Genomic DNA, 57,671 nt, shown 5'->3' on the forward strand with positions numbered 1-57,671 from the left:
CGATTCACCCTGCGGACATCGCAGCGGTGGCGCAAGTGGCTTTGACCGAGCCCGGTCACCAGGGGCGGACGTATGAGCTGACCGGCCCGGAGCGGGTGACGGCCCGGCAGCAGGTGGAGGCCATCGCGGCGGCCCTGGGGCGGGAGGTGCCATGTGCGGAGATCGATCGGGCGGAGGCCCACCGGGAGGAACCGGCCCGCCGGAGGGCAGGGGCCCGAAGCTGCCCCCGTACATCCCCCACGGCTCCGGGTCGCGCGGGGCGAACGCCGCGGTCAGTGCGAGGTGCACCGCCATCGCCGCCAGCGGCCACGCCAGCAGCGTGCCCTTCGCCCGGAGCTGGAGCGGCGCGTCGAAGACCACGCCCTTGCCGACCGCCCGCGCGTGCGCGACCACGTCCTGGTCCGGCCCGAGCCACACCCCGAGCCGCCAGGCCAGCAGCGAGCCGAGCAGTCCGCCCAGCGCGAGCCCGATGACGAGGGCGATGCCGCCGCTCCTCCGGAAGAAGAAGACCAGTGCCCCGGAGACGACCCCGCAGGCCAGCGCCAGCACTGCGAACGTGCCGTCGGCGCCGATCGCCTCCTCGCCCTCGCTGTTGCTCAGGAAGACGGCGGTGTCGTCGGAGATCAGCGGGACCCGGGGCGCCAGCCACAGCCAGAGGAGTCCGAGCACGACGCCCGAGACGGTGACGAGCGCGGCGACGACCGCAGCCCTGCGCAGGTCCGCCCCGACGTCCTTCTCCCCGGGTTCCAGCAGGCTCCCGTGGTGACCGTCGGCCCCTCCGAAACCACCGGGACCACCGGGACCACCGAAGCCACCGGGGTGCCCCGGCCCGCCGCCCCGGTTGGGCGGGGTCTGCCAGGGATCGTTGGACGAGGGCTGGTGAGGCGGCGTCAGAGGTGCGGTCACCGCCCCATCGTGCCAGGCGTGCCCGGACCGCGCCTCACCGGACCGCTGCCCTGCGGTACGCCCAGGTCGCCGCGGCCAGCGCGAGGACGCCGACGGCGGCGCAGACGCCGAGGTCCAGCGCGACGGCCGTCCAGTCGGGACGGGCGTCGAAGGACCGGGAGAGCGCCTCGACCCCGTAGGTCGAGGGCAGCAGGTCCCGGGCCCAGCCGATCGGGGCGGGCAGCCGGTCCGCCGGGAGCACGCCGAGCAGCAGCGCCGCCGACATGCCCAGCTGACCGAGCAGGGTGGCCAACTCCTGCCGGGGCGCGAGCAGCCCCAGTGCCGCGCCCAGCCCGGAGAGCGCCGCCCCGGACAGCGGGATGACGGCGGCGAGCACCCACAGGTGGGTCAGCGGCAGCCCGAACATCACACTGCCCGTCACGGCCGTGACGACGGTGCCGGGCACGGTGAAGGAGGCGTACGCCCCGGCCGCGCCGAGCACCACGGCGGCGGGCGGCACCGGCAGCGTGGCGTAGTGGTCGAGCCCGCCGCCGGCCCGCAGCTGCCCGAAGTACTGGGCAAGAAGGTTGAGCGCGACGAAGGCCACGACGAGGACGCTGGACCCGGCGACGACGGCGCGGGCCTCCGAGCCGCCGTCGACGACCCCTCGCATCAGCACCATGATCCCGATGGACTGGAACGTCGCGACGAAGAGCAGCGGGATCCGGGCGACCCGGGCCCGGGACAGCTGGGCGCGGTAGACGGCCGCGAGCGAGGGGAACACCCGGGCCCTCGGGGCGAGCGGCGCGGGCACCGCCCCCTCGTCGCCGCGCCCGCCTCCGGCCGTGCCGGTCCGGCCGTCACCGGCGGTCCGCCCGTCCGTACCCGGCGGGACGGACCCCACCGCGTGGTCGGGAACGATGCTCGTCACCTGGCGCTGCTCCTGTTCGTTCCCCGCCCGGCCGTGCACGCGCACCCGGTCGCCCCGCCCGCCCCGGTCATGACTTCACCAGCTCCTCGGTCGCGGCCCCGCCGAGCGCGAGGTAGACGTCCTCCAGGCTGGGCGTCGCCAGCGTGAAGTCGTCGAGTGCGGCGAAGGCCGCCCCACCGGTCACCGCGGCGACCGCCGCCCGTGCCTCGTCGGGGCCGAGCCGCATCACCCAGCGCCGCCCGGACTCCTGGGCCGAGGCGCGCAGCGCGGCCACTTCGGGCACGTCCAGGGGGGCGCGTTCCCGCCACACCAGTTCGACCCGCACCTCGCCCGCGACGCGTTCCTTGAGCCCGGCCGGGGTGTCGCAGGCGATGACCCGGCCGCGTTCGATCACGGCGACCCGGTCGAGGACCGTCTCGGCCTCGATGACGTTGTGGGTGACGAGCAGCACCGTCGTGCCGCGCTCGGCCCGGCGCCGGTCCACCGCCGCCCAGACCGCGCGCCGGGCGACGGGGTCCATGCCGGTCGTCGGCTCGTCCAGCACGAGCACCGGCCGTTCGCCGACCAGCGCGGCGGCGAAGCAGGCGAGTCGCCGCTGTCCGCCGGAGAGCTTCTTCAGGGCGCGCCCCGCGATCTCGGCGAGGCCGAGTTCGTCGAGCACGGCATCGCGCTCGGCCCGGGCGTCCGCGGCCGTGAGGCCGCGCAGTCTTCCGGTGGTCTCGGCGGCGAGCGACACGGTCAGCTCGTCGAGCGCGGTGGACTCCTGCCCGAGGTAGCCGATCAGCCGGGCGGCCCGTTCGGGGTGGCGCACGAGGTCGTGGCCCAGCACGTCCACGCTGCCGGAGTCCGGGCGCATCAGCCCGGTGAGCTGTCTCACCAGGGTGGATTTGCCGGCGCCGTTGGGGCCGAGCAGTCCGAAGATCTCGCCGCGCCGCACGTCCAGGCTGATCCCGTCGGTGGCGCGCACCTCGGGTGTGGCGGGTGTCCCCCGGCGGCCGCGGGCTGCGGGATAGGTCTTGACCAGATCACGCACCGCGCACACGGTCCCGGTCGCCGTCTGCGCCTGTGCTGTGCCCGTACTCACGAGGTACGAGGGTACGGGGTCGGACGCCCCGGATCGTGCCCGGGGCCGTGCCGGTCGGGCCTCGGCGCGGTGTTCGGCGGCCGGACGTCCCGCCCGGGGCCGCCCGGCACCATCACCCCGTCGCACATCCGTACGGCTCCGCGCGTCACCGTCCGGACCGGCCACCGCCGGGGCCGGCCGCTCGGCGGCACGGCGTCGGCACCGCCGCCGGGGACGCGCGCCGTACGGCCCGTCAGCCGCCGGACGGGCCCGTCCGCTCCGCCGCCGCCGGGACGTGCTCCGCCGCGGCCCGTACGTCGACCTCCCGCCAGAACCCCGCCCGGATCGCGTAGCGGTCGTGCTCGTCGATCTGGTCGTCCTTGTGGGCGAGCAGGCCGAACCGGGCCGCGTAGCGCAGCAGTTCGCCGTCGATGCGGTGCGGGATCCGCGGGTACATGGTGGACAGCTTCTGGAGGTGGACGGTCTCGGGCAGCCGTTCCATCCAGCGCCGGGCGAAGACCTGGCCCACCTCGAAGGGGTCGCCGCCGACGGTGGTGATGTCCTCCTCGCGGTCCGCCCAGCGCTGTTCGGCGCTGGTGAGCTGGGCCAGGGTGGGCAGGGAGGCCGTCTCGGCGGGCTCGCCCAGCGGTCCGCCGCGCTCCACCCAGCCCCGGTCGGACGACCAGCGCAGGGTCGCCCCGGCGGGCGGGGTCGCGGCGGCGTGCCGGTCGGGCTGGGCGGCGGGGCCGCGCAGGCTGCCCGCCAGGTCCTTGGGAGTGGGGACGGACCGGCCCCCGGCCGCGGGCCGGTCGGCGGCGGGGCTCTCCCCGGGCGGCGGGACGGCGGGGCCGGGCTCCTGCGCGCGGGCCTCCGACGCCCGCTCGGCGGAGGCGGCCAGCGCCGCCTCGGGCAGCGGCGCGGAGAGGATCGCGGCGATCTCCGGGCGGGGCGCGGGCGGTGGGGCGCAGACGCCGGTGTCCCTGGCCCGTACGGCCTGGGTGATCCAGGCCCGGTCGAGCACCCTTCGTTCGTCGGCCTCGGCCACCAGGTCCTCGGACTGGTTGTAGTCGCCGTCGGCGGCCTGGACGGCCCACAGGTGGACGGCGACGCCGTGTTCCTTGGCGGACATCAGGCCGGGCAGCAGGTCGCCGTCCCCGGTCACCAGCACCACGTCGGAGCAGGCCCGGTTCCTGGCGAGCTCGGTGAGCTCGGCGTGCATCGCGGCGTCGACGCCCTTCTGCGCCCAGCGCCCGTCGCTGCGGGTGAGGGCGCCCAGCCGGACCGTCACCCGGGGCATCACGCGCAGTCTGCGGTGTTCGGGCTGCGGTACGCGGTCGGGGGCGCCGTCGAACCAGTAGATCCGCAGCAGCGGCTGCTGCGTGTCCTCCTCGGCCCGCTCCCGCAGGCCCCGGATGAGGGCGGCGTGGTCGACGGTGATGCGGGAACGGGCGGGCTCTCCGGCCAACAGGCTCGCGGCTGCGCCCAGCAGATAGCCGGCGTCCACCAGGACGACGCAACGGTCCACGCGTTCCACCCTCTTCCAGAAGTTCGGGTGCGGTCCTTGCCCGGGGTTTCCTTCGAGTCTGCCCGACCGCGCGGGGGTTGACGGCCGGAACTCGATCATCGGCGTGGCGGATCCGGAAAACCTTGCGGGACTTGCCGCCACTACGCACGGTAATGATCCAACATGCATGGTTTGTCCCGACATGTGAATCTGAACGCGGTCCTGGCCCCGAGATTCCCCACAGGAGGAACACCACCATGGCCAAGAACAAGAACCGCAAGCAGAGCAGCCAGCAGAACCGCGCCACCGGTCCGGACCGCAGCGCGGAGCAGGCCCGGGAGACCACGTACGAATCGCAGATACAGTCGCAGTCCCAGGCCCAGGGCAGCCCTGCCGATGTTGCTCGTAAGCACCAGCGGCGCTTCGGTCACAACTGACCCGGCCCCTTCCCGGCCCGGTTCCGGGCCGGACAGGCCGACAGGGGCGCTCCCGCTCTCGCGGGGGCGCCCCTCTGTCGCGCGTGGTGACGGCGGGTGGCCCCGGAGGCCACCCGACAGGCTCTCAGCCGGCCAGGCAGGACGGGCCGAGCAGCACCTTCAGGTCACCGAAGAGCGCCGGGTCGGGCTGCACCCGGTGCCGGTCGAGCCGGAGCACCGTGGTCTTGCGGGGGCCCTGGAGCCTGATCCGCACCTCGGTGTTGCCCCGGTGGTTGTTGAGCACCTCGCCGAGCCGGCTGACCATGGGCGGGGTGATCTTGACCGTGGTGATGGTCAGGACCACGGGCGCGTTGGTCCCCGCCGAGGAGAGGTCCGGGACCTGCATCTCCATGGCGACCAGCCGGGGCACGTCCTCCCGCTTGTCGAGCCGTCCCTTGACGAAGACGACGGTGTCCTCGACGAGCTGGGTGGAGACCAGCTGGTAGGTGGCCGGGAAGAACATGCACTCGATGGAGCCGGCGAGGTCCTCGACGGTGGCGATGGCCCAGGCGTTGCCCTGCTTGGTCATCTTGCGCTGGAGGCCGGAGATGATGCCGCCCACGGTGACGACGGCGCCGTCGGAGTGCTCACCGCCGGTCAGCTGGGAGATCGAGGCGTCGGCCTTGTCGGACAGCACGTGCTCCAGCCCGAACAGCGGGTGGTCGGAGACGTACAGGCCGAGCATCTCGCGCTCCTGGGCCAGCAGGTAGGACTTCTCCCACTCGATGTCGGAGAACTCCACGTCGAGCCCGAAGCCCGGCTCGTCGCTCTCCTCCTCGCCCATGCCGCCGAAGAGGTCGAACTGCCCCTCGGCCTCCTTGCGCTTGACCTGCACCACGTTGTCGATCATCGGTTCGTGGTGGGCGACCAGGCCCTTGCGGGTGTGGCCCATCTCGTCGAAGGCGCCGGCCTTGATCAGCGACTCGACGGTGCGCTTGTTGCAGACGACCGCCTCGACCTTGTCCAGGAAGTCGGGGAAGCTGCTGTACTTCCCCTTCGACTTGCGGCACCGGATGATCGAGTCGACGACGTTCTGGCCCACGTTGCGCACGGCGGTGAGCCCGAAGAGGATCACGTCGTCGCCCTGGGCGGCGAAGTTCGACAGGGACTCGTTCACATTGGGCGGCAGCACCTTGATGCCCATGCGGCGGCACTCGTTGAGGTAGACGGCCGACTTGTCCTTGTCGTCCTTGACCGAGGTCAGCAGCGCCGCCATGTACTCGGCGGGGTAGTTCGCCTTGAGGTACGCGGTCCAGTAGGTGACCAGGCCGTACGCGGAGGAGTGCGCCTTGTTGAACGCGTATCCGGCGAACGGGACCAGCACGTCCCACAGCGCCTGGATCGCCTCGTCGGAGAAGCCCTTCTTCTTGGCGCCGGCCTGGAAGAGGACGAAGTTCTTCTCCAGCTCCTCGGGCTTCTTCTTGCCCATCACGCGGCGCAGGATGTCGGCCTCGCCGAGCGAGTACCCGGCGACGATCTGGGCGGCCTTCTGCACCTGCTCCTGGTAGACGATCAGGCCGTAGGTGAGGCCGAGCGTCTCCTTGAGCGGCTCCTCCAGCTCCGGGTGGATCGGGGTGATCTCCTGGCGGCCGTTCTTGCGCTCGGCGTAGTTCGTGTGCGAGTTCATGCCCATCGGGCCCGGCCGGTAGAGGGCCGAGACGGCGGAGATGTCCTCGAAGTTGTCGGGCTGCATCTGGCGCAGCAGGGAGCGCATCGGGCCGCCGTCGAACTGGAACACGCCGAGCGTGTCACCGCGGCAGAGCATCTCGTACGTCTTCGGGTCGTCCAGCGGGAGGGCCAGCAGGTCCAGCTTGACGCCCTTGTTGGACTCCACCATCTTCACGGCGTCGTCCATGATCGTGAGGTTGCGCAGGCCGAGGAAGTCCATCTTCAGCAGGCCGAGCGACTCGCACTGCGGGTAGTCCCACTGCGTGATGGTGACGCCGTCGGTGTGCCGGACCCAGACCGGGGCGTGGTCGACGATCGGTTCGCTGGACATGATGACGCCGGCGGCGTGCACGCCCATCTGCCGGACCAGTCCCTCGACGCCCTTGGCGGTGTCGATGACCTTCTTGACGTCCGGCTCGTTCTCGTACATCCCCCGGATCTCGCCCGCCTCGCTGTAGCGCGGGTGCTTGGGGTTGGTGATGCCGTCGAGGTCGATGCCCTTGCCGAGGACGTCGGCGGGCATGGCCTTGGTGAGCCGGTCGCCCATCGCGTACGGGTAGCCGAGGACGCGGGCGGAGTCCTTGATGGCGTTCTTCGCCTTGATCTTGCCGTACGTGCCGATCATGGCGACCTTGTCGGCGCCGTACTTCTCCGTCACGTACCTGATCACCTCGACGCGCCGACGCTCGTCGAAGTCGATGTCGACGTCGGGCATGGAGACGCGCTCGGGGTTGAGGAACCGCTCGAAGATCAGCCCGTGCTCGATCGGGTCGAGGTCGGTGATGCCCATGGCGTACGCCACGATCGAGCCGGCCGCGGAGCCGCGGCCGGGGCCGACCGCGATGCCGTTGTTCTTGGCCCACATGATGAAGTCGGCGACCACGAGGAAGTAGCCCGGGAACCCCATCTGGATGATGACGTCCATCTCGTACTCGGCCTGCTTCTGCCGGTCCTCGGGGACGCCGCCCGGGAAGCGGCGGTTCATGCCGACCCGGACCTCCTCCTGGAACCAGGTGATCTCCGTGTAGCCCTCGGGGATCTCGAACTTCGGCATCAGGTCGCGCTTCTCGAACATGCCGGAGGTGTCGATCTGCTCGGCGACCAGCAGCGTGTTGCGGCACCCCTCCTGCCAGGCGTCGGAGGAGTCGACGGCGTACATCTCGTCGGTCGTCTTGAGGTAGTAGCCGGTGCCGTCGAAGCGGAAGCGGTCCGGGTCGGAGAGGTTCTTGCCGGTCTGGATGCAGAGCAGCGCGTCGTGCGCGGCGGCCTCGTTCGCGTAGGTGTAGTGCGAGTCGTTGGTCACCAGCGGCGGGATGCCGAGCTTCTTGCCGATCTCCAGGAGCCCGTCGCGGACCCGGTGCTCGATGTCGATGCCGTGGTCCATCAGCTCCAGGAAGTACCGGCCCTCGCCGAAGATGTCCTTGTAGTCGGAGGCGGCCTGGACCGCCTCGTCGAACTGGCCGAGCCGCAGCCGGGTCTGCACCTCGCCCGAGGGGCAGCCGGTGGAGGCGATCAGGCCCTCGGACCACTGGGAGATGGTCTCCTTGTCCATGCGCGGCCACTTCTGCAGCCAGCCCTCGGCGTAGGCGTCCGAGGACAGCTTGAAGAGGTTGTGCAGGCCCGTCGAGTTCGCCGCCCAGATCGTCTTGTGGGTGTAACCGCCCGAACCCGACACGTCGTCGCGCTTCTGGTGCGGCTGGCCCCACTGGATCTTCCGCTTGTGCTTGCGCGACTCCGGGGCGACGTACGCCTCGATGCCGATGATCGGCGTGACGCCCGCCTTCTTCGCCGAGTGGAAGAAGTCGTAGGCGCCGTGCAGGTTGCCGTGGTCCGTCATCGCGATGTGCGACATGCCCATTTCATTGCAGGCATTGAACATGTCCTTGAGCCGCGCGGCACCGTCCAGCAGCGAGTACTGGGTGTGGACGTGGAGGTGCGTAAAGGGCGGCTTGGTCACGGCGCTGTGCCTCCGGGAAACGGCTTTGGCGGGCTGGGGGGACAGCGTGGAAGTCTACGTCTTCGCGATGACGGACGGCGGGCACTCCCGGGTACGGTCGCGCGTTGTAGGGACCGGGAAGCCTGTCCCATTTGTCAGGCACGGCCGTCATGCACATCAGGTATCAGGAGGCACCCGGAGATGTCGGAAGCGAAGACCGGCGCGGAGCGGCGCGGCGAGCGGATCCTGGAGGTCTTCGACACCGCGTTCGGGGAGCTGCTGGCCGCCGACCCGGCCGCCTTCCGGGTCAAGTTCCGCAAGATGGCGGGCTCGGCCTTCGCCTTCTACCGGGGCACGGCGTGCCTGTTCTACAGCGATCTGGAGCAGGAGCGGCACGGCGGCCCGTACCTGGACGAGCGGACCGGCCGGGTGTGGATCCACGGCGATCTGCACGCGGAGAACTTCGGCACGTACATGGACGCCAACGGCCGGCTGATCTTCAACGTGAACGACTTCGACGAGGCGTACGTCGGCCCGTTCACCTGGGACCTCAAGCGGTTCGCCGCCTCCGTCGCGCTGATCGGGTACGCGAAGGCGCTGGGCGACGACCAGATCACCGAGCTGGTCCGGGTCTACGCCGCGGCCTACCGCGAGCGGATCCACGCGCTGGCGACGGGCGCGAAGACCGACGAGCTGCCGCCCTTCACGCTGGACACGGCCGGGGGCCCGCTGCTGGCCGCGCTGCGCCAGGCCCGGTCGCTGACCCGGTTCGGGCTGCTGGAGTCGATGACGGAGATCCGGGACTTCGAGCGCAGGTTCTCCCCGGGCGGCGGCTCGATCGACCTCGACGCGGCGACGCGCTACAAGGTGCTGGCCGCCTTCGACGGCTACCTGGAGACGCTGCCGGAGTCGAGCCTGGCCCGCCCCGACTCGTACCGGGTGAAGGACGTCGTCGGCCGTCGGGGCATCGGCATCGGTTCGGCCGGGCTCCCCTCGTACAACATCCTGCTGGAGGGCAACAGCGACGCCCTGGAGAACGACGTGGTGATCTACCTCAAGCAGGCGCAGACGCCCGCGGTCTCCCGGCACGTCACCGACGCGGCGGTGCGCGACTACTTCCGGCACGAGGGCCACCGCACCGTGATCTCCCAGCGCGCCCTGCAGGCACACGCCGATCCGTGGCTCGGCTGGACGGAGCTGGACGGGGCGGGGCAGCTGGTCGCCGAGGTGTCCCCGTACGCGGTCGACCTCGACTGGTCCGACATCGACGAGCCGGCGGAGATCGCGGCGGTCGTCGCCGACCTCGGCCGGGCGACGGCGACGATGCACGCCGCGGCGGACGACGAGAGCGGCCACTCGCTGGTGCCGTTCTCCACCGAGCGGGCGATCGACGCGGCGATCGCGGCGGACGAGGAGGGCTTCGCCGGCCTGCTGGTGGACTTCGCCCACGACTACGGCGCCCGTGCCCGCGCCGACCACCAGATCTTCGTGGACCTCTTCCGCAACGGCCGCATCCCGGGGCTGTAGCCGGGCATCCGCCCGGGCGGCGGGGGGTCTGCCGAAGCCCGGCCGCCCGTGCGGCAACCACCGGCGGCCGGCCGTTCCCCTCTCCCACCCGCTCCGCGAAAAAGTCCTTGGTCCCCCGCTTTCCCCCTTGTACTGTCGCCGGTGTTGATCTTGACCAGCTCATCAAGGAGGAACCCTGTGAACCGTCGAGTCACTCTGGCGGCTGCCGCCTGCATAGCTGCCGGCGCCTCTCTTCTCGCCGCGCCCGCCAACGCGGCCGAGCGCGACACGTCCGTGCGGGCCTCGTCGGACGTCTCGGTCGCGAGCAGCGACAGGGTCAAGTGCACCAGCCTGAGCAACGGGCAGCTCTGCATCTCCCTCAACACGAGCCCTTCTCGCATCGAGATCATCTACACCAAGAAGGGCGGCTCGACCATCAAGGCAAACCTCGGGTACCGCGTGTCCAGCACGTCCTGGAGCCCGTTGAAGACCATCAGCACCGGTGAGCGGGCCGTTGCCACCTGGAACATGAGCTACCCCTGCGGCAAGAAGTACGTGGGGCTGATCAAGGTGCAGGGTCAGGGAACATTCGAGACCCCGGCAGCCACCCCGCCCTGCGGCTGACGGTTCACGGAGGGACGATCCGTCGCCCCTCCGCGTACTGACGGGGCCGTGACCGGACGGGGCCGCTGAAGAGGGCCCCGGCGCACCGGGCCGTCGGTACACCGTGGAAATGGGCGTCGTCCGCGTACCGGGGGTGCGCGGACGACGTCGCCGTGCGGCGGAATGCGCGGTGTTCGGCACCACCGGTACGGGCCGGTGAACGGGGCGGCGCCGCTCCCGATGCGAACGGTCCGGGACCTGTTTCGCCCAGCGCACAGGTTGGCATGGCACACTCCTGAGCGATGGACATATCCGGGACGCAACTCAGGGTCGTGCGCGCGGCGCTCTTCACGGCGCTCGTCGTGACGCTCTCCGTCGCGTCCCACGTGCTGCTCTCCCAAGTCCCGCTGCCGCTGACCGTGGTCGGTCTGCTGGCCGCCGGGGTCTTCGCCGTGGCGTACGCGCTGGCCGGCCGGGAGCGCGGTTTCGGCGCGATCGCCGGGCTGCTGGTCCCGCTGGAGCTGGCCGCCGACACCGTCTTCACCACCGGTCAGCACCTCTGCTACGGGGCGGCGGGCGGCCCGATCGCCGGTCCGCTGCGCTCGGTCGGCGTCGACGTGCTGTGCGGGGGCGGCGAGGTCGGCACCGGTGTGGCGGGGGCCGGTGACGCCGGCGCCCCGTTCGCCTCGGTGACCGATGCCGGGCACACGGCGGCCTCGCTGCTGGCCTCCCCGGGCCCGGCGGTGCCGTGGCTGCTGCTGGCCGCCCATGTGACGGTCGGCCTGTTCGCCGCGGCCTGGCTCCGGCGCGGCGAGGCGGCGCTGGTCGCCCTGCTGGGCGCGGCCGCCGCCCTGGCGTTCCGGCCGCTGCTGATCGCGGTCGCCGTGGCCGGTACGGTCCGTCGCTGCACGAGCAGGCGGGTGCGGCCCGCCGGACACGACCCGCGCCCGCTCGTCCGCACCCGCCTGCTCGTGCACTCCGTGGGACGGAGGGGACCGCCCCGCTCGGCCGTCATCGTCTGAGCACGCGAATCCCCACCGACGTACCACCACACCCATGGAGAGAAGAATCATGAGCAAGCGCAACAGCCAGGCCAACAAGGCGGCGGCCCGCGAGCGTCTGCGCGCCGAGCGCGAGCGGCAGGCCAAGAAGGACAAGGTCCGCCGGCAGGTCGTCGTCGGCGTCTCGATCGTGGCCGTCCTCGCGATCGCGGGCGGCGTCGGCTGGGGCGTCATGCAGCTGAACAAGCCGTCCCACTGGGAGGCGGCCAAGGACGCGAAGAACGTGACCGCGCCCAAGAACACCTCGGGCGAGAACGGCACCACCGTCGTCATCGGCAAGTCGAGTGCCAAGAAGACCCTGGAACTGTACGAGGACTCGCGCTGCCCGGTCTGCGCCACCTTCGAGCAGGCCATCGGCGAGACGGTGCACAAGGACGTCGACGCCGGCAAGTACAAGATCAAGTACATCGGTGCCACGTTCATCGACGACGTCTCCGGCGGCGGCGAGGGTTCGAAGAACGCGCTGAGCGCGCTCGGCGCGGCGCTCGACGTCAGCACGGACGCCTTCCTCGACTACAAGGCCGCGCTCTACTCCGCGAAGTACCACCCGGAGGAGAGCGACGACAAGTTCAAGAAGGACTCCTACCTGATCGAGATCGCCGAGTCGGTGGACGCGCTGAAGGGCAACGCCGACTTCAAGAAGAACGTCGAGGACGGCACGTTCGACAGCTGGGCGATGAAGATGTCCGAGACGTTCGAGGACAGCGGCGTGAAGGGCACCCCGACGCTGAAGATGGACGGCAAGAAGCTCACCGACGGCCAGAGCGAGAACGCCCCGATGACGCTGGAGGCCTTCAACGCCGCGATCACGGCCGCGCTGAAGGGCTGACCGGACGGCGACGCTCCGACAACAGATCCTCGACGGGCGGGCGAACTTCCTTTGTTCGCCCGCCCGTTGGCTTTACCCGCCAGTAGGATTTTTGTCCGTGACCAGTCACCAGAGTTTCCCGCCGCTCTCCTCCCCCAGCCGCCGCACGGTCGTCAAGGCCGCTGCCGCCACCGCCGTCGCGGCCCCCGTGCTGGGCGCCGCCACGGCCGCGCACGCCGCGGCCGGCCCCGCCTTCCTGCACGGCGTGGCCTCCGGCGACCCGCTCCCCGACGGCATCCTCCTGTGGACCCGCATCACCCCGTCCCCGGACGCCGTACCGGGCTCGGGCCTCGGCGCCGACACCGCGGTGCGCTGGGAGATAGCCGAGGACAAGGGCTTCGCGCGGGTCGTCGCGCGGGGCACCACCGTCGCGCGGGCCGCGTCCGACCACACCGTCAAGGCCGATGTGCGGGGCCTGGCCCCCGCCACCACGTACTGGTTCCGCTTCATGGCGGGGGACGGCGCGGGGACCGTCTCGCCGACCGGCCGGACCCGGACGGCTCCGGCGGCCGGGGCGGCCACGTCCGGTGTCCGGTTCGGCGTGGTGTCGTGCGCCAACTGGGAGGCCGGGTACTTCTCCCCGTACCGCCACCTCGCCGCCCGCGCCGACCTCGACGCCGTGCTCCACCTCGGCGACTACATCTACGAGTACGCCTCGGGCAGTTACCCGGACGCGAAGTACGTCGTGCGGCCGCACGAGCCGAGGCACGAGATCCTCACCCTCGCCGACTACCGCACCCGGCACGGCAACTACAAGACGGACACCGACCTCCAGAACCTGCACGCCACCCACCCGGTGATCGCGATCTGGGACGACCACGAGTTCGCCAACGACACCTGGTCGGGCGGGGCGGAGAACCACACCCCGGGCACGGAGGGCGCCTGGGCGGACCGGGTCGCGGGCGCCAAGCAGGCGTACTTCGAGTGGATGCCGGTCCGCACCTCCACCGAGGGCACCGTCTACCGGCGGCTGCGCTTCGGCAACCTGGCCGACCTCCACCTCCTCGACCTGCGCAGCTTCCGCTCCCAACAGGCGAAGATCGGCGACGGCGCGGTCGACGACCCGGAGCGCACCATCACCGGCCGGGCGCAGCTGGACTGGCTGAAGTCGGGGCTGGCCGGATCGGACGCCACCTGGAAGCTGGTCGGCACGTCGGTGATGATCTCGCCGGTCGCCTTCGGTTCCGTGCCCGCGCATCTGCTGGAGCCGCTGGCCGAGTTGCTGGGGCTGCCCAAGGAGGGTCTCGCGGTCAACGTCGACCAGTGGGACGGCTACACGGACGACCGCAAGGAGCTGATCTCGCACCTGCGGGACCGGTCGATCACCAACACGGTCTTCCTGACCGGTGACATCCACATGGCGTGGGCCAACGACGTCCCGGTGAAGGCGGCGACGTATCCGCTCTCCGCCTCGGCCGCCACCGAGTTCGTGGTGACGTCGGTGACCTCGGACAACATCGACGACATCCTGCACGTGGCGCCGCACACGGTCTCGGTGGTCGCGGCCGCCGCGGTCAGGGCGGCCAACCGCCATGTGAAGTGGGTGGACATGGACTCGCACGGCTACGGGGTCCTCGACGTGACCGCCGAGCGCTCGCAGATGGACTACTACGCCGTCTCCGACCGGACGAAGCGGGACGCGACGTCCACCTGGACGCGCTCGTACCGGACGCTCAGCGGGACGCAGAAGGTCGAGCGGGTGGACCGCCCGGTGCTCTGAGGGATCATTTTCAGCCACCCTCTCGCATGTTGACGGTGGATTACGTCGTCACGGCGGGTGGTGTGCCCCATGGCTCGAATGGGGACACACCACCCGCCGAGGTAACGCCCACGGTTACGTCGCCGTCTCAAACTCCGGAACCGGGAGAAAGATTCATCCCGTTTTCCACCCTTTGACGAATGCTCGATTGGGCTTGATCGTTCCTCTTCCGCGTATGGCATGCGCACGTAATCTCCCGGCGGCGGGTGAGGAAACGCCTCCCCCGACACATCCGCGAGGAGTCTCCGTGCGCACTCTTGCCCGTATATCGCCGCGTATGCGTAACCGTGCGATCGGCACCGCCGTCCTGGCCGGAACCCTGGCCCTGGCGCCGCTCTCCGCTCCTTCCGGCTCCACCGCCTCCGCCGCCGCCAAGACCTCCGCGGCCTCCGCCCAGAAGTGCGCGGACGACACGGGCACCTCCGCCACGGCCCGCGAGGCCCGCCCCTCGGGCACCGCCCACACCGACGACCCCAACGAGGTGACCGCGGCCCAGGCCAAGGCCATGGACGCGCAGTTGAAGCAGAGACTCGCGGACCGGCGGGTCAACGGCCCCTCGCTCGCCGCGGGCGCCACGATCCCGGTGTACTTCCACGTCGTGCACTCCGGGACGACCGGCAAGCTCGGCGCGGCCGACATCGACAGCCAGATGAAGGTCCTGAACGACGCCTACGCGGGGCAGGGCACCGGCAACACCGACTCCGGCTTCCGGTACACGCTGGCCGGCACGGACTACACGGACAACAGCGCCTGGTACGACGGCGTCTCCCCGGGCTCCGCCGCCGAGAAGGCCATGAAGTCCTCGCTGCGCAAGGGCGGCGCGAACGCCCTCAACATCTACACCGCCAACCTCGGCGGCGGACTGCTGGGCTGGGCCACCTTCCCCAGCTCGTACAAGTCCAACCCCTCGGACGACGGCGTCGTCATCCTCGACAGCTCGCTGCCCGGCGGCTCCGCCACCAACTACAACCAGGGCGACACCGCCACCCACGAGGTCGGCCACTGGCTGGGGCTCTACCACACCTTCCAGGGCGGCTGCAATGGAAACGGTGACTACGTGGACGACACCCCGGCCGAGAAGAGCCCCGCGTACGCGTGCCCGACCGGTAGCGACACCTGCACCAAGAAGCCCGGCGTCGACCCGATCCACAACTTCATGGACTACACCTACGACTCGTGCATGACCCAGTTCACGACGGGTCAGGTGCAGCGCATGAACGACAGCTGGACCGCCTACCGGGGCTGATCCGCTCCGCACCCGCGACGGGCCCCGCGGCGCGCGGGGCCCGTCGCGCGGTCACAGCGTGGCGAGGAAACCGAGCGAGACCTTCCAGGCCAGCTCGGCCGACGCCCGGTCGAAATCGGGCAGTTCGGGATCCGTGAAGAGGTGCCCCGCGCCCGGGTAGCGGTAGATCTCGACATCGGCCCCGGTCCGCCGCATCTGGAGGTACCAGGTGTTCAGCCAGTCGTGCGTCTCGAACGCGTCCGGGTCGGCGACGTGCAGCTGCACCGGGAGTTCGTCCACCGAGGCGTTCTCGGCGATGTCCGAGGTGCCGTGGAACATCAGCAGCCCGCGGGCCTTCGCGTCACCGAGCGCCAGGGTCTGCGCGGTGGAGGCCCCGAACGAGAAGCCCGCGTACACCAGGCCCCGCTCGGAGTAGGGCGCGGCGGCGAGCACGGCCCGCCTGAGCAGCTCGTCCTTGCCCACCTCCTCCTTGAAGGCCATGCCCTCCTCGACGGTGTCGAAGGTGCGGCCCTCGAAGAGGTCGGGCACCTGCACCTCGTGTCCGGCGGCGCGGAGCCGGTCCGCGGCCGCGTGCACCGCGGGGCGCAGGCCGTACGTCGAGTGGAAGAGCATGATGTTCATGGGGCCATGGTGCCAGTTGCGACCGGGCCCCCGATCCCGCCGGTCCCCGGAGGCCGGCCGCTCCCCGGCTCACCGCAGACTGCGCACGTCCAGCTGCCGCAGCACCCGGTCGACGATCTCCGGATCCGTCCCCGCCTCGTTGCGGGCCGAGAGCACCGCGTGGCGGGCGGCCGACATCATCTCGCGCTGGACCCGGTTGATCGCCTTGAAGCGCTCGGCACGCTGCGCGTACGCCTCGCGGCGCTCGTCGTCGACCATGTCGGGGCTGATCCGCGCCCCCATGTCGTACGCCATCCGCTGCAACCGCTCGGCGACCTCCTCCGGGAAGTCCTCCTCCGCCCGGATCTCCTTCAGCCGCTGCTTCGCGGCCCGGGCGGCGCGGATCGCGAGGTCCTTCTCCAGCGCCTCCTCGGCCGCGGTGTCCGCCTTGACGTGGAGCTTGCGCACCAGCCACGGCAGCGTGAGCCCCTGCACGACGAGCGTGGCCATGATCACGGAGAAGGCGATGAAGACGATCTCGTCGCGTCCGGGGAACGGCTGCCCGTCGTCCGTCTTCAGCGGGATCGCGAGTGCCAGCGCCACCGAGGCGACCCCGCGCATCCCGGACCACCACATCACGACGGTCTCCCGCCAGCTGGTCGGGATCTCCTCGCTGACGTCGCGCCGGGTGTGCAGCCGCTTGGCGAGCCAGGTCGCGGGCAGCAGGTACAGCAGCCGTACCCCGACGACGACCGCGACGACGGCCAGGCCCCAGCCCAGCATCCGGAGCTCCCGCCCGTCCGACGTCCCGAAGACGTTGTGCAGTTCGAGACCGATCAGGCCGAAGGCGACGCCCGTGACGAGGGTGTCGACGATCTCCCAGAAGCTGCGGCCGGTGAGCCGCCCGAGCACGTCGTCGGCGTCGGCGGTGTGCTCGGCGAGGAAGAGCGCGGTGGTGAGGACGGCCAGGACGCCCGACCCCTTCAGCTCCTCCGCGAGCACGTAGCTCACGAACGGCACCAGCAGGGTGAGGCCGACCTGGAGCGTGGCGTCCCCGAGCAGGCCCATGAGCTTGATCGTGAGCCAGCCCAGCACGAGGCCCACCGCCACGGCGACGACCGCGGAGAGGACCAGCAGTCCGAACGCCTCGGGCAGCGAGAAGGTGCCGCTCACCGCGGCGGCGATCGCCACGTGGTAGAGCACGATCGCGGTCACGTCGTTGAACAGCCCCTCGCCCTCCAGGATGGAGACGAGCCGGCGAGGCAGCCCGACCGATCCCGCGACGGCCGTCGCGGCGACCGGGTCGGGCGGGGCGACCAGCGCGCCGAGCGCCACGGCGGCGGCGATGGGCAGCCCGGGGACTATCGCGTTGGCGACCGCGGCGACCGCGGCCGTGGTGACGAAGACCAGGGCGACGGCCAGCAGAAAGATCGGTCGTTTGTTGGCGGCGAACTGCCGCCAGGAGGTGCGTTGCACCGAGGCGTAGAGCAGCGGCGGCAGCAGTGCCGGAAGAATGATCTCGGGCGGTATGTCCACGTTCGGCACGAAGCTGACGAACGCCATGCCGACTCCGGCGAGCGTCATCAGAACCGGTGCGGGCAGCCCCAGGCGCTCCCCGAGCGGCACCGTGATCACCGCCCCGAGCAGCAGCAGGAGGAGCAGTGCCATCTGGTCCACGGGACGCCTTCCGGAGCACGGGGAGCCGGTTCACTCGACCGGCGGGCCGGCTCAAAGCCTGCCACGTCGGGTGCGCAATCCGGACAACACCCCCCTTCTTCCCGCCATTCGCCCCGAATTCCTCCGATGTCTCCGCAACCGGTTCGTCGTCGCGGGACGGCTCGGCGCGGCGGAGGGAAGACGGGGGAAAAGGGGCGGCCCCGCTCGCCGAGCGAGGCCGCCCGGCCGGCCCCGGCGGGAGGAGGCTCCGCGCGAACCGGCTACAGGGCGCGCCGCATCGCCCGGTGGGGCATCCCGGCGTCGGGGAACTCCGGCCCGTACGCCACGTACCCGAGCCGCTCGTAGAAACCGAGGGCGTGGGTCTGGGCGTGCAGGTCGACGGCGGTCAGGCCCAGTCCGCGGGCCGCGTCCTCGATGGCCCGGACCAGTGCGGCGCCGACGCCCAGGCCGCGTGCCGCCCTGATCACCGCGAGCCTGCCGAGCGAGCCGACGGCCGCGTCGCCCCCGGTCCGGCCGGCGGCGGCCGCCCCGTGCAGCAGCCGCCCGGTCCCGAGCGCCGTGCCGTCCGCCGCGAGGGCGATCACATGGACGGCGTCGGCGTCGTGGACGTCGTACTCGATCTCCTCGGGCACCTCCTGCTCGACGACGAAGACCTCCTTGCGGACCTGGAAACAGGCCGCGAGATCCTGCTCGCCGGCAGCGGTGCGCGCGGTGTACGGGACGGCCGGGCCGCCACTCACCGGCTCTCCGCCGCGATCTTGTCCAGGGCCTGCTGGAGGTCGTCCGGGTAGCTGCTGGCGAACTCCACCCAGCGGCCGTCGGCCGGGTGCTCGAAGCCGAGCCGGACGGCGTGCAGCCACTGCCGGGTCAGGCCGAGGCGCTTGGCCATCGTCGGGTCGGCGCCGTAGGTGAGGTCGCCGACGCAGGGGTGGCGGTGGGCGGACATGTGCACCCGGATCTGGTGCGTGCGGCCCGTCTCCAGCTTGATGTCCAGGAGACTGGCGGCGCGGTACGCCTCGATGAGGTCGTAGTGCGTCACGGAGGGCTTGCCCTCGGCCGTGACGGCCCACTTGTAGTCGTGGTTGGGGTGGCGGCCGATGGGGGCGTCGATGGTGCCGCTCATCGGGTCCGGGTGGCCCTGGACCAGCGCGTGGTACTTCTTCTCGACGACCCGGTCGCGGAACTGCGCCTTCAGCAGGGTGTAGGCCCGCTCGGACTTGGCGACGACCATCAGGCCCGAGGTGCCGACGTCGAGGCGGTGGACGATGCCCTGGCGCTCGGCGGCGCCGGAGGTCGAGATCCGGTAGCCGGCCGCGGCGAGACCGCCGATGACGGTCGTGCCGGTCCAGCCGGGGCTCGGGTGGGCGGCGACGCCGACCGGCTTCACGATCACGACGATGTCGTCGTCGTCGTGCACGATCTCCATGCCCTCGACGGGCTCGGCGACGATCTGCACCGGGGCGGCCGCCTGCGGCATCTCCACCTCCAGCCAGGCACCGCCCCTGACCCGCTCGGACTTCCCGACCACCGAGCCGTCCACCTGCACCTTCCCTGCGGCGGCCAGCTCGGCGGCCTTGGTGCGGGAGAAACCGAACATCCGGGAAATGGCGGCGTCGACGCGCTCGCCCTCCAGGCCGTCGGGTACGGGCAGGGTGCGGACCTCGGGATGCGTACTCACCTGATCGAGTATGCCTTGCGCCCACTAGTCCTTGTGCACGGTGCCGTCGGGGTCCAGGCCCTTGAAGGAGAGGATCACGATCAGGAAGCCGCCGCAGACGATCGCGGAGTCGGCCAGGTTGAAGACGGCGAAGTGCGCGGGGGCGATGAAGTCCACCACCGCGCCCTCGAAGACTCCCGGGGAACGGAAGATGCGGTCGGTGAGGTTGCCGAGCGCACCGCCGAGCAGCAGACCGAGCGCGATGGCCCAGGGCAGGCTGTAGAGCTTGCGGGCGAGGCGGGCGATCACGACGATCACGGTCGCCGCGATGAAGGTGAAGATGATGGTGAACGCCTCGCCGAAGCCGAACGCGGCCCCGGGGTTGCGGATCGCACTGAGCTGGAGCCAGTCGCCGATGAGCTCGATCGGCTCCTGGTGCTCCAGCTTCGCGACCACGATCATCTTGCTGATCAGGTCGAGGAGGTAGGCGAACACGGCCACCCCGAAGAGCACCATGATCTTCCGCTTGCCCCGCGCGGGGGTCGTCTCCCCGGCCCGGTCCTCGCTCCCGGTCTCCTCGGTCCCCTCAGTCTCGGGGATGTCCGGCGTACCGATGATGCGCTCCGCCTCTGCCACGTGAGTCCCTCAACCTAGGTTCCTGACTGAGGACGAGGGTACGACACACCGCGCGGTTCAACCTCGGCGCTCCTGCTTCTGCTTGTCCTCGACACAGAGCGTGGCCCGCGGGAACGCCTGCATCCGGGCCTTGCCGATCGGTTTGCCGCAGACCTCGCACAGCCCGTACGTCCCGGCGTCCAGCCTGGCCAGGGCCCGTTCGGTCTGCTCCAGCATCTCCTGCGCGTTGGCGGCGAGCGACATCTCGTGCTCGCGGGTGATGTTCTTGGTGCCGGTGTCCGCGTCGTCGTCGCCCGCGCCGTCGCCGGAGTCGCGCATCAGCCCGGCGAGCGCCGCGCTGGCGGCCTCCATCTCGCTGCGCAGCCGCATGACCTCGCTGCTCAGCTCGGCCCGCGCCTCGGCGACCTCGTCCGATGTCCAGGGATCCTCGCCCGGCCGGACCGCCAGTTCGCCGGGGGCCGTCGTGGCGGTCCCACGGGCCGGGGGCACGGGGGCCGGGGCCCCGTCGACGGTGCGGGTCCGGGCCGCGCTCTTCTTGGTTACCACCGTGTGGGCTCCCGTCTGCTCGGCGGACTCGGCCGCCACCGTGGCCGCGTGGGCGGCCTCCTTCGAGGCCTTCGCGGCCGTGCTCCGGCCTGTCCCGGCCTTCTTCGCGGGCGCCTTGCCGGCCGGCGGCCCGTGCCCGGCGTCCGCGTGCTCGGCGGACGCCGGCCTCTTCCCTGTCGCGCTCTTCCTCGCCGCGGTCTTCTTCGCGACGGTCTTCTTCGCGGCGGACTTCTTCGTCGCCGTCTTCTTTCCGGCGGTCCCGGCGGTACTCCCCGCCGTCGCTTCCCGGGGTCCGGGTTCCGGGAGGGTCTTCACATCCGCCCGTGTGCCGGTCGTCCCGGCCGCCGCGCCCGTGGATCTCGCAGGCGCCGTCTTCTTCGCGGCGGTCTTCTTCGCCACCATGGCCGCGACCCCTTCACATATTGTGATCTTGCACGCGAATCGTGCTGGGACGATAAATCGACCCCAGTCCCGCGGCAACGGGGCACACCGCCGAATCGCTCCTCCCCACGTCGGGTTTCCGACCTGCCTGAATCCGTTGTGCCTTGAACTGCATCGGTGCCTCGGGGGCCGCGACCAGGAACCGCTCGGCGGGCTCCGCCGCGTCCGCGCCCGTCTGGCCATTCGGGTCATGCCCCCTCCCGCCGCAAAACCGGTCGGCCGCCGCCCGCGAGGGCCCTTACACTTGCCACAGCGAGAGGCGTGGATGGGACGAGTAGCGTCATACGCAGCCAGGAGCGACCCGGGGACGGTGGAAGCCCGGGGGCGAGCGTGCCGTGAAGATCACCCGGAGCCGTCGGAAGAAAGCTCTGACCAGTGGGCTCCGCCCACGGGCGCAGGGCGAGTAGAACCGACATCGCGCCCCAATGAGGGGGCCACGGGCGCATGCCCGGGGCCAAGGAGGGTGGTACCGCGGGAGTCGACGAGGCTCTCGTCCCTCCGACGGAAGTGGAAAACGTCCGCCGGAGGAAGTCCGCCCATGACATCGCCGCAGTACCGCCAGGTTCCCGCCCAGGTCGACCTGCCCGCGCTGGAGCACGCCGTGCTCGATTTCTGGCGCGAGAGCAAGGTCTTCGCCAAGACCCTCGAACAGTCCGAGGGCCGCCCCGAGTGGGTCTTCTACGAGGGCCCGCCCACCGCCAACGGCATGCCCGGCGCCCACCACATCGAGGCCCGCGTCTTCAAGGACGTCTTCCCCCGCTTCCGCACCATGCAGGGCTACCACGTCGGCCGCAAGGCGGGCTGGGACTGCCACGGCCTGCCGGTCGAGCTCGCGGTCGAGAAGGAGCTGGGCTTCAACGGCAAGAAGGACATCGAGGCGTACGGCATCGCCGAGTTCAACGCCAAGTGCCGCGAGTCCGTGACCCGGCACACGGACGCCTTCGCCGAGCTCACGACCCGCATGGGCTACTGGGTCGACCTCGACAACGCGTACCGCACGATGGACCCCGAGTACGTCGAGTCGGTCTGGTGGTCGCTGAAGGAGATCTTCAACAAGGGCCTGCTGGTCCAGGACCACCGCGTCGCCCCCTGGTGCCCCCGCTGCGGCACCGGCCTGTCCGACCACGAGCTGGCACAGGGGTACGAGACGGTCGTCGACCCGTCGGTCTTCGTCCGCTTCCCCCTCACCTCCGGCCCGCTCGCCGGCAGCGCCTCGCTCCTGGTCTGGACGACCACCCCCTGGACCCTGGTCTCCAACACCGCCGTCGCCGCGCACCCCGACGTCACCTACGTCGTCGCGACGAACGGCGAGGAGAAGCTGGTCGTCGCGCAGCCGCTCGTCGAGAAGGCGCTGGGCGAGGGCTGGGAGACCACCGGCGAGACCTTCACCGGCCGCGAGATGGAGCGCTGGACCTACGAGCGCCCCTTCGACCTCGTCGACTTCCCGAGCGTCGGCGAGGGAAGCAACGGAAACAGCCCGGCAGAGGCGCACTACGTCGTCAACGCCGAGTACGTGACGACCGAGGACGGTACGGGTCTGGTCCACCAGTCCCCCGCCTTCGGCGCCGACGACCTCCTGGTCTGCAAGGCGTACGGCCTCCCGGTCGTGAACCCGGTCCGTCCCGACGGCACCTTCGAGGAGGACCTCCCGCTGGTCGGCGGCGTCTTCTTCAAGAAGGCCGACGAGGCACTCACCGAGGACCTGGCCGCCCGCGGCAAGCTCTTCCGGCACGTCCCGTACGAGCACAGCTACCCGCACTGCTGGCGCTGCCACACCGCGCTGCTCTACTACGCGCAGCCGTCCTGGTACATCCGCACGACCGCCGTCAAGGACCGGATGCTCCGGGAGAACGAGAAGACCAACTGGTTCCCGGACTCCGTCAAGCACGGCCGCTTCGGCGACTGGCTGAACAACAACGTCGACTGGGCGCTGTCCCGCAACCGCTACTGGGGCACCCCGCTGCCGATCTGGCGCTGCGAGGACGGCCACCTCACCTGTGTCGGCTCCCGCGCCGAGCTCGGCGAGCTCACCGGCACCGACCTGTCCGGACTGGACCCGCACCGCCCCTTCATCGACGAGGTCACGTTCACCTGCTCGCAGGAGAACTGCCAGCTGGAGGCGCGCCGCGTCCCGGAGGTCATCGACGCCTGGTACGACTCGGGCTCGATGCCGTTCGCGCAGTGGGGCTACCCGTACAAGAACAAGGAGACCTTCGAGAGCCGCTACCCGGCGCAGTTCATCTCGGAGGCCATCGACCAGACCCGCGGCTGGTTCTACACGCTGATGGCGGTCGGCACCCTGGTCTTCGACAAGTCCTCGTACGAGAACGTGGTCTGCCTGGGTCACATCCTCGCCGAGGACGGCCGGAAGATGTCCAAGCACCTGGGCAACATCCTCCAGCCGATCCCGCTCATGGACCAGCACGGCGCGGACGCGGTGCGCTGGTTCATGGCGGCCGGCGGCTCCCCGTGGGCGGCCCGCCGCGTCGGCCACAACACGATCCAGGAGGTCGTCCGCAAGACCCTCCTGACGTACTGGAACACGGTCGCCTTCCAGGCCCTGTACGCCCGTACGTCGGACTGGTCCCCCTCCGCGGCCGACCCGGCCCCGGCGGACCGCACGGTCCTGGACCGCTGGCTGCTGAGCGAGCTGAACGCGCTGGTGGACCAGGTCACGCAGGCCCTGGAGGGGTACGACACCCAGCGCGCCGGCAAGCTCCTGTCGGCCTTCGTCGACGACCTGTCCAACTGGTACGTGCGCCGCTCCCGCCGCCGCTTCTGGCAGGGCGACAAGGCGGCGCTGCGCACCCTGCACGAGGTCGTCGAGACGGTGACCCGGCTGATGGCCCCGCTCACCCCGTTCATCACCGAGCGGGTCTGGCAGGACCTCGTCGTCCCGGTCACCCCGGGCGCCCCCGAGTCGGTGCACCTGTCCACCTGGCCGAAGGCGGACCCGGCGGCGATCGACCCGGCCCTCTCCACGCAGATGGCGCTGGTGCGCCGGCTGGTCGAGCTGGGCCGGGCCACCCGCGCCGAGTCCGGCGTCAAGACCCGTCAGCCGCTGTCCCGGGCCCTGGTCGCGGTGGCCGGCTTCGAGACGCTCTCCCCCGAACTGCACGCCCAGATCACCGAGGAGCTGAACGTCTCCTCGCTGGCCTCGCTCTCCGAGGTGGGCGGCTCGCTGGTCGACACGACCGCGAAGGCCAACTTCCGGGCGCTCGGCAAGCGCTTCGGCAAGGGCGTCCAGGCGGTGGCCAAGGCGGTCGCGAACGCCGACGCGGCGGCCCTCTCGCTGGCCCTGCGCGAGGGCACCGCCTCCGTCGAGGTGGACGGCGAGACGGTCACCCTCTCCCCGGACGAGGTGATCATCACCGAGACGCCGCGCGAGGGCTGGTCGGTCGCGTCCGACTCGGGCGCGACGGTCGCCCTGGACCTGGAGATCACGCCGGAGCTGCGGCGCGCGGGCCTGGCCCGTGACGCGATCCGCCTCATCCAGGAGGCCCGCAAGAACAGCGGCCTGGACGTGGCGGACCGCATCGCCGTCCGCTGGACGTCGTCCTCCCCCGCCACGGTGGAGGCGCTGACCGAGCACGCCGCCCTGATCGCGGACGAGGTCCTGGCCCTGGACTACGCACAGGGCGAGGCGGACGCGGCGTACGGCGAGCCGTTCACGGACGAGGGCCTGGCCCTGACGTTCCGCCTCCGCAAGACGGAGCAGTAGCCCGGAACACCGGAGGGGCCCGGCGGGCCCGTCCCACCCACGGCAAAAGGGCCGGGCCCCGGGGAAACCCCGGGGCCCGGCCCTCAGCCTGCCGACGGCTACGCGCTCATCGCGCGTACCCGGCTCAGTTGTCGTCCTCGTCGATCAGGAACCCGCGCATCGGCGAAGGAGCCTGCTGCATCGGCTGCGGGGCCTGCGGCCGCACCGGCGCCATCGGCTGCGTCATCGCCGGCGACATCTGCTGCTGACCGCCGTACGAGGGGCCACCGCCCATGGGCGGGTTGCCGCCACCCATCGGCGGGTTGCCACCGCCCATGGTGTGGCCCATGGCACCCGCACCGGCCGGAGCCAGCGAGGGCGACGGCGGCAGCGAGGCGGTCGCCGGGGTCCGCGGCGGGGCCAGCGAGTCGTCGGCCTGGGTCTCCAGTTGACGCAGCTGGCTCTCCAGGTAGGACTTCAGACGGGTCCGGTACTCGCGCTCGAAGCCGCGCAGGTCCTCGACCTTGCGCTCCAGCGTCGCGCGGGCCGACTCCAGCGAGCCCATCGCCACGCGGTGCTTCTCCTGCGCGTCCCGCTCCAGCGCGTCCGCCTTGGCACGGGCGTCCCGCTCCAGGCCCTCGGCGCGGCTGCGCGCCTCGCCGACGATCTTGTTGGCCTCGGAACGGGCCTCCGCGATCGCCTGGTCGGCCGTCTGCTGCGCGAGCGAGAGAACACGGGCGGCGCTGTCGCCGCCGGGGCCCTGACCGGGCTGCTGCATCTGCGGCTGCTGCATCTGCTGCATCTGCTGCTGCGGGGCGTGACCGCCCATGGGGCCGCCCATCGGGCCGCCCATGGGACCGCCCTGCATCGGACCGGGGCCGTGCGGGCCCTGCGGGCCGGGGCCGTGCGGGCCCTGGGGACCAGGACCGTGACCACTGGGGCCGGCGGGCAGCTGCGGAGCACCACCGGGCAGCTGGGGGGGACCCATCTGCGGGGGCTGCTGCTGGACCGGCGGTCCCGATATGGCGGCGGGCACGGGTGCGCCGGGCCTGTCCTGCGGCTCCGGCTTGCGCATGCCCTGCTGCTGGTTCTGCGCGGCGGCACGCGTTGCGGCGGCCAGCTTCGCGCGCAGATCCTCGTTCTCACGGAGCAGGCGGGTCAGCTCGGACTCGACCTCGTCGAGGAAGGCATCGACCTCGTCCTCGTCATAGCCTTCTCGGAGGCGGACGGTCGTGAACTGCTTGTTCCGCACGTCCTCAGGAGTCAGCGGCATCTCTTCTTCACCTCTACGTAGTCGTCGGCAGTCGGCAAGACCGTATCGCTCACAGCCTGATCACGATGCTGATCAGGATGTAGACGATGATCATCAGAACGAAGAAGGACAGGTCGAGTGCCACGCCCCCGAGACGCAGCGGCGGGATGAACCGCCGCAGAAGCTTGAGCGGTGGATCGGTGACAGTGTAGGTGGCCTCAAGTATGACCACCATCGGCTTGCCGGGCTGCCATGAACGCGCGAACTGGAAGACGTAGTCCATGACCAGCCGGAAGATCAGCACGATGAGGAAACACATCAGCGCGACATAGACAACTTGCACTGCGACGCCCATTTCGCGCTTCCCTCTCCCCTGGCTCTCGTAGCTCCGGCCCCACGGCCGGGGTTGTTCCCGTTGTCGTGTTCTCAGCTCTGGTTGAAGAATCCGCCCTCAGCGATGCGGGCCTTGTCCTCCGCCGTGACATCGACGTTAGCAGGCGACAACAGGAACACCTTCTGCGTCACACGCTCAATGCTGCCATGGAGACCGAAGACGAGGCCCGCGGCAAAGTCGACAAGTCGCTTGGCGTCCGTATCGTCCATCTCCGTGAGATTCATGATCACCGGAGTGCCCTCACGGAAGTGTTCCCCGATGGTACGGGCCTCGTTGTAGGTCCTGGGGTGCAGCGTGGTGATGCGGTAGGGCTCCCGCTCGGACACGACCTTGGGCATGATCACCGGTGCGTTCTTCTCCATGTTCGGACGTTCAGGTGTGATGGATGCCACGGGAGCGATCCGGGCGGGTCGCTCCCTTTCCGCCGGGATCTGAACCGGCTCCCGCTGCGCGGGGGGCTGCACCGCTCGTACCGGTTCCTCCCGCTCCCGTTCGCGGTCCCGCTCCACCTGATGCGCGGGCTGGTGCCGCCGCCGGTCCCGCTCGGGCTCCGGCTCGGGTTCGAATTCGTCGTCGGGGTCGAACCCCGGACCGTCGTACCCATCGTCCTCCACGAGGCCGAGGTAGACCGCCATCTTGCGCATCGCGCCGGCCATGCTCCGAGTCCTCCGCTCTGTGGTGGATCGGCATATGTCACCAAGTGCCCCGCGATCCACTGAGGTCTGCCCGCCATCAGCGGGAATGACCATATTTTCTGCTGTGGTCCGACCTGCTTGGCGACGTTACCCGAGCCCGGGTCGGACTCCGAGTACCGCCGTACCGACGCGCACATGTGTCGCCCCGGCCGCGACCGCGTCCTCGAGGTCCGCGCTCATCCCTGCGGAGACCATGTTCGCAGCCGGATGGTTCCCGCGCAGCCGGGATGAGAATTCCATCAGCCGGTCGAAGGCGGCCCGTTGCCGTCCCGCGTACGGCCCGGCAAGCGGTGCGACGGTCATCAGGCCGTCGAGCCGCAGGCCCGGCGCGGAACCGACCGCGGCGGCCAACTCCTCGATCCCGTCCGGCGCGACGCCGCCGCGGTCGCCCCGTTCGCCGCTCTCCGCGTCCAGTGCCACCTGGATGAGGCAGCCCAGTTCGCGCCCCTCCCGCACGGCCGCCGCCGAGAGCGCGGTGACCAGTTTGACCCGATCCACCGACTGCACGACATCGGCATAACCCGCCACGGAGCGAACCTTATTGGTCTGCAATTGACCGACAAAGTGCCACGTGAGCGACAGATCCGCACATTCGGCTGCTTTGGGGGCCGCGTCCTGGTCACGATTCTCCGCGACATGACGCACACCGAGTTCATGCAGAATCCGCACATCGCTCGCGGGGTAGGTCTTGGTGACCACGATGAGGGTCACTTCGTCCCGCCCGCGCCCCGCGGCGGAACAGGCGGAAGCGATACGTTCCTCCACCCGTGCCAGGTTTTCGGCGAGTTGGGTTCTACGGTCCGTCATGCCCTATCAGTCCAACCAGACATATCCGGCGATCCGCCCGGTGGTGCGGTCGCGGCGGTACGAGAAGTGGTCGCTCGATTCGAGGGTGCAGACCGGCGAGGCCCGGCGGTCCTCGACCCCGAGCGCCTCGAGCTGGGCGTGGACCCCCGCGACGACGTCCACGGCCGGGGTGCCCCAGCTGGTCTCGGACCAGGCCGCGGGGACGCTCCGGGCGACCTCGGCGCGCATGTCGGCCGGGACCTCGTAGCACCGTCCGCAGACCGCCGGCCCGGTGCGGGCGACGATCCGGGAGACCTCGGCGCCGAGCCCGGTCATGGCCTCGACCGCGGCGGGGACGACCCCGGCGACCAGGCCGGGACGGCCCGCGTGCGCCGCGGCCACGACCCCGGCGACCGGGTCGGCGAGCAGTACGGGGGTGCAGTCGGCCGTGAGCACGGCGAGCGGGAGGCCGCGCCGCGCGGTCACCACCGCGTCCACCGCGGGTATCTCCCGGGCTCCGCCCCACGGGCCGTCGACGACCGCGACGTCCCTGCCGTGCACCTGGTTCATCCAGACGACCCGGGCCGGGTCCAGACCGAGATCGCGGGCGGCGCGCTCGCGGTTGGCCAGAACGGCGGCGGGGTCGTCTCCGACCGCGCCGCCGAGGTTGAGCTCCTCGTAGGGGGCTGCGCTCACCCCGCCCCACCTGTCGGTGAAGGCGAAGTGCGCACGGCCCCCGGAGGCTACTGCGTGGTGCCGGTCTATCACTTCAAGAAGTCCGGGACATCCAGCTCTTCGGCCTGGGAGTCCTGGTAGGGACGGGCCGAGGGGACCTGCGGCGGGGCGACCGGCGGCAGGTGGCTCTCGCTCACCACCGGCTTGGGCTCCACCTGGACCGGGGGCTCCTCGCGGATGGGCACGGAGCCCAGCCCGCCGCCCTGGCGCACCGGCTCGGCGGAGCGGACCGGCGGGATCTGCTCCTCGCGCTTGGCGGAGCTCGCACCCAGGACGTTCTCGCGGCGGGCCGGCGGCTGTCCGCCGTCGAAGCCGGCCGCGATCACGGTGACCCGCACCTCGTCGCCCAGCGCGTCGTCGATGACCGCGCCGAAGATGATGTTCGCCTCCGGGTGCGCCGCCTCGCTCACCAGCTGGGCGGCCTCGTTGATCTCGAAGAGACCGAGGTCGCTGCCGCCGGAGATGGAGAGCAGGACACCGCGGGCGCCGTCGATGGACGCCTCCAGGAGCGGCGAGGAGATCGCCATCTCCGCGGCGGCCACCGCACGGTCGTCGCCGCGGGCCGAGCCGATGCCCATGAGCGCCGATCCGGCCTCGGACATGACCGACTTGACGTCGGCGAAGTCGAGGTTGATCAGACCGGGCGTCGTGATGAGGTCGGTGATGCCCTGGACGCCCGAGAGCAGCACCTGGTCGGCCGACTTGAACGCGTCGAGCACGCTGACCTGGCGGTCCGAGATGGACAGCAGCCGGTCGTTGGGAATGACGATGAGGGTGTCGACCTCTTCGCGGAGCTCGGCGATGCCGTCCTCCGCCTGGTTCGCACGCCGCCGGCCCTCGAAGGTGAACGGGCGGGTGACCACGCCGATCGTCAGGGCGCCCAGCGAACGGGCGATGTTGGCGACGACGGGTGCGCCGCCGGTGCCGGTGCCGCCGCCTTCTCCGGCGGTGACGAAGACCATGTCGGCCCCCTTGAGGACCTCCTCGATCTCCTCACGGTGGTCCTCTGCCGCCTTGCGACCGACGGCCGGGTTGGCCCCGGCGCCGAGGCCGCGGGTGAGTTCGCGGCCGACGTCGAGCTTGACGTCGGCGTCGCTCATCAACAGGGCTTGCGCATCAGTGTTGATCGCGATGAACTCGACGCCCTTGAGACCGACCTCGATCATTCGGTTGATGGCATTGACACCACCGCCGCCGACACCGATGACCTTGATGACTGCGAGGTAGTTCTGCGGTGCTGCCACGTCGAAGGCCTCTCGCCTCGAGTTACGTGTCGTCGCTGCGCGCTGTTCCCGCCGCGACGACGGATGCCGATTGGGACGGTCCGAAGTGCCGACCCAAACCCTAACGTTCAAGTTTAGGGTTACCAGTGTGTCTGCTTCATGGACTCTTCCGAACAGGACACTAAGTCGACAAGTGGCGCGCGTTCAACGAACACGCCGAACCTCCCGTTTTTCTTTTCACCCTATGTGATCACCCGTAGCGCTGACCAACCAGGGTGCTGGCCAGGCCAAATGCGCGTCAACTGCCCGACGCCGCAGGGGCCGTGGGTGCACTCACGTCGAAGTGTCCCGCTTTGGGGGCCGCTTTCATGAGAGCGGTGAGAACTCTCGCCTTCACCGGACCCCCTTCGGCGCTGCCCCAGACCACCGTGCGCCCCCGGGTGAGTTCCAGGGAGATCGAGTCGTACGAGGCGACCCGCACGACCTCGGTGTCCTCGGCGACGCCGCCGGGAAGTTCACCGGCGACCCGGACCGCCTCCCCCACCAGCCGGTCGCTGCCGAACCGGCGCAGGCTCGCGGACTTCTCGGGTGCCAGTTCCAGCAAAGGTACACCGCCGGGCGATTTGTCCACCGTTGCGAAGCGCACGCCCTTCGCATCCACTTCGGTGAATTTCGCACCCTTTTTGATCAGCAGGACCGGCTGCCGTTCGGTCACTTCGAGACGGATTCCGTGCGGCCACGACCGCACGACGTCCACCGAATCGATGCGGGGCAGCTCCCGGAGCAGCCGGGCGGCGATGGCGTCGGTGTCGACGGAGACCAGCGGCGCCCCGACCGGTACCGCGGCGACGGCCTCCACCTCGGCCGGGGTCAGCACGTCGAGGCCGTCGGTCGCGACCTGCTCGACCCGGAGCCAGGAGGAGCCGTAGAGCGCCCAGACGACGCCGGAGCCGAGCAGCAGCGCCAGCACACCGCTCGCGATCAGCGTTGCGCGGCTGGGCAGTCGGCGCCCCTCGGGGCGCGTGCGCGGCGGGCGGGCCGGGGATTCCTCCCGCTGCGCCGTACCGCGCCGGGCGGTTGTCGGTCCGGCCACGCTCGCTCCTCACACCGGGTCCGGGGGCGCCGCCCCCGGACCCGTCGGCCTCACGCGCCTCGGCGTGCGGCGATCGCCTCGTACACCATGCCGACGAGCAGGTCGTCGGCGTCCCGGCGGCCGAACTCGGCGGCGGCGCGGGACATCTCGTACAACCGGTGCGGATCCGCGAGCACCGGGAGGACGTTGCCCTGCACCCACTCGGGGGTGAGCGCCGCGTCGTCCACCAGCAGACCGCCGCCGGCGTTGACCACCGGCTGGGCGTTGAGCCGCTGTTCGCCGTTGCCGATGGGCAGCGGGACGTACGCGGCCGGGAGCCCGACGGCGGAGAGTTCGGCGACGGTCATCGCGCCGGCGCGGCAGAGCATCATGTCGGCCGCGGCGTACGCGAGATCCATCCGGTCCACGTACGGTACCGGGATGTAGGGCGGCATTCCGGGCATGTTGTCCACGCGCGGCAGTTCGTTCTTCGGACCGACCACGTGCAGGACCTGGATCCCGGCGCGCTGCAGCATCGGGGCGACCCGCTGCACCACCTCGTTGAGCCGGCGCGCGCCCTGCGAGCCGCCGGAGACCAGCAGCGTCGGCAGGTTGGGGTCGAGGCCGAAGGTGGCGCGCGCCTCGGGGCGGACCCGGGCGCGGTCCAGGGTGGCGATGGTGCGGCGCAGCGGGATGCCGATGTAGCGGGCGCCGCGCAGCTTGCTGTCGGGGGTGGAGACCGCGACGCCGTGGGCGTACCGCGAACCGATCTTGTTGGCCAGGCCGGGGCGGGCGTTGGCCTCGTGGACGACGATCGGCACCCCGGCCCGCTTGGCGGCGAGGTAGCCGGGCAGGGCGACGTAGCCGCCGAAGCCGACGACGCAGTCCGCCCGGGTACGTTCCAGGACCTGCTCGGCGGCCTTGATGGTGCCGCGCAGCCGTCCCGGGACGGTGATCAGTTCCGGGGTGGGCTTGCGGGGCAGCGGCACGGCCGGGATCAGGGCGAGTTCGTACCCCCGCTCGGGTACGAGCCTGGTCTCGAGTCCGCGCTCCGTGCCCAGGGCAGTGATTCCCACGGTCGGGTCCTGCCTGCGCAGGGCGTCCGCGAGGGCGAGCGCGGGCTCGATGTGGCCGGCGGTCCCCCCACCGGCGAGTACGACATGCACCGAAATTCACCGCTCTCCGGACGGACGCTTCTTGACGCGCCGTCTCATCGTCTTCCATCTCACCCCGGGCCTTCGCATGGCCAGGGCCGCCTTCGCTGCGGGATCCTCTCGCGCGAACGCGATCAGCAGCCCGACGGCGAACATGGTCGGCAGCAGGGCCGACCCTCCGTAGGAGAACAGCGGGAGCGGGACACCGGCGATCGGCAGCAGGCCGAGCACCGCACCGATGTTGATCACGGCCTGCACCGTGATCCAGGTGGTCACGCCTCCCGCGGCGTACCTCACGAAGGGGTCCTCCGTGCGTCCGGCCACGCGGATACCCGCATAGCCTAGAGCCGCGAAGAGGGCGAGCACCGACAGCGTCCCCGCCAGCCCCAGTTCCTCCCCGGTGATGGCGAAAATGAAGTCGGTGTGCGGTTCAGGCAGTTGACCCCATTTTTCCACACTTGCACCGAGCCCGGAACCGAACCATCCGCCGGAGGCCAGAGCATAGATGCCGTGCACGGCCTGCCAGCAGGAGTCCCCCGGTCCGGGCTCGGTGGCGCCGATGCAGGCCAGTCGCGACATCCGGTTCGGGCTGGTCTTGATCAGTACGAAGGCGATGAGCGCGGCGAAGCCGAGCACCCCGGCGAAGAGCCGGGTGGGCGCCCCGGCCAGCCAGAGCAGCCCGAAGAGGATCGCTGTGAGGATGATCGCGGTGCCCATGTCGCCGCCGAGCATGATCAGCCCGAGGAGCATGAAGGCGACCGGGACGAGCGGGACGAGCAGGTGCTTCCACTGCGACAGCAGCCGCTTGTCCTGTTTGCGGGCGAGCAGGTCCGCGCCCCACAGGACCAGGGCGAGCTTGCCGAACTCGCTGGGCTGGAGCTGGAAGGGACCGCCCAGATAGAGCCAGTTCTGGTTGCCGTTGACCGACATCCCTATCCCCGGCACCTGGACCAGCACCATCAGGAAGACGGTTCCCATGAGCAACGGGTAGGCGAGCGCCCGGTGGAGCTTGCCGGGCATCCGGGCGGCGAGCGCCATCAGCCCGGCGCCGATGACGGCGGCGAGGAACTGCTTGCGGAAGAAGTAGGTGCCCGGCTTGTCGAGTTCCAGGGCCTTGATCATCGAGGCGGAGTAGACCATCACCAGGCCGAGCACGGTGATCAGCAGGCCCGCGCCCAGGATCAGGTAGTAGGCGGTCAGGGGGCGGTCCCAGGCCCTGCGCACCCGCTCGTACATCCGGCGTGCGCCGCCGCCGCGCGGGGAGCGCGAGCCGCCGGTGGAGCGCCCCTTGGAGCGGGGGACCGCGGGGCGGCGGGCGCCGGTGGCCGACCGGACCCGCAGCGCGGTGCCCAGCGGCACCGGGGCGCCCGTGCCCGCGCCCGCGAGCAGGCGCGGGGGGAACGCCCGGCTGATCGGCGCGGTGGCCCGTGAGCGGTGCCCACAGGCCGCGGCGGAACTCTCTTCGGCCGGCATTGTCGCTGTCCCCTCCACTGCTCGTGCCCGGGGCCGCCGCCGGGGGCCGGGGCCCGCGACGCGGCGGCCCGCCCCCGGTCGTCCGGGACAGTACGGCGCGGGGACCGGACCCGTCAGGCGCTCTCGGCGGCGAGCGCGCGGACCGCGTCCGCGAACGCCTCGCCCCGCTTGTTGTAGTTGACGAACATGTCCATCGAGGCACAGGCCGGGGCCATCAGCACGGTGTCCCCCGGGCGGGCGAGCCGTGCCGCCTCCCGGACCGCCTCGGACATCGCCCCAGTGTCGGTCCGGTCGAGGTCGACCACCGGGACCTCGGGGGCGTGTCGCGCGAGGGCTTCCCGGATCAGCTCCCGGTCCCGGCCGATCAGGACGGCGCCGCGCAGCCGTCCGGCCGCCGCGGTCACCAGTTCGTCGAAGGTCGCGCCCTTGGCGAGGCCCCCGGCGATCCAGACGATCGGGTCGTAGGCCGCGAGCGATGCCTCGGCGGCGTGGGTGTTGGTGGCCTTGGAGTCGTCGACGTACGCCACCCCGGCGACGTCCGCGACGTGCTCGATGCGGTGCGGGTCGGGGCGGAAGGCCCGCAGCCCGTCCCGTACGGCCGCGGGCTCGACGCCGAAGGCACGGGCCAGGGCCGCGGCCGCCAGGGCGTTGGCGATGTTGTGCGGGGCCGGCGGGTCGACGTCCTCGACCTCGGCGAGCTCCTGGGCCTGCTTCTGCCGGTTCGCCACGAAGGCGCGGTCGACGAGGATGCCGTCGACGACGCCGAGCTGGGAGGGGCCGGGCGTGCCCAGGGTGAAGCCGATGGCCCGGCAGCCCTCCTCCACGTCGGCCTCGCGGACCAGGTCCTCGGTCGCCGGGTCGGCCGCGTTGTACACGCAGGCGACCCGGTTGCCCTCGTAGACCCGGCCCTTGTCGGCGGCGTAGGCCGCCATGGAGCCGTGCCAGTCGAGGTGGTCCGGGGCCAGGTTGAGGACGGCCGCGGAGTGGGCGCGCAGCGAGGGCGCCCAGTGCAGCTGGTAGCTGGACAGCTCGACGGCGAGCACGTCGTACTCCTGGTCGCCGACCACGGCGTCCAGGAGCGAGACGCCGATGTTGCCGACGGCGGCGGTGCGCAGCCCGGCCGCCTCCAGGATCGAGGCGAGCATCCGTACGGTCGTGGTCTTGCCGTTGGTACCGGTGACCGCCAGCCACGGGGCCGCGTCGGGGCCGCGCAGCCGCCAGGCGAGTTCGACGTCGCCCCAGACCGGGACGCCCGCCTCGGCGGCTGCCGCGAAGAGCGGTTTGTCGGGCTTCCAGCCCGGCGCGGTGACCACGAGCTCGGTGGACTCGGGCAGGGTCGCCCCGTCGCCGAGGCGCACGGCGATGCCCTGCGCCTCCAGCTCCGCGGCCTGCGTCCGGGAACGCTCGTCGTCCCCGTCGTTGACCACCGTGACGACGGCCCCGAGGCCGTGCAGCACCTTGGCCGCCGGGATCCCGGAGACCCCGAGTCCCGCGACGGTGACGCGCTTGCCCTGCCAGTCCGCGTTGCTCACTTCTCGGCTGCCCATCCTGCGTAGAAGAGACCGAGTCCGACGATCACGCACATGCCCTGGATGATCCAGAAGCGGACCACGACAAGGACTTCGGACCACCCCTTGAGTTCGAAGTGGTGCTGGAGCGGTGCCATCCGGAAGACCCGCTTGCCGGTCATCTTGAAGGAACCGACCTGGATGACCACGGACATGGTGATCATCACGAAGAGGCCGCCGAGGATGGCCAGCAGGAACTCGGTGCGGGAGCAGATCGCCAGGCCGGCGAGCGCGCCGCCGAGGGCCAGCGAGCCGGTGTCGCCCATGAAGATCTTGGCGGGCGAGGTGTTCCACCACAGGAAGCCGAAGCAGGCGCCCATCAGCGCGGAGGCGACGACGGCGAGGTCGAGCGGATCCCGCACCTGGAAGCAGGCGTTGGGATTGGTCAGGGTCTCCGCGTTGACGCAGGACTCCTGGAACTGCCACAGCCCGATGAAGGTGTACGCGCCGAAGACCATCACCGAGGCGCCGGTGGCCAGACCGTCCAGGCCGTCCGTCAGGTTCACGCCGTTGGACATGGCGAGGATCATGAACAGCGCCCAGACGACGAACAGCACCGGGCCGATCGTCCAGCCGAAGTCCGTGACGAACGACAGCCGGTCGGAGGCCGGGGTGTTGCCGTGCTTGTCCGCGAACTGGAGCGAGAGCACCGCGAAGGCGACGCCCACGATCAGCTGGCCCGCCATCTTCGCCTTGGCCCGCAGACCCAGCGAACGCTGCTTGACGATCTTGATGTAGTCGTCGAGGAAGCCGACGAGGCCCATGCCCGCCATCAGGAAGAGCACCAGCACGCCGGAGAATCGCATCTCCTCGCCGGTGATCAGCTTCGCCGCGACGTACGCGATGATCGTCGCCAGGATGAAGGCAATGCCGCCCATGGTGGGCGTGCCCTTCTTGGACCCGTGGGTGCGCGGGCCGTCGTCCCGGATGAACTGGCCGTATCCCTTGCGGGCCAGCAGCTTGATCAGCAGCGGAGTTCCGACCAGGGTCAGGAAGAGCCCGATGGCCCCCGCGAACAGGATCTGCCTCATCGGCCCGCGACCTCGCCCTCGGACGCGTCGCCCAGCAGTGCCATGGCGACCTGCTCCAGGCCGACCGACCGGGACGCCTTCACCAGCACGACGTCTCCCGGGCGCAGTTCACTGCGCAACAGGTCGACCGCAGCCTGTGCGTCGGACACGTGCACCGACTCCTCACCCCACGAACCCTCGTTGTATGCGCCCAGTTGCAGCCAGGAGGCTTCTCTTCCCCCGACGGCGACGAGCTTGCTGACGTTGAGCCGGACGGCGAGCCGTCCGACCGCGTCGTGCTCGGCGAGCGAGGCGTCGCCGAGCTCGGCCATCTGGCCGAGCACCGCCCACGTACGGCGGCCCTTCCCCATGGCGACCAGCGCGCGCAGCGCGGCTTTCATGGATTCGGGGTTCGCGTTGTAGGCGTCATTGACGAACGTCACGCCGTCCGGACGCTCGGTGACCTCCATGCGCCAGCGGGAGAGGGTGCCCGCCTCGGAGAGCCCTTCGGCGATCTCGTCTGCGGACAGGCCCAACTCATGGGCGACGGCGGCCGCGGCGAGCGCGTTCGACACGTGGTGCTCACCGTACAGGCGCATGGTCACGTCGCTGCACCCGGTGGGTGTGTGGAGCTTGAAAGCGGGGCGTCCGTCGTCGGTGAGACGGACGTTCTCTCCCCGTACGTCCGCTTCCGCGGCTTCACCGAAGAGCAGCACCCGGGCCTTGGTGCGGGAGGACATGGCGCGTACGAGCGGGTCGTCGGCGTTGAGGACGGCGGTGCCGTCCTCGGGCAGCGACTCGACCATCTCGCCCTTGGCCTGCGCGATCTGCTCCCGGCCGCCGAACTCGCCGATGTGGGCGGTGCCGACGTTGAGGACGAGGCCGATCCGGGGCGGGACGAGACCGGTGAGGTAGCGGATGTCGCCGATGTAGCGCGCGCCCATTTCGAGCACGAGGTGGCGGGTGTCCTCGGTGGCGCGCAGGGCGGTGAGCGGCAGGCCGATCTCGTTGTTGAGGTTGCCCTCCGGGTAGACGGTGGGCCCCTTGCGTTCGAGGAGCTGGGCGATGAGGTCCTTGGTGGAGGTCTTGCCGGCGGAACCGGTGAGCGCGACGACGGTGGCGCCGAGGCGGCCCACGACGGCCCTGGCGAGCGCACCGAGCGCCGCCAGGACGTCGTCGACGACGATCGCCGGAACACCGACGGGGCGGGTGGCCAGCACCGCTGCCGCGCCCGCCTCGACGGCGCGCTGCGCGTAGTCGTGGCCGTCGACCCGCTCACCGGCGAAGGCGACGAACAGGCTGCCGTGCTTCACCTCCCGGGAGTCGATGACGACCGGTCCGCTGACGGTTGCTGCCGGATCGGGTATGTCGTGCGACTGCCCGCCGACGATTTCGGCGATCTCGGCGAGGGAAAGGGCGATCACTTGGTCATCCCTGACTGTTGTTCTCGTGGGTGTGGGCGCGGGGGGCGGCGTCCGTGGTGCTCGCGTGCCCCAGGGAGCGGTCGATGGCCGCGCGCAGGACCACGCGGTCGTCGAAGGGGCGTACGACGCCGTGGATGTCCTGGCCCTGCTCGTGGCCCTTGCCGGCGATCAGCACGGTGTCACCGGGTTCGGCACGGGCGACCGCGGCGGCGATGGCCGCGGCCCGGTCGGCGTCGACCAGGACGTCGCCCCGCTCGTGGACGGGGACCTCGGCGGCGCCCGCGAGCATGGCGGCGAGGATTCCGAGGGGGTCCTCGGAACGGGGGTTGTCCGAGGTCAGTACGGCGGTGTCGGCGAGGCGGGCCGCGGCGGCGCCCATCGGGCCGCGCTTGGTCGTGTCGCGGTCGCCGCCGCAGCCGAGGACGATGTGGAGCCGGCCCTCGGTGACCTTGCGCAGGGAGCGCAGGACGGATTCGACGGCGTCGGTCTTGTGCGCGTAGTCGACGACCGCGAGGTAGGGCTGTCCGGCGTCCACCCGCTCCAGCCGGCCGGGGACGCCGGGGACGGCCGCGACGCCGTCGGCCGCGGTCTGCGGGTCGATGCCCGCGACGGCGAGGGTGACGATCGCGGCGAGGGTGTTGGCGACGTTGAACGGGCCGGGCAGCGGGGCCCTGGCCGCGATCCGTTCGTCCTTGGGACCGACGACGGTGAAGGTGGAGCCCAGCGGACCCACCTCGACCTCCTCGGCCCGCCAGTCGGCGTCCGGGTGGCCCTCGGCGGAGAAGGTGACGACCGGGACGGACGCCTCGGTGACCAGCCTGCGGCCGTACTCGTCGTCGAAGTTGACGACGCCCTGCCGACTGCGCTCGGGCGTGAAGAGTCGTGCCTTGGCCTGGAAGTAGTCCTCCATCCCGGAGTGGAACTCCATGTGCTCCGGGCTGAGGTTGTTGAAGACCGCGACGTCGAAGACGCAACCGTCGACCCGGCCGAGCACCAGGGCGTGGCTGGAGACCTCCATGGTCACCGAGTCGACGCCGCGCTCGCGCATGACGGCGAACAGGGCCTGCAGGTCGGTGGCCTCGGGGGTGGTGCGCTCGGACTTGATGCGCTCGTCGCCGATCCGCATCTCGACGGTGCCGATCAGTCCGGTGGCGCGGCCCGCGCCGCGGAAGCCGCCCTCGACGAGGTACGCGGTGGTGGTCTTGCCGGACGTCCCGGTGATCCCGATCTGGAGCAGGTCGGCGCCGGGCCTTCCGTAGATCTCGGCGGCGAGTTCGCCCATCCGGCCGCGCGGGTCCTCGGCGACCAGCACCGGCAGTCCGGTGGCGGCGGCACGTTCGGCGCCCGCCGGGTCGGTGAGGATCGCCGTCGCGCCGAGGCCGGCCGCCTGGGCTGCGAAGTCGGCGCCGTGCAAGCGGGCGCCCGGCAGGGCAGCGTACACATCACCGGGGCGCACCGCCCGCGAGTCGTGGGTGATGCCGGTGACCTCGCCGGTTCCCGGCGGTTCGACTCCCAGCCGGGCCGCCAGTTCGCCGAGCGGCGTCGGTCCGATCCGGTCCGGACGGGGCGCTCCCGGGTATTGCGCGGGCGCGGCCTTCTGGGTGGTTTGGAACTGATCAGCGTGGGGCACGGCGGTGAGCGTACCGGGCGCACCCGGCCTCTCGCGAAGTGAGGGGCCGGGGTTCCGGCGGTTCTGGTTCCGGTTCCCGGGTTCGGGCGTGATGGTTGTCACTGCTTGGATCCCCGGGTTCACTCGTCGGGTTCGAAGGACACCGGCAACCTGGCCGGGCCGCTGCCGGACGGCGGGGTCTGGAGGGTCTTCAGCGCGAATTCCATGACCTGCTTGTAGATCGGCCCGCAGATCTGGCCGCCGAAGTAGCTGCCCTTGGTCGGGTTCTGGATCGCGCAGTAGACGGTGACCTGCGGCTTGTCGGCGGGCGCGAAGCCGGCGAAGGACGCGGTGTAGCCGTGGTATCCGCCGCGCACCGGATCGACCCGGTTGGCCGTACCGGTCTTGCCCGCCACCCGGTAGCCCGGGATCTTGGCCTTCGTGCCGGTGCCCTCCTCGTCGCCGACCACCGACTCCAGCATGGTGGCCAGCGTCCTGGCGGTCTTCGCGCTGATCACCCTGGTCCGCTCGGGTGGATCGGCGGCCCGGAAGCGGCCGTCGGCGTCCTTGGTGCCGCGCACCAGCGTGGGCTCGATCCGGACACCGCCGTTGGCGATCGTGGAGTAGATGGAGGCGGCCTGCATGGCGTTGAGCGAGAGGCCCTGGCCGAACGGGATCGTGTACTGCTGCGAGGTCGACCAGTCGCCGGGGGCGGCGAGGATGCCGGGGGTCTCGCCCGGGTAGTCGAGGCCGGTCGGCGAGCCGATCCCGAATTTGCGCAGGTAGGAGTAGAGGACCTTGTTGGCCTCGGTCTGCGTCTTGCCGAGTTCGCCGGTGGCCAGGATGGTGCCGATGTTGCTGGACTTGGCGAGTACGCCGTTGAGCGTCAGGTACCAGGTGGGGTGGTCGATGTCGTCCTTGAAGAGCCGGTCGCCCCGGTGCAGCCGGTTGGGGACGGTGACGTGGGTGCCCGGGGTGGCGACCTTCTCCTCCAGTACGGCGGCCATCGACATGACCTTGCTGGTGGAGCCGGGTTCGTACGCGTCCTGGAGCGCCGCGTTGCCCAGCGCCGCCGCGTCGGCCCGGGAGAGGTCGTTGGGGTCGAAGCCGGGGGCGTTGGCCATGGCGAGGACCTCGCCGGTCCTGGCGTTCTGGACGATCACGTAGCCCCGGTCGGCCTTCGACTTCTTCACCTGGTCGGTGATGGCCTGCTGGGCGGCCCACTGGATGTCGCGGTCGATGGTCAGCTCGATGTCGGACCCGGCGACGGCCGGGATCTCCTTGGTGCCCGCGGTGGGCACCCGCCGGCCGCCGGCCTGGGCGTACCTGATCTTGCCGTCCTCGCCCGCCAGCTCCTTGTCCAGCTTCGATTCGAGGCCGCCCGCGCCCTTGCCCTCCGCGTTGACGTAACCCAGTATCCCGGCGGCGAGCCCGCCGTTGGGATACACCCGTTTGGTCGTCGCCTCCTGGAAGACCCCGGCCAGCACGTTGGCTCCGGCACCGCCGCGCGCCCGGTCCTTGGACGCCTTCTCCGCGAAGACCGACTTGAGGTCCTTGATCTGGTTCCAGACCTGTGGGGTCTGGCGTCGGGCCAGGACGGTGTAGCGGCCTTTTCCGGCCAGTTTCCGGGTCAGTTCGGCGGTGTCGGTGCCGAGGATCGGGGCGAGGAGCGCCGCGGCCTGCTGGGGCGCGTCGGGGGCCTTGCTGAACTCGGGCGTGAACATCGAGGGGTCGGCGGTGATGTTGTACGCGTCGACGCTGGTGGCCAGTGCGATCCCGCTGCGGTCGGTGATCTCGCCGCGCTCGGCGGAGATCGTGTAGTCGAGGTAGCGGTTCTCCTTCGCCTTGGCCGCGTACGCGTCGGCGTCGACGGCCTGGACCTGGAGGAGCCGGACGACGAACACCAGCATGACGAGCGTCAGCGCGAGGCTGACCAGCCGGAGCCGGGGGCGCGGATCGCCCAGTCGCAGCGGGCCCGCGGGGCGGGGGCGGGGGCGGGACGGGCGCGGGGCCGGGGGCCGGGGTCCGCGCGGCGGTGCGGGAGGCGGGGCCGGCGGTCGGCCCGGCCGCAGGGGTCCCGGTGCCGCGCGGCGGGGTCGGGGTCGGTTCCGCGCTGGCCTCGGAGGGCACGCCCCGGACCTTGCCGTCCGGGCCGAGGAAGGCGGGGCTGCCGCCGGGCACCATGCCCAGCTCGCGGGCGCGCCGTTCCAGGGCGTCCGGCTTGGAGTAGCTGTCGACGTCGCGCTGGAGGGCCTGCTGCTCGTCGGTGAGTTCGGTGGTCCGCTTCTTCAGCTCGCTCAGCCTGAACGATCCCTCGTTGAGGGCCGAGTTGAGCACCAGGAGCGTGATCAGGCCACCGCCGAGGAGCACCACCACCAGCAGGACGAAGGGGGTGCGGGCCGCTTTGCTGGGCCGGGACGGCATCAGCCGGGCGAGCCGCGCGGCCCGCCCCTTCAACTGTGCGGCCGGTCCGCTCACCGCGCAGCCCCAGCCGCCACCGGGCGCCGGGTGCTCATCGCTCCTCCTCGCGGATCCGCTGGGCGCCGCGCAGCCGGGCGGGGGCGGCGCGCCGGTTCTCGGCGACCTCCTCCTCCGTGGGCAGCTCCGCGCCGCGGGTCAGCAGCTTCAGCCGGGGCTGGTAGCGCTCGGGCACGACGGGCAGTCCGGGCGGTGCCGTGGTGGCGGCGCCCGCCGCGAACACCTGCTTGACCAGCCGGTCCTCCAGCGAGTGGTACGAGAGGACGGCGATCCGGCCACCGACCGCGAGGCTCCGCACGGCCGCCGGGATGGCCCGTTCCAGGACGGTGAGCTCGCCGTTGACCTCGATGCGCAGCGCCTGGAAGGTGCGCTTGGCGGGGTTGCCGCCGGTCCGCTTGGCGGCCTGCGGCAGCGCGTCGCGGATCAGCTCGACGAGCCGGGCGCTGTTGCTGAACGGCTCCTTCTCGCGCTCGCGCACGATCGCGGAGACGATCCGTTTGGCCTGCTTCTCCTCGCCGTACGCCCGCAGGATGCGCACCAGTTCGCCCGGCGGGTACGTGTTGAGCACCTCGGCCGCGCCGATGCCGGTCGTCTGGTCCATGCGCATGTCGAGCGGGGCGTCCTGGGCGTAGGCGAAGCCCCGGTCGGCCTCGTCCAGCTGCATGGAGGAGACGCCGAGGTCGAACAGGACGCCCTGGACCTTCGGGACGCCGAGCCTGTCGAGCACCTCGGGAAGTTCGTCGTAGACGGCGTGCACCAGGGTGGCCCGGTCGCCGAACGGGGCGAGCCGCTCGCCGGAGAGCCGCAGCGCCTCCTTGTCCCGGTCCAGCGCGATCAGCCGTACGGAGGGGAAGGCCGAGAGCAGCGCCTCGCTGTGTCCGCCGAGGCCGAGGGTGCAGTCGACGACCACGGGCGCCTGCGGGCCCGGCGTCTCCAGAGCCGGGGCCAACAGGTCCAGGCACCGCTGGAGCATCACCGGGACGTGTCGGGTCTGGCTCATGTGCCCTCTCAGGCTCAGGTCCCGTGCGGTCGTACGTGCGGCCCGGTCCCCGCCCGCTCGGAAGGGGAGGCCGGACGGCACCGGGAAAGGGGTGCCTGCCGACCGGCGAGCGGGAGAGGGCCGGGCCGCACGTACGCCGCGCACGGGGGAAATCTTCGGAATGTGCAGGGTGTCGGTAACTTCCCGTCACTTTAGTCCACCCTGCCATTCGATCGATTCCCGATCAATCAGCCGGGCTGCGCGTCGCCCTGCCCGGCACTCACCCGCCCGGAGGAGCACCGGGAGGCTTGTGGGTTACCTCACAACAAGTCTCGTTGACGTTCTTTGTCCCTTCTCACAGCGCGACGCGAAGGGGGGTGGGGGATAACGTCATAGCCATGTCGACTTCCGCGCACTCCCCCGCCGCGCCCGCCGCCGATCAGGCCCATGACGGGGAGACGGTCACCGACCGCCTCGTCGCCGCGAACACCAGGTACGCCGCCGGTTTCGAGGATCCGGGCATGGACGCGAAGCCGGTGCTGCGCGTCGCCGTGGTCGCCTGCATGGACGCCCGGCTCGACCTGCACGACGCGCTCGGCCTGGCGCTCGGCGACTGCCACACCATCCGCAACGCGGGCGGCGTGGTCACCGACGACGTGATCCGTTCGCTGACCATCAGCCAGCGGGCCCTGGGCACGCGCAGCGTGATACTGATCCACCACACCAACTGCGGTCTGGAGTCGATCACCGAGGAGTTCCGCCAGGAGCTGGAGGCGGAGGTCGGCCAGCGTCCGGTCTGGGCGGTCGAGGCGTACAAGGACGCCGACCAGGACGTGCGGCAGTCGATGCAGCGCGTGCGCACCTCGCCGTTCCTGCTGCACACCGATGACGTCCGCGGCTTCGTCTTCGACGTGACCACGGGTCTGCTGCGCGAGATCCTGCCCACCTCCTGAATCCCCGGTACCACCCCTTCCGGAACCGAAAAATCCCACTGAACCCGGCATATCGCCCCCACTTGTCCACAGGCAAGTGACATGACGCGGCAACGGCAACAAGAATGCCCGTGTGGCATCCCTCCGGACGGTTCCGAAAGGGGTGTCCATGTTTCGGGGTGGCCGGGCGGTTCCATGCGCGTCGGTCCGTGATTGGGGTACCCCTTGCCCCTCGTGGGCGGGGGCAGGGCCGAGGAGGGCCGGGTGACGACCTATGACGATCGAGCGAGCCTCACAGATCTGACCACGACCGCGGAGCGGGTGCGCAGGTCGGTGGAGCGGGTGATCGAGGGCAAGCCCGAGGTCGTGCGGCTTTCGCTGACCGTGCTGCTGGCGGAGGGACATCTCCTCATCGAGGACGTCCCCGGGGTCGGCAAGACGATGCTGGCCAAGGCGCTGGCGCGGTCCATCGACTGCTCGGTGCGGCGCATCCAGTTCACGCCGGACCTGCTGCCCTCGGACATCACCGGGGTGTCCGTCTTCGACCAGCAGCGGCGTGACTTCGAGTTCAAGCCGGGCGCGATCTTCGCCCAGATCGTGATCGGCGACGAGATCAACCGGGCCTCGCCGAAGACCCAGTCGGCGCTGCTGGAGTCGATGGAGGAGCGCCAGGTCACCATCGACGGGCACAGCTACGAGCTGCCCGATCCGTTCATGGTGGTGGCCACCCAGAACCCGGTCGAGATGGAGGGCACCTATCCGCTGCCCGAGGCCCAGCGCGACCGGTTCATGGCGCGGGTGTCGATCGGCTATCCGAACGCGGACGCCGAACTGCGGATGCTCGACGTGCACGGCGCCGTCTCGCCGCTCGACGACCTCCAGCCGGTGGCGCACGCGCACGACATCGTGAAGCTGATCGACGCGGTGCGTACGGTGCACGTCGCCGACGCCGTGCGGCGGTACGCGGTGGAGCTCGTCGGGGCCACCCGCAGCCATCCCGACCTCCGGCTCGGTGCCTCGCCGCGGGCCACGCTGCACCTGCTGCGCGCCGCGAAGGCCTCCGCGGCGCTGGACGGCCGGGACTACTGCCTGCCGGACGACGTGCAGGCGCTGGCGGTCGCGGTGCTCGCGCACCGTCTGCTGCCGACGGCACAGGCCCAGCTGAACCGCCGCACCTCCGAGCAGGTCGTGCAGGAGATCCTCCAGCGGACACCGGTCCCGACCGCCGCCGGCGGCGTCCAGACGCAACCCCATCCCCGGCAGGGGCCCCCGGTGTACGGCCGGCAGCCCGGCGCACGGCGGGTGTGATGGCCTTCGGGGGGCCGCCCGCGAGGGACGACGGCGACGACAGGGGCGCGCTGCGGGCGGCCCTGAGCGGGCTGACCACGCGCGGGAGGTCCTTCCTCGCGGCCGGTGTCGCCGCGGCGGTCTGCGCGTACGTACTGGGACAGGGGGACCTGCTGCGGGTCGGGCTGCTGCTCGCCGTGCTGCCGCTGGTCTGCGTGGCGGTGCTCGTCCGCACCCGGTACCGGGTGGCGGGCACCCGGCGGCTCTCGCCGTCCCGGGTTCCGGCGGGCACGGAGGCGCGGGTCCACCTGCGGATGGAGAACGTGTCGCGGATACCGACGGGGCTGCTGATGCTCCAGGACCGGGTGCCCTACGTGCTCGGGCCCCGGCCCCGGTTCGTGCTGGACCGGGTGGAGGCCGGCGGCCACCGCGAGGTGTCCTACCGGGTGCGGTCGGACCTGCGCGGGCGCTATCCGCTCGGGCCGCTCCAGCTGCGGCTGAGCGATCCGTTCGGGATGTGCGAGCTGACCCGCTCGTTCAGCGCGTACGACACCCTCGTCGTCATTCCGCGGACCGAGCCGCTGCCGCCGGTGCGGCTGGCCGGCGAGGCCCCGGGGTACGGCGAGGGGCGGCAGCGCTCGCTGGCGCTGGCCGGTGACGACGACGTGATCCCGCGCGGTTACCGGCACGGCGACGACCTGCGCCGGGTCCACTGGCGTTCCACGGCCCGCTACGGCGAGCTCATGGTGCGCCGCGAGGAACAGCCGCAGCGGTCCAGGTGCACGGTGCTGCTGGACACCCGGCGGATCGCCTACCGGGGGGCGGGACCCGACTCCGCCTTCGAGTGGGCGGTGTCCGGGGCCGCGTCCGCGCTGGTGCACATGCTGGAGCGCGGCTTCGCGGTCCGGCTGCTGACCGATGACGGGACCGCGGTTCCCGGCGAGGGCGCGGGCGGTTTCGCCGGTTCGACGCAGGAGTCCGCCGACTCGGCGGGGCTGATGATGGACACCCTGGCGGTGGTCGACCATTCGGACGGCAGCGGCCTGTCCCGCGCGTACGACGTGCTGCGCGGCGGCAACGAGGGGCTGCTGGTCGCGTTCTTCGGCGACCTCGACGAGGAGCAGGTCGCGGTGGCGGCGCGGATGCGGCAGCGCAGCGGCGGCGCGGTGGCGTTCGTCCTGGCCGACGCGGCCTGGACGCAGGGCGACGCCCCTGCCCCCGGGGCGGAGGCGGCGTTCGAGGAACGGCTGCGACTGCTGCGGGAGTCGGGCTGGACGGCGGTCCCGGTGACGCCCGGGACCGGGCTCGCCGAATACTGGCGGCAGGCGGGGCACCAGGGCGTGACGGCGGAGTCCGCCGGCGGCGCGGGTGGTACGACGGGTTTCTCCGGGGGATGGTCATGAGCGGTCGTGGTCGGCTGGCGCTGTGCGCCTTCGTGGCGACGCTGGCGGCGGCGACCTCGATGCTGCCGCTGGTCGATCCGGCGACCTGGATCCTGCAGGCGGCCTTCCTGCTGGCGGTCCAGAGCGGAACGGGCGCGCTCGTCCGCCGGGCGCCCGTGCCCCGTGCGGTGATCGTCGCGGCGCAGGCGCTGGTCATGCTGGTCCTGCTGACCGTGGTGTTCGCCAGGGGGCAGGCTCCGGCCGGTGTGCTGCCGGGTCCGGAGGTGCTCCAGCGGCTGGCGGAGCTGCTGACGGCGGGCGCCGAGGACGTCGGCAGATACGCCGCTCCGGCGCCCGTGACGGACGGCATCCGGCTGATGCTGATCGGCGGCGTGCTGCTGGTCGGCCTGGTCGTGGACGCCCTCGCGGTGACCTTCCGCAGCGCGGCCCCGGCCGGTCTGCCGCTGCTCGCGCTGTACTCGGTCGCCGCCGGGCTGTCCGAGGGCGGGGCCGGCTGGCTCTGGTTCCTGCTGGCGGCCGGCGGCTATCTGCTGCTCCTGCTGGCGGAGGGCCGGGACCGGCTCTCGCAGTGGGGACGGGTCTTCAGCGGTGCGACCGCCGGGGCCCCGCGGGGCCCGGCGGTCGGCGCGGCGCTCTCGGGCGGCCGCCCGACGGCCCCGGTCCGGACGGGGCGCCGCATCGGCGCGCTGGCGCTGGGCGTCTCGCTGGTCGTACCGGCGGCGTTGCCCGCGCTCGACGGCGGCCTGCTGAGCGAGCGGAGCGGCGGCGGGGGCGGCCAGGGGGGCGGCGGCACCATCTCCGCGGTGAACCCCCTGGTCTCGCTGCAGAACAACCTGAACCAGCCGGAGAACCGGCAGGTGATGTCCTACCGCACCAACTCCAACGATCCACAGGGCTTCTACCTGCGAATTCTCGCCCTGGACCAGTTCAACGGCAACGAGTGGCGGCCCTCCACCCGCCGTCTGAGCGACGTGCCCAAGCGGCTCCCGCAGCCGGAGGGCCTCGGTCCGGACGTCAAGGTCACGGAGATCCGGTCGAACATCTCCTCGTCCCGTTCCTACCGGCAGACCTACCTTCCGCTCCCCTACCCCGCGACCGAGGTCAGGGTCGGCGGACGCTGGCGGTACGAGCCGACGGGGCGGACGCTCGTCGGTGACGGCGGGGAGACGACCGGCGGTGCGCAGTACGAGGTCTCCAGCCTGGTGGTGCAGCCGACCGCCGACCAGCTCGCCTCGGCGGGTCCCGCCCCGGCCGCCCTGCGGCGTGAGTACACCCGGGTGCCCGACTCCCTTCCGGAGGTGGTCGAGAAGACCGCGACCGAGGTGACCGAGGGCGCCGCCAACGACTACGAGCGGGCGGTGAAGCTGCAGAACTACTTCGCGTCGAACGGCGGCTTCGTCTACAACACCTCGGTGAACTCGGGCACCGGGAGCGCGGCGATCGGCCGCTTCCTCAAGGAGAAGCAGGGCTTCTGCGTCCACTTCTCCTTCACGATGGCCGCGATGTCGCGGACGCTGGGCATCCCGGCCCGGGTCGCGGTGGGCTTCGCCCCCGGCACGGAGCAGGCGAACGGTTCGGTCTCGGTGGGGCTGCGCGACGCGCATGCCTGGCCCGAGCTGTACTTCGAGGGCGTCGGGTGGACCCGTTTCGAGCCGACCCCGACGCGGGGCAGCGTGCCGACGTACACCCAGCCGGAGGCCCCCGAGGGCGACGCGAGCGACCCGGCCGTGCCGGAGGAGAACTCCTCGACCGCCCCGACGGCCGTCCCGGATGCCCCGGACGACTGCCCGGCGCAGATGCGCAAGCAGGGCGAGTGCGGCAACACGACGGCGCAGGGACCGGTGACCCCGACGGATTCCGGTACGCCGACGGGCACCGTCGTCGGTGTGTCCCTGCTCGCCGTGGTGGTCCTCGTACTGCCCCTCCTGCCGATGCTCTGGCGGCTCCGGGCACGTCGTCGCAGGCTGGCCCCGGCCGCCGGGCGGGCGCCGGTCCAGGAGCGGGCCTCGCCGGCGTCGGCCGGCGGGCGGGCCGTACCGTCGGATCCGCGGTCCGCCGCCACCGGCCCGGACCGGGTCCGGGGCGACGCGTCGGCTCCCGCCCCGGCGGACGCGGCGGGTACGACGGCCAGGACGCTGGCGGCCTGGCGGGAGATCACCGACACCGCCTGGGACCACGGCATCGAACCGGACGACTCCCGGACCCCGCGCAAGGCGGCGGTGCGGATGGTGCGGCTGGGGCGGCTCGAATTCGACGCGGCGGACGCGGTGCACCGGGTGGCCGGGGCGGTGGAGCAGGTCCTCTACGCCCCGGAGCCCCGCCCTGCCACCGGACTGTCCGAGGACGTGGAGACGGTACGGGCCGGTCTGCGGGCGTCCGTCGGCCGGGCCGCCCGGATCCGGGCGGTCGTGGCACCGCGCTCGGCCGTTCGGGTGATCTGGGCGGCCTCGGCCCGCTGGGCGGCGTTCACCGGCCGGTGCTCGGCGCTGTGGGGCCGTCTCCGGTGGCCGGTGCGGCCGCTGCGGCGCCCGTTCCGCCCACAGGGATGAGGCACGGCCCGCGGGTCGCCGGAAGGGACGACGGAAGCCCGGTCCCCGCCCCGGCGGCCCGCAGGACCGGCCCGGAGCCGGACGGCCCCGACGGGACGACCCCGGCATGGCACCGCACCGCGTGTACGGCACGGCGGCACCGGACAGGGGTGCGCGAGCACCGGACGGGCCGCTCGTGGGCACGGCGACCCGGCACTCGAACACGGCCGATGTGCGCCGCGGGGGGCGGTTCCACGCTCCTCGGCCGGCCCGGACAGGACTGAGGGGCGGCCGCGAAGTCGCGGCCGCCCCTCGTCCAGGAGTGCTTCGAGGGCTACTGGCCCTGCTCGTCGCGGCGGCGCTGCCACCGCTGCTCGATGCGGTTCATCACGGTCCGGCGCTGCCTGGGGTGGTGACGACCTCCACCACCACTTGCCGGATGCTCGCCCGGCTTGGGCGCCTTGCGCCAGCCGGTGACCGCGAGGACCGCGCAACCCAGCATGACGAGGAATCCCACCACGCTGATCCAGATCAGCTGAGCGACCATTCCGGACATGAGGAGCGCGATACCCACCAGGAAGCCTGCGACCGCCTGATAGACCCGTCGCCGGGTGTACGTACGCAGCCCGCTTCCCTCGAGCGCTGTCGCGAACTTGGGATCTTCGGCGTACAGCGCTCGCTCCATTTGCTCGAGCATTCGCTGCTCGTGCTCCGAGAGCGGCACGGAGTCCTCCTCGTCGTCGGCCGCGGGGGGCGGCCGGTATGCGGCCCTTCCAGGATAGGCAGGGATTCGCCCCCGTGAAACCCGCCTTCTTGCCCATCAGCCAGTCCGGGCCGCCACGACGGCTCGGCTGCTGAGGCGTTGATTCCCCGACCTCCGATCCGTCATGCCGGATGGTGTCCCCCGATCATACGGGGCGAAGCCCCCGATCGGGGGGTCCGGGGCGTACTCCGTCTGCCGCTGCGCCGCTGATCAGCCGTGTCGCGACCCCGGACGGCCGCCGGACCGGCTCGCGCTCAGGCGCGCTTCGTGCCCAGAACGTGCAGCTGCGTCGCGACCGAGTGGAAGGCGGGCAGCTCCGCCGCCGCGGCCTCCAGCTTGAGCAGGGCCTCCATCGCACCGGGCTCGGTGTCCACCAGGACGCCGGGCACGAGGTCCGCGAAGACCCGCACCCCGTGGACCGCGCCGACCTCGACGCCGGCCCCGGAGACCAGCTCGGTGAGCTGCTCCGCGGTGTAGCGCCGGGGCACCGGGTCCCCCTCGCCCCAGCGGCCCGCCGGGTCGCCGAGCGCCTGCCGGGCCTCCGTGAAGTGGCCGGCGAGCGCCCGTGCCAGGACCGCGCCGCCGAGCCCGGCGGCGAGCAGGCTGAGCGCTCCGGCCGGCCGGAGCGCGTCCACCGCGTTGCGCACCCCCTCGGCGGGCTCGTCCACGTACTCCAGGACACCGTGGCACAGCACCGCGTCGTAACCGCCGCGCTCGGCCACCTCGAACAGGCCGTGGATGTCGCCCTGCACACCGCGGACCCGGTCGGCGACCCCGGCCTCGGCGGCCCGGCGCTCCAGCGCGAAGAGCGCGTTGGGGCTGGGGTCGACGACGGTGACGCGGTGGCCGAGACGGGCGACCGGCACCGCGAAGTTTCCGGTGCCGCCGCCGGTGTCCAGGACGTCCAGGGCGTCCCTGCCGGTCGCCTTGACCCGGAGGTCGAGGGCGTCCTTGAGTACGTCCCAGACCACGGCGGTACGGAGGGAGGCGCGGGGGCGCAGCTGGTCCGACACGGCAGATGACTCCTCGGCACGGTGCCGCCACTGACGGCGGGAGCGTGAACAGTGCAGGTGGTACGAGTGCTGCCCACCCTATTGCCTCGCGCCGCCGGGGCCGTCATCCCGCGTCCGGCCGCCCCACCGCCCCGCACCGGAGCTCCCGCCGCCCGCCCGGTCCACTCCCCGCCCGTACCGACCGGCTGCCGTCCCGGGCCGGGGCGGGGCTTCCCCGCCCCGGGCCGGGACCCCGTCACGCCGTGTCGGGCCGCTCCTTCCGGGACTGCGGGAGCACCGGCTGGAGCACCAGCAGCCGCTCGACCAGGCGCAGGAACATCGCCGCGTCGCGCAGCAGGTCGTCGGCGTCCCGGCGGCTGGCGGCGCCCGGGATCCCGGCCTCCGCACGGGCCCTGCGGGCGGCACCGGAGGCGAACAGCGCACTCCACTCGGTCAGCTCCGGAGCTATTTCGGGGAGGACCTCCCAGGCGCTGCGGATGCGCTCCCGGCGACGCCGGGACGTCTCCGGGCGGCCCCGCGCGGCCAGCACGGCGGCCGCGGTCCGCAGCGCGGCGAGGTGGGCGGTGGCGTACCGCTCGTTCGGCACATCGAGAACGGCTGCCTCGTCGAGGCCGGCGCGGGCCTGGGCGAGCAGATCGAGAGCGGCGGGCGGGGCGGTGGTGCGTCGCAGGACGGGGTGGACATCGCTTGCCGGACCGGTCAGTGAGGGGGCAGGGCCGTCTGCGCGGCGCCGGGGTGCGGCTGCTGCGGACGAGTGGGCCATGACGAAACCTCCTGTCTCGTGTAACGACTCCGTGGCCGTATGCATCCATCGTGAGGGGCACCACTGACAGTCCCCGTCGCGACCGCACTGACCTGCCCTTTTGCCTCGATCGCGAGTTCGGGCTACCTTTTTGGACTGACTGGTCAGTTCAAAATCAGGGGAGGGTCAGTGGACAGCCCGCACGGGGCAGCCGTCACCGCCGGGAATCTCGGCCTCAAGGGACCGCGCGGCTGGGCCTTCCGCGGCGTGGACGTCGAGGCCGGACCCGGCTCGCTGGTGGCGATCGAGGGCCCCTCCGGCTCCGGCCGCACCTGCCTGCTGCTCGCCCTCACCGGCCGGATGCGCCCCACCGAGGGCCACGCGGAGGTCGGCGGACTGCGCCTGCCGCGCAAGATGGCGGCGGTGCGCCGCGTCTGCGCCCTGGGCCCGGTGCCCGGCGTCAGCGAGCTCGACCCGGCCTTCACCGTCGCCGAGCACCTGCGGGAGCGGGCCCTGCTCCAGCGCCGCTACGGCGGTTCGCTGCGCGCCCTGCTGCGCCCGCGCGCCGAGCGGACCGCCACCGCGCAGGAGCGGATCGACACGGCGCTGGCCGCAGCGGGGCTCGACCCGGCCACCCTGCCCAAGGCCGAGCGGACCTCCGTACGGGATCTGGAGCGGCTGGAGGCGCTGCGGCTCTCCGTCGCGCTGGCGCTGATCGGCGGCCCCCGGCTGCTCGCGGTGGACGACACCGACCTCAAGCTCTCCGACTCCGAGCGCGCCGAGGCGTGGGAGCTGCTGCGGTCCGTCGCGGCCGGCGGCACGACCGTGCTCGCCGTCTGCAGCCAGGCCCCCGAGGACGCCCTCACCCTGCGCACCGCCACCGCACAGGGCACCGACGACGGCGGCAGCACGAAGAGCACGGCCGACGACACGGAGAACACGGCCGGCACGGCCGACGGGACCACGACCGGGAAGGGGACGGCCGATGCGTTCGCCGAGACTCGCCGCGCTTGAGCTCAAGCGCTTCGGCAGGGGAAAGCTGCCGCGCGCCGCACTGGTCGCGCTCCTGCTCCTGCCGCTGCTCTACGGCGCCCTGTACCTGTGGTCCTTCTGGGACCCGTACGGGCGCCTCGACAGGATCCCCGTCGCGCTGGTCAACGACGACAAGGGCGCCACCGCGGCCGGGAAGCGCATCACGGCCGGTGACGAGATCACCGACAAGCTCCTCGACTCCAAGGTGTTCGACTGGCACGAGGTGAGCTCCGCCGAGGCCGCCGAGGGCGTCGAGGACGGCACGTACTACCTCTCGCTCACCATGCCCTCGGACTTCAGCGAGCGGATCGCGTCCAGCTCGGGCGACTCCCCCGAGACCGGCGCGCTCCAGGTGCGCACCAACGACGCCAACAACTACATCGTGGGGCAGATCTCCCGGACGGTGTTCTCCGAGGTGCGCACCGCCGCGTCGACCAACGCCTCGCGCGGCTTCCTCGACCGGATCTTCATCAACTTCTCCGACCTCCACGACGCGACGGAGAAGGCCGCCAAGGGCGCCGACGACCTCAAGGGCGGCATCGGCAGGGCGAAGAAGGGCTCGCAGGACCTCGCCGACGGGCTGAAGGACGCCAAGGCCGGCAGCGGCCGGCTGGCCGGCGGCATCGTCAAGCTGAACAAGGGTGCGGGCGACCTCGAGACCGGCTCCCGCCAGGTGGCCGAGGGCACCCAGCAGCTCGCCGACAAGGTGAACGGGGTGGCAACCGACGTCCGTCCGTTCCTGAAGGACAACGGCAAGTCGATCGGCGACACCGCCCGGCTGGTCGCCGACTCCTCGCAGGCCGTGCGGGACAACCTCGACCTGCTCGTGAAGGCCGCCCCCACCGCGGCCACCGCCGCCCACACGGCCTCCGACGACCTGGCCGAGCTCTACCGCACCAGCTGCGCGCAGGAGCAGGACGCCGACCCCGACGTCTGTCCGCCGCTGAAGCGCGCCACGACCGCCGCGGCCGATGTCGCGAAGGTCGCCGACGACGTGAACGTTCTGGTCACGAGCCAGAACGGGGACCTGAAGGAGCTGCGCACCCGGCTGGCCACGCTCCAGCGGCAGGCCGAGGACCTGGCCGAGCACGCGCCGCGCCTGGACGAGGACCTGGAATCCGCCGTCAAGAAGGTGAACGCGCTGAACACCGGTGCGCACAAGGTCGCCAAGGGGGCGAACGACCTGCACACCGGCCTCACCACGGCCAGGACCGGCTCCGCCGACCTGGACACCGGGGTGAGCGACCTCAGGAAGGGCGCGGTGAACCTGGACAGCGGGCTGATCCGGCTCGGCGACGGCTCGACCACCCTCGCCGAGGGGCTCGACGACGGCGTCGGCAGGATTCCCGACTACGACAAGAAGGACCGCGACGCCCGTACGGGAGTCATGGCCGACCCGGTGCAGCTGGCCTCCGAGTCACTGCACAAGGCCCCCAACTACGGCACCGGTTTCGCCCCGTACTTCATCCCGCTCTCCCTGTGGGTCGGCGCGATGGTGGCGTACATGCTGATCCAGCCGCTCAACCGGCGGGCGCTCGCCGCCGGGGCCTCCGCCTGGCGGATCGCCTTCGCGGGCTGGCTGCCGGTGGCCGCGATCGGGCTGCTCCAGGTGGCCGCCCTGATGGCCGTACTGCACTGGGGACTGGGGCTGCAGATGACCCGGGCCGCCGGGACGATCGCCTTCCTGGCCCTGGTGACCTGCTGCTTCGCGGCGATCGTGCAGTGGCTGAACGCCCGGTTCGGCGCCGCGGGACGCATCCTCGTCCTGGCGGTGCTGATGCTCCAGCTGACCTCGGCCGGCGGAACGTACCCCGTCCAGACCAGTCCGGGCTTCTTCAACGCGATCCACCCCTACCTGCCGATGAGTTACATCGTCGAGGGACTGCGCCGGCTGATCACCGGTGGCGGGCTCGGCCCGGTCTGGCAGGGCAGCGCGGTGCTGCTGGCCTTCACGGCCGGGGCGCTCGCCCTGACCGCGGTCGCCGCACGCCGCAAGCAGGTATGGACCCTGGACCGGCTCCACCCGGAACTGAGCCTGTGAGCGCGCCGGGACCTGTGAGAATCAGGGGCATGGAAAGCAGCAGCACCACGCGTCGCCGGGCCACCCGGCAGAAGCTCTACGAGGCGGCCGTGACCCTCATCGCGGAGAAGGGCTTCTCGGCCACCACGGTGGACGAGATCGCCGAGCGCGCCGGGGTCGCCAAGGGCACGGTCTACTACAACTTCAAGAGCAAGACCGAACTCTTCGAGGAGTTGCTGCGGCACGGCGTCGGGCTGCTCACCGCCTCGCTGCGCTCCGCGGCCGAGGAGACCGGGCGGCTCGGCGGCACCCGGGTCGAGGCGCTGGACGCGATGATCCGGGCCGGCCTGGTCTTCATCGACCGGTACCCGGCGTTCACCCAGCTGTACGTCGCGGAGCTGTGGCGCACCAACCGGGCCTGGCAGGGAACCCTCCTGGTGGTGCGTCAGGAAGCCGTCGCGGTGGTCGAGGGCGTGCTGCGCGAAGGGGTGGAGAACGGCGAGCTGAGCCGGGAGATCGACATCCCGCTGACGGCCGCCGCGCTGGTCGGCATGGTGCTGGTGGCGGCCCTGGACTGGCAGGCGTTCCAGCCCGAGCGGTCGATCGACGACGTGCACTCGGCGTTGTCGCTGCTGCTGCACGGGCGGGTCAGCGGGCGCTGAGCCGCCCGCCCCGGCGGACGGAAGCGCGCGGCGGACAGAAGTACGCGGCGGGCGAAGCACTTGCGGACAGAACCGCGTGACGGGCGGAGCGCATACGGAAGGCGCCGGTCCGGTGGGACCCGGTCTCCCGGGTCCGCGCCGGACCGGCGCCTTCCGTAGCTGCTGGAGGACTTCCCCCGTGGCCCCGTGTCCCCCGTGGCCCCGAGTCCTCCGTCGTGCTCCCCCGTTCCGGAGGGGAGTGCCGCGACCGTTCCGCCGCCCCGTGCCGGCGGTGCCTGCGCGGCGCCCCTCTCCGTGCCCACCACTCTCCCGTCCGGGCAGGTGGGAGCCCATCCGCGTACCTACTCATCTCGCGGTCTAGGTACGGATACTCAGACCTGCGCACCGAACCCGTCCCGCGCCGTACGCCATCTGGCCTACGATCGCGTCCGTGTCCGTACTCCCTCTGGTGTTCACAAGCGGCTGGGCCAGCGGGATCAACGCCTACGCGGTGGTCCTGCTCCTCGGCATTTTCGGTACGACCGGTCTGAGCGACGAGGTGCCCGACGCCCTCCAGCGCACCGACGTCCTGGTGGTGGCCGGGGTGCTCTTCCTCTGCGAGGTGGTGGCGGACAAGGTCCCCTACATGGACTCGGTCTGGGACTCGGTGCACACCGTCATCAGGCCGGTGGCCGGTGCCGTCGTGGCGGCGCTGCTGGCCGGTGACGACGGTTCGCTCCCGGAACTCGCGGCGGCGGCGATCGGCGGTTCCACCGCGCTGATGAGCCATCTGGTGAAGGCCGGCACCAGAATGGCGGTCAACACCTCTCCCGAGCCGTTCAGCAACATCGTCATGAGCATCGTCGAGGACCTGGGCGTCGCCGGGATCATCACCTTCGCGATATTCCATCCGGTGGCGGCCGCGGTCATCGCGGGGACGCTGCTGCTGCTCGGCATGGTGATCGTGGCCTTCCTGTTCTCCAGGATCCGGCGCTTCCTGCGGCGCAGGAAGCAGCGGCGCGAGGAGCGGCGACTGGCCCGGGCGGGCGCGTACCAGCCGCCGGACTGACGGTCGGCGGCGGCCGTTAAGGTCACTGACATGGCACGTATTGCGGTGATCGGCGCCGGGATGGGCGCGATGGCGGCGGCCGCCCGGCTCGCCGTGGCAGGCCACCGGGTGACGGTGTACGAGCGGTCGGAGACCTTCGGCGGTTCGGTGGGCCGGTACGCCCGTGAGGGCTTCGTCTTCGACACCGGTCCGGCTCTGCTCCATCTGCCCGCCGTCTATCGCGACCTGTTCGTGAAGACGGGCAAGGAGCCGCTGGAGCGGTGCGTCGGGCTGACCCAGGTCGATCCGGCGAGCCGGCACCTGTTCGCGGACGGCACGGCGGTGTCGCTGCCGAACGCCTCGCGGGCCGGGGTGGTCTCCGCCCTGGACGCGGCACTCGGCGGCGGCGCGGGCGCGGCGTGGGGCGGGTTCCTGGACCGGGCGCGCGACGCCTGGGACCGGTCGCGGCGTCCGCTGCTGGAGGAGCCGTTGCGCCCCGACCGGCAGGTGTTCGACCGCGATCCCTATCCGGCGCTCCGGCAGCGCCGGCTGCTGCGTTCCGCCCGGCAGGCGGGCACGGTGGCGGAGGTCGGCGCGTGGGAGCTGTCGGACCCCCGGCTGGCCGCGCTCCTCGACGGGTACGCCCTGTCGTACGGGCTGGACCCGGTGCGCGCACCGGCGTCGGCGGCCCTGCTGCCGTACATGGAGGAGACGTTCGGCAGCTGGTACGTCTCCGGCGGCATCCGGGCCCTGGCCCAGGCGGTGCACGAGCGGTGCCTGGCCCGGAGGGTGGAGTTCGTCCTGGGGTGCGAGGTGGCCCGGATCGTCGAGAAGGACGGCCGGGCGGCGGGGGTCGAGCTGGCGGACGGGACGGTCGCCGAGGCCGATCACGTGGTGCTGGGCGCCCCGCCCCGCCCCGGTCTGGTGCCGGGTCGGGAGTCCTGGCAGGACGAGGACGTGACGGCCCGGCAGGGTGCGGGGCAGGAGCTGGTGCCGGGCCGGTTCCTGGTGCTGCTCTCGCTGCGCGGCGCCCGGCCCGCGGACACCGTGCACCGGACGCTGGTGCACCCGGCGGACGGTGCGGCGGAGCGCGAGGCGGTGTTCGGCGGACGGCTCGCCGAGCACCCCACGGTGACGGTGCTGCGCCCGGACGACCCGTCGACCCGTCCCGACGACGGCCACGAGGCGGTGACGCTGATGGCGACGGTCGCCCCGCAGGGCCCGGTGGACTGGACGGACCCGGCGGTGCGCGGGCGGTGTGCCGATTCGATGATCGGGGCCGCCGCCGCGGCCGTGCCCGGGATACGGGAGCGGCTGCTGCACGCCGAGGTGCGGACCCCGGCGGACACGGCGGCGCGGACCGGCGCGGAGGGCGGTTCGGTGCCCGCGCCCGTACTGGCCGGGGCGGGCGGCGCGTATCTGCGTCCGGGCAACCTCACCCGGCTGCCGGGGCTCTACGCCGCGGGCGGCTGGTCGCACCCGGGCGGTGGACTCGCCCACGCGGGCATGTCGGGGGCCCTGGTCGCCGGGCTGATCGTGGAGGGGGACGGGTTCCGGGGCTCCCGGTGAGCACCCGGGGGCCGTCCGGACCGCGGGACCGGCCGCCGACGGCGGCCACGGCTGCGGCTGCGGCTGCGGCTCAGTAGC

At 71.8% G+C, this 57,671-nt stretch carries 47 protein-coding genes (1 of these 47 cut by a window edge); 17 read left to right on the forward strand and 30 right to left on the reverse strand.

Annotated features, from left to right (window positions below):
- From EAO76_RS06940 to EAO76_RS06955, 4 genes are all read right to left on the reverse strand, one after another.
- Positions 1-906: hypothetical protein (locus tag EAO76_RS06940; RefSeq protein ID WP_399461611.1), on the reverse strand; the 906-nt coding region annotated here is incomplete at its 3' end.
- A 34-nt stretch (positions 907-940) separates the two neighbouring features.
- Positions 941-1,816, reverse strand: a complete 876-nt coding sequence (locus tag EAO76_RS06945; RefSeq protein WP_376039836.1) for an ABC transporter permease — start codon at positions 1,814-1,816, stop codon at positions 941-943.
- A 67-nt stretch (positions 1,817-1,883) separates the two neighbouring features.
- Entirely contained in the window at positions 1,884-2,858 is a 975-nt protein-coding gene (locus EAO76_RS06950; protein ID WP_187438539.1) for an ABC transporter ATP-binding protein, read from the reverse strand.
- Between the two features lie 274 nt (positions 2,859-3,132).
- On the reverse strand, positions 3,133-4,413 hold the full coding sequence (locus EAO76_RS06955; RefSeq protein WP_148834361.1) for an NYN domain-containing protein: 1,281 nt from the start codon (positions 4,411-4,413) through the stop codon (positions 3,133-3,135).
- Positions 4,414-4,640: 227 nt separating this feature from the next.
- Here EAO76_RS06955 and EAO76_RS06960 point away from each other — a divergent pair, with 227 nt between their 5' ends.
- Complete coding sequence (locus EAO76_RS06960; protein ID WP_148834363.1) at positions 4,641-4,820, forward strand: hypothetical protein; 180 nt, start codon at positions 4,641-4,643, stop codon at positions 4,818-4,820.
- A gap of 124 nt (positions 4,821-4,944) precedes the next feature.
- Here the strand turns inward: EAO76_RS06960 and dnaE are convergent, their stop codons facing one another.
- Positions 4,945-8,484, reverse strand: a complete 3,540-nt coding sequence (gene dnaE, locus EAO76_RS06965; RefSeq protein WP_148834365.1) for a DNA polymerase III subunit alpha — start codon at positions 8,482-8,484, stop codon at positions 4,945-4,947.
- Between the two features lie 180 nt (positions 8,485-8,664).
- Between dnaE and EAO76_RS06970 the strand changes: the two genes are divergently transcribed.
- The 6 genes from EAO76_RS06970 (at position 8,665) to EAO76_RS06995 (ending at position 15,506) form a co-directional block, all read left to right on the forward strand.
- Positions 8,665-9,990 carry a DUF2252 domain-containing protein gene (locus EAO76_RS06970; RefSeq protein WP_148834367.1) on the forward strand — a complete coding sequence of 442 codons (1,326 nt, stop codon included), beginning with the start codon at positions 8,665-8,667 and terminating at the stop codon, positions 9,988-9,990.
- A gap of 177 nt (positions 9,991-10,167) precedes the next feature.
- Positions 10,168-10,593: a hypothetical protein gene (locus tag EAO76_RS06975; protein ID WP_148834369.1), complete on the forward strand. Its 426-nt coding sequence runs from the start codon at positions 10,168-10,170 to the stop codon at positions 10,591-10,593.
- A gap of 281 nt (positions 10,594-10,874) precedes the next feature.
- Complete coding sequence (locus EAO76_RS06980) at positions 10,875-11,594, forward strand: hypothetical protein (protein ID WP_148834371.1); 720 nt, start codon at positions 10,875-10,877, stop codon at positions 11,592-11,594.
- A gap of 49 nt (positions 11,595-11,643) precedes the next feature.
- Entirely contained in the window at positions 11,644-12,462 is an 819-nt protein-coding gene (locus EAO76_RS06985; protein WP_148834373.1) for a DsbA family protein, read from the forward strand.
- Between the two features lie 97 nt (positions 12,463-12,559).
- A complete protein-coding gene (locus EAO76_RS06990; protein ID WP_148834375.1) occupies positions 12,560-14,221 on the forward strand; it encodes an alkaline phosphatase in 1,662 nt (553 codons plus the stop codon).
- 316 nt (positions 14,222-14,537) lie between these two features.
- The gene (locus EAO76_RS06995; RefSeq protein WP_148834377.1) at positions 14,538-15,506 is read left to right on the forward strand and encodes a zinc metalloprotease; all 969 of its coding nucleotides are present in this window, start codon (positions 14,538-14,540) and stop codon (positions 15,504-15,506) included.
- Between the two features lie 51 nt (positions 15,507-15,557).
- Here EAO76_RS06995 and EAO76_RS07000 read toward each other — a convergent pair whose 3' ends face one another.
- From EAO76_RS07000 to EAO76_RS07025, 6 genes are all read right to left on the reverse strand, one after another.
- The gene (locus EAO76_RS07000; protein WP_148834379.1) at positions 15,558-16,127 is read right to left on the reverse strand and encodes a dienelactone hydrolase family protein; all 570 of its coding nucleotides are present in this window, start codon (positions 16,125-16,127) and stop codon (positions 15,558-15,560) included.
- Positions 16,128-16,196: 69 nt separating this feature from the next.
- Positions 16,197-17,783: a Na+/H+ antiporter gene (locus EAO76_RS07005; protein WP_148834381.1), complete on the reverse strand. Its 1,587-nt coding sequence runs from the start codon at positions 17,781-17,783 to the stop codon at positions 16,197-16,199.
- 260 nt (positions 17,784-18,043) lie between these two features.
- Positions 18,044-18,523, reverse strand: coding sequence for a GNAT family N-acetyltransferase (locus EAO76_RS07010; protein WP_148834383.1), 480 nt, complete (start codon positions 18,521-18,523; stop codon positions 18,044-18,046).
- The gene (locus EAO76_RS07015) at positions 18,520-19,461 is read right to left on the reverse strand and encodes an RluA family pseudouridine synthase (RefSeq protein ID WP_148834385.1); all 942 of its coding nucleotides are present in this window, start codon (positions 19,459-19,461) and stop codon (positions 18,520-18,522) included. Before EAO76_RS07015 ends, EAO76_RS07010 begins: the two co-directional genes overlap by 4 nt.
- 24 nt (positions 19,462-19,485) lie before the next feature.
- Positions 19,486-20,076, reverse strand: a complete 591-nt coding sequence (gene lspA, locus EAO76_RS07020) for a signal peptidase II (RefSeq protein ID WP_148834387.1) — start codon at positions 20,074-20,076, stop codon at positions 19,486-19,488.
- A 57-nt stretch (positions 20,077-20,133) separates the two neighbouring features.
- Positions 20,134-21,024, reverse strand: a complete 891-nt coding sequence (locus EAO76_RS07025; RefSeq protein ID WP_148834389.1) for a TraR/DksA C4-type zinc finger protein — start codon at positions 21,022-21,024, stop codon at positions 20,134-20,136.
- 577 nt (positions 21,025-21,601) lie between these two features.
- On the opposite strand from EAO76_RS07025, the gene ileS reads away from it, so the two are divergent.
- Complete coding sequence (gene ileS, locus EAO76_RS07030) at positions 21,602-24,784, forward strand: isoleucine--tRNA ligase (protein ID WP_148834391.1); 3,183 nt, start codon at positions 21,602-21,604, stop codon at positions 24,782-24,784.
- Positions 24,785-24,908: 124 nt separating this feature from the next.
- Here ileS and EAO76_RS07035 read toward each other — a convergent pair whose 3' ends face one another.
- The 15 genes from EAO76_RS07035 to rsmH form a co-directional block, all read right to left on the reverse strand.
- Positions 24,909-26,036 (reverse strand): DivIVA domain-containing protein, encoded by a 1,128-nt coding sequence (locus EAO76_RS07035; protein ID WP_148834393.1) that lies wholly within the window; start codon positions 26,034-26,036, stop codon positions 24,909-24,911.
- 49 nt (positions 26,037-26,085) lie between these two features.
- Complete coding sequence (locus tag EAO76_RS07040) at positions 26,086-26,370, reverse strand: YggT family protein (protein WP_148834395.1); 285 nt, start codon at positions 26,368-26,370, stop codon at positions 26,086-26,088.
- Between the two features lie 71 nt (positions 26,371-26,441).
- Positions 26,442-27,065, reverse strand: coding sequence for a cell division protein SepF (locus tag EAO76_RS07045; protein WP_148834397.1), 624 nt, complete (start codon positions 27,063-27,065; stop codon positions 26,442-26,444).
- Positions 27,066-27,191: 126 nt separating this feature from the next.
- Positions 27,192-27,911 (reverse strand): YggS family pyridoxal phosphate-dependent enzyme, encoded by a 720-nt coding sequence (locus EAO76_RS07050; RefSeq protein ID WP_148834399.1) that lies wholly within the window; start codon positions 27,909-27,911, stop codon positions 27,192-27,194.
- A gap of 6 nt (positions 27,912-27,917) precedes the next feature.
- Positions 27,918-28,658 carry a peptidoglycan editing factor PgeF gene (gene pgeF / locus EAO76_RS07055; RefSeq protein ID WP_148834401.1) on the reverse strand — a complete coding sequence of 247 codons (741 nt, stop codon included), beginning with the start codon at positions 28,656-28,658 and terminating at the stop codon, positions 27,918-27,920.
- Positions 28,655-29,869 carry a cell division protein FtsZ gene (ftsZ, locus tag EAO76_RS07060; protein WP_148834402.1) on the reverse strand — a complete coding sequence of 405 codons (1,215 nt, stop codon included), beginning with the start codon at positions 29,867-29,869 and terminating at the stop codon, positions 28,655-28,657. The genes pgeF and ftsZ overlap by 4 nt, the downstream gene beginning before the upstream one ends.
- Before the next feature lie 277 nt (positions 29,870-30,146).
- A complete protein-coding gene (locus EAO76_RS07070; RefSeq protein WP_148834406.1) occupies positions 30,147-30,941 on the reverse strand; it encodes a cell division protein FtsQ/DivIB in 795 nt (264 codons plus the stop codon).
- Positions 30,942-30,991: 50 nt separating this feature from the next.
- Positions 30,992-32,086: an undecaprenyldiphospho-muramoylpentapeptide beta-N-acetylglucosaminyltransferase gene (gene murG / locus EAO76_RS07075; protein WP_148834409.1), complete on the reverse strand. Its 1,095-nt coding sequence runs from the start codon at positions 32,084-32,086 to the stop codon at positions 30,992-30,994.
- A 6-nt stretch (positions 32,087-32,092) separates the two neighbouring features.
- The gene (gene ftsW / locus EAO76_RS07080) at positions 32,093-33,547 is read right to left on the reverse strand and encodes a putative lipid II flippase FtsW (RefSeq protein ID WP_376042470.1); all 1,455 of its coding nucleotides are present in this window, start codon (positions 33,545-33,547) and stop codon (positions 32,093-32,095) included.
- 113 nt (positions 33,548-33,660) lie between these two features.
- Positions 33,661-35,094 carry a UDP-N-acetylmuramoyl-L-alanine--D-glutamate ligase gene (murD, locus tag EAO76_RS07085; RefSeq protein ID WP_187438483.1) on the reverse strand — a complete coding sequence of 478 codons (1,434 nt, stop codon included), beginning with the start codon at positions 35,092-35,094 and terminating at the stop codon, positions 33,661-33,663.
- Positions 35,076-36,146 carry a phospho-N-acetylmuramoyl-pentapeptide-transferase gene (gene mraY / locus EAO76_RS07090; protein WP_148834411.1) on the reverse strand — a complete coding sequence of 357 codons (1,071 nt, stop codon included), beginning with the start codon at positions 36,144-36,146 and terminating at the stop codon, positions 35,076-35,078. The genes murD and mraY overlap by 19 nt, the downstream gene beginning before the upstream one ends.
- Positions 36,143-37,549 carry a UDP-N-acetylmuramoyl-tripeptide--D-alanyl-D-alanine ligase gene (gene murF / locus EAO76_RS07095; protein ID WP_148834413.1) on the reverse strand — a complete coding sequence of 469 codons (1,407 nt, stop codon included), beginning with the start codon at positions 37,547-37,549 and terminating at the stop codon, positions 36,143-36,145. The genes mraY and murF overlap by 4 nt, the downstream gene beginning before the upstream one ends.
- Positions 37,550-37,553: 4 nt before the next feature.
- A complete protein-coding gene (locus EAO76_RS07100; RefSeq protein WP_148834415.1) occupies positions 37,554-39,281 on the reverse strand; it encodes a UDP-N-acetylmuramoyl-L-alanyl-D-glutamate--2,6-diaminopimelate ligase in 1,728 nt (575 codons plus the stop codon).
- A gap of 17 nt (positions 39,282-39,298) precedes the next feature.
- Positions 39,299-41,068 carry a penicillin-binding protein 2 gene (locus EAO76_RS07105; protein ID WP_316248318.1) on the reverse strand — a complete coding sequence of 590 codons (1,770 nt, stop codon included), beginning with the start codon at positions 41,066-41,068 and terminating at the stop codon, positions 39,299-39,301.
- Positions 41,069-41,670: 602 nt separating this feature from the next.
- Positions 41,671-42,636, reverse strand: a complete 966-nt coding sequence (gene rsmH, locus EAO76_RS07110; RefSeq protein WP_148834419.1) for a 16S rRNA (cytosine(1402)-N(4))-methyltransferase RsmH — start codon at positions 42,634-42,636, stop codon at positions 41,671-41,673.
- Between the two features lie 377 nt (positions 42,637-43,013).
- On the opposite strand from rsmH, the gene EAO76_RS07115 reads away from it, so the two are divergent.
- The 4 genes from EAO76_RS07115 (at position 43,014) to EAO76_RS07130 (ending at position 48,786) form a co-directional block, all read left to right on the forward strand.
- Positions 43,014-43,568, forward strand: coding sequence for a carbonic anhydrase (locus EAO76_RS07115; protein ID WP_148834421.1), 555 nt, complete (start codon positions 43,014-43,016; stop codon positions 43,566-43,568).
- Between the two features lie 243 nt (positions 43,569-43,811).
- The gene (locus EAO76_RS07120) at positions 43,812-44,855 is read left to right on the forward strand and encodes a MoxR family ATPase (protein ID WP_148834423.1); all 1,044 of its coding nucleotides are present in this window, start codon (positions 43,812-43,814) and stop codon (positions 44,853-44,855) included.
- The gene (locus EAO76_RS07125) at positions 44,855-46,237 is read left to right on the forward strand and encodes a DUF58 domain-containing protein (protein WP_148834425.1); all 1,383 of its coding nucleotides are present in this window, start codon (positions 44,855-44,857) and stop codon (positions 46,235-46,237) included. The genes EAO76_RS07120 and EAO76_RS07125 overlap by 1 nt, the downstream gene beginning before the upstream one ends.
- On the forward strand, positions 46,234-48,786 hold the full coding sequence (locus EAO76_RS07130) for a DUF3488 and transglutaminase-like domain-containing protein (protein ID WP_148834427.1): 2,553 nt from the start codon (positions 46,234-46,236) through the stop codon (positions 48,784-48,786). Before EAO76_RS07125 ends, EAO76_RS07130 begins: the two co-directional genes overlap by 4 nt.
- 313 nt (positions 48,787-49,099) lie before the next feature.
- On the opposite strand, the gene EAO76_RS07135 is transcribed toward EAO76_RS07130, so the two are convergent.
- From EAO76_RS07135 to EAO76_RS07145, 3 genes are all read right to left on the reverse strand, one after another.
- Entirely contained in the window at positions 49,100-49,489 is a 390-nt protein-coding gene (locus tag EAO76_RS07135; RefSeq protein ID WP_148834429.1) for a DUF3040 domain-containing protein, read from the reverse strand.
- Positions 49,490-49,782: 293 nt separating this feature from the next.
- Entirely contained in the window at positions 49,783-50,541 is a 759-nt protein-coding gene (locus EAO76_RS07140; RefSeq protein WP_148834431.1) for a methyltransferase, read from the reverse strand.
- A gap of 235 nt (positions 50,542-50,776) precedes the next feature.
- On the reverse strand, positions 50,777-51,304 hold the full coding sequence (locus tag EAO76_RS07145; RefSeq protein ID WP_148834433.1) for an SAV_6107 family HEPN domain-containing protein: 528 nt from the start codon (positions 51,302-51,304) through the stop codon (positions 50,777-50,779).
- Positions 51,305-51,472: 168 nt separating this feature from the next.
- On the opposite strand from EAO76_RS07145, the gene EAO76_RS07150 reads away from it, so the two are divergent.
- The 5 genes from EAO76_RS07150 to EAO76_RS07170 all read left to right on the forward strand — a co-directional run bounded on the left by EAO76_RS07150 (position 51,473) and on the right by EAO76_RS07170 (position 57,593).
- Positions 51,473-52,297, forward strand: coding sequence for an ATP-binding cassette domain-containing protein (locus EAO76_RS07150; RefSeq protein ID WP_148834435.1), 825 nt, complete (start codon positions 51,473-51,475; stop codon positions 52,295-52,297).
- Positions 52,269-54,356 (forward strand): YhgE/Pip family protein, encoded by a 2,088-nt coding sequence (locus tag EAO76_RS07155; RefSeq protein WP_148834437.1) that lies wholly within the window; start codon positions 52,269-52,271, stop codon positions 54,354-54,356. Before EAO76_RS07150 ends, EAO76_RS07155 begins: the two co-directional genes overlap by 29 nt.
- A gap of 29 nt (positions 54,357-54,385) precedes the next feature.
- Positions 54,386-54,997: a TetR/AcrR family transcriptional regulator gene (locus EAO76_RS07160; protein ID WP_148834440.1), complete on the forward strand. Its 612-nt coding sequence runs from the start codon at positions 54,386-54,388 to the stop codon at positions 54,995-54,997.
- A 430-nt stretch (positions 54,998-55,427) separates the two neighbouring features.
- Positions 55,428-56,045 (forward strand): DUF4126 domain-containing protein, encoded by a 618-nt coding sequence (locus tag EAO76_RS07165; RefSeq protein ID WP_148834442.1) that lies wholly within the window; start codon positions 55,428-55,430, stop codon positions 56,043-56,045.
- A 30-nt stretch (positions 56,046-56,075) separates the two neighbouring features.
- A complete protein-coding gene (locus EAO76_RS07170; RefSeq protein ID WP_148834444.1) occupies positions 56,076-57,593 on the forward strand; it encodes an NAD(P)/FAD-dependent oxidoreductase in 1,518 nt (505 codons plus the stop codon).
- A 70-nt stretch (positions 57,594-57,663) separates the two neighbouring features.
- Here EAO76_RS07170 and EAO76_RS07175 read toward each other — a convergent pair whose 3' ends face one another.
- On the reverse strand, positions 57,664-57,671 hold the final stretch of the coding sequence (locus tag EAO76_RS07175; protein ID WP_148834446.1) for a hypothetical protein. The gene runs 934 nt beyond the window's last position; the window shows 8 of its 942 coding nt (coding positions 935-942); its start codon lies off the right edge, out of view; it ends in the stop codon at positions 57,664-57,666.

The organism is Streptomyces sp. sk2.1, assembly GCF_008120935.1.
Taxonomy (GTDB): Bacteria; Actinomycetota; Actinomycetes; order Streptomycetales; family Streptomycetaceae; genus Streptomyces.

What these genes read in the sequence shown, in the direction of transcription:
- EAO76_RS06960 (WP_148834363.1), top strand. Translation starts at nt 4,641, where the DNA reads ATGGCCAAGAACAAGAACCGCAAGCAGAGCAGCCAGCAGAACCGCGCC.
- EAO76_RS06970 (WP_148834367.1), top strand. Translation starts at nt 8,665, where the DNA reads ATGTCGGAAGCGAAGACCGGCGCGGAGCGGCGCGGCGAGCGGATCCTG.
- EAO76_RS07145 (WP_148834433.1), bottom strand. Translation starts at nt 51,304, where the DNA reads ATGGCCCACTCGTCCGCAGCAGCCGCACCCCGGCGCCGCGCAGACGGC.
- murD (WP_187438483.1), bottom strand. Translation starts at nt 35,094, where the DNA reads ATGGGCAGCCGAGAAGTGAGCAACGCGGACTGGCAGGGCAAGCGCGTC.
- EAO76_RS07130 (WP_148834427.1), top strand. Translation starts at nt 46,234, where the DNA reads ATGAGCGGTCGTGGTCGGCTGGCGCTGTGCGCCTTCGTGGCGACGCTG.
- EAO76_RS07115 (WP_148834421.1), top strand. Translation starts at nt 43,014, where the DNA reads ATGTCGACTTCCGCGCACTCCCCCGCCGCGCCCGCCGCCGATCAGGCC.
- EAO76_RS07000 (WP_148834379.1), bottom strand. Translation starts at nt 16,127, where the DNA reads ATGAACATCATGCTCTTCCACTCGACGTACGGCCTGCGCCCCGCGGTG.
- EAO76_RS07050 (WP_148834399.1), bottom strand. Translation starts at nt 27,911, where the DNA reads ATGACGGACCGTAGAACCCAACTCGCCGAAAACCTGGCACGGGTGGAG.
- ftsW (WP_376042470.1), bottom strand. Translation starts at nt 33,547, where the DNA reads ATGCCGGCCGAAGAGAGTTCCGCCGCGGCCTGTGGGCACCGCTCACGG.
- EAO76_RS07025 (WP_148834389.1), bottom strand. Translation starts at nt 21,024, where the DNA reads ATGGTGGCGAAGAAGACCGCCGCGAAGAAGACGGCGCCTGCGAGATCC.
- EAO76_RS07125 (WP_148834425.1), top strand. Translation starts at nt 44,855, where the DNA reads ATGGCCTTCGGGGGGCCGCCCGCGAGGGACGACGGCGACGACAGGGGC.
- mraY (WP_148834411.1), bottom strand. Translation starts at nt 36,146, where the DNA reads ATGAGGCAGATCCTGTTCGCGGGGGCCATCGGGCTCTTCCTGACCCTG.
- EAO76_RS06985 (WP_148834373.1), top strand. Translation starts at nt 11,644, where the DNA reads ATGAGCAAGCGCAACAGCCAGGCCAACAAGGCGGCGGCCCGCGAGCGT.
- EAO76_RS07155 (WP_148834437.1), top strand. Translation starts at nt 52,269, where the DNA reads ATGCGTTCGCCGAGACTCGCCGCGCTTGAGCTCAAGCGCTTCGGCAGG.
- EAO76_RS07035 (WP_148834393.1), bottom strand. Translation starts at nt 26,036, where the DNA reads ATGCCGCTGACTCCTGAGGACGTGCGGAACAAGCAGTTCACGACCGTC.
- EAO76_RS07040 (WP_148834395.1), bottom strand. Translation starts at nt 26,370, where the DNA reads ATGGGCGTCGCAGTGCAAGTTGTCTATGTCGCGCTGATGTGTTTCCTC.
- EAO76_RS06980 (WP_148834371.1), top strand. Translation starts at nt 10,875, where the DNA reads ATGGACATATCCGGGACGCAACTCAGGGTCGTGCGCGCGGCGCTCTTC.
- EAO76_RS07170 (WP_148834444.1), top strand. Translation starts at nt 56,076, where the DNA reads ATGGCACGTATTGCGGTGATCGGCGCCGGGATGGGCGCGATGGCGGCG.
- EAO76_RS06995 (WP_148834377.1), top strand. Translation starts at nt 14,538, where the DNA reads ATGCGTAACCGTGCGATCGGCACCGCCGTCCTGGCCGGAACCCTGGCC.
- EAO76_RS07160 (WP_148834440.1), top strand. Translation starts at nt 54,386, where the DNA reads ATGGAAAGCAGCAGCACCACGCGTCGCCGGGCCACCCGGCAGAAGCTC.
- ileS (WP_148834391.1), top strand. Translation starts at nt 21,602, where the DNA reads ATGACATCGCCGCAGTACCGCCAGGTTCCCGCCCAGGTCGACCTGCCC.
- EAO76_RS07105 (WP_316248318.1), bottom strand. Translation starts at nt 41,068, where the DNA reads ATGCTGGTGTTCGTCGTCCGGCTCCTCCAGGTCCAGGCCGTCGACGCC.
- EAO76_RS07045 (WP_148834397.1), bottom strand. Translation starts at nt 27,065, where the DNA reads ATGGCCGGCGCGATGCGCAAGATGGCGGTCTACCTCGGCCTCGTGGAG.
- rsmH (WP_148834419.1), bottom strand. Translation starts at nt 42,636, where the DNA reads ATGAGCCAGACCCGACACGTCCCGGTGATGCTCCAGCGGTGCCTGGAC.